This window comes from Arthrobacter sp. C9C5, from assembly GCF_013359735.1.
Classification (GTDB): domain Bacteria; phylum Actinomycetota; class Actinomycetes; order Actinomycetales; family Micrococcaceae; genus Arthrobacter.
Window position 1 is genome coordinate 115344 of record NZ_JABFMX010000005.1, and the last position, 57671, is coordinate 173014.

At 66.5% G+C, this 57671-nt stretch carries 45 protein-coding genes and 1 pseudogene (2 of these 46 cut by a window edge); 35 read left to right on the plus strand and 11 right to left on the minus strand.

What is annotated here, in order from left to right:
* From mtrB to secA, 6 genes are all read left to right on the plus strand, one after another.
* A protein-coding gene (mtrB, locus tag HNO80_RS05550; RefSeq protein WP_175321921.1) for an MtrAB system histidine kinase MtrB crosses the window boundary here: on the plus strand, positions 1–786 show its final stretch. Its footprint begins 960 nt before the window's first position; 786 of the gene's 1746 nt are visible here — the last part of the coding sequence; its start codon lies beyond the left edge, outside the window; it ends in the stop codon at positions 784–786.
* Positions 783–2501 (plus strand): LpqB family beta-propeller domain-containing protein, encoded by a 1719-nt coding sequence (locus HNO80_RS05555; RefSeq protein WP_175321837.1) that lies wholly within the window; start codon positions 783–785, stop codon positions 2499–2501. The genes mtrB and HNO80_RS05555 overlap by 4 nt, the downstream gene beginning before the upstream one ends.
* Positions 2502–2599: 98 nt before the next feature.
* Entirely contained in the window at positions 2600–3541 is a 942-nt protein-coding gene (locus HNO80_RS05560; RefSeq protein ID WP_349627232.1) for a ComF family protein, read from the plus strand.
* Positions 3542–3715: 174 nt separating this feature from the next.
* Entirely contained in the window at positions 3716–4435 is a 720-nt protein-coding gene (gene hpf, locus HNO80_RS05565) for a ribosome hibernation-promoting factor, HPF/YfiA family (protein WP_175321838.1), read from the plus strand.
* 29 nt (positions 4436–4464) lie between these two features.
* Complete coding sequence (locus HNO80_RS05570; protein ID WP_175321839.1) at positions 4465–5706, plus strand: winged helix-turn-helix domain-containing protein; 1242 nt, start codon at positions 4465–4467, stop codon at positions 5704–5706.
* A gap of 84 nt (positions 5707–5790) precedes the next feature.
* Positions 5791–8529 carry a preprotein translocase subunit SecA gene (gene secA, locus HNO80_RS05575; RefSeq protein ID WP_175321840.1) on the plus strand — a complete coding sequence of 913 codons (2739 nt, stop codon included), beginning with the start codon at positions 5791–5793 and terminating at the stop codon, positions 8527–8529.
* A gap of 89 nt (positions 8530–8618) precedes the next feature.
* Here the strand turns inward: secA and HNO80_RS05580 are convergent, their stop codons facing one another.
* Together HNO80_RS05580 and HNO80_RS18140 are read right to left on the minus strand one after the other, a co-directional pair.
* Entirely contained in the window at positions 8619–9104 is a 486-nt protein-coding gene (locus HNO80_RS05580) for an Rv3235 family protein (protein WP_249777170.1), read from the minus strand.
* A gap of 44 nt (positions 9105–9148) precedes the next feature.
* Positions 9149–9985: a LysM peptidoglycan-binding domain-containing protein gene (locus tag HNO80_RS18140; RefSeq protein WP_217500625.1), complete on the minus strand. Its 837-nt coding sequence runs from the start codon at positions 9983–9985 to the stop codon at positions 9149–9151.
* 199 nt (positions 9986–10184) lie between these two features.
* On the opposite strand from HNO80_RS18140, the gene HNO80_RS05590 reads away from it, so the two are divergent.
* Complete coding sequence (locus HNO80_RS05590) at positions 10185–10757, plus strand: hypothetical protein (RefSeq protein WP_175321841.1); 573 nt, start codon at positions 10185–10187, stop codon at positions 10755–10757.
* 9 nt (positions 10758–10766) lie between these two features.
* Here HNO80_RS05590 and HNO80_RS05595 read toward each other — a convergent pair whose 3' ends face one another.
* Positions 10767–10982, minus strand: coding sequence for a helix-turn-helix domain-containing protein (locus HNO80_RS05595; protein ID WP_175321842.1), 216 nt, complete (start codon positions 10980–10982; stop codon positions 10767–10769).
* A 153-nt stretch (positions 10983–11135) separates the two neighbouring features.
* Between HNO80_RS05595 and HNO80_RS05600 the strand changes: the two genes are divergently transcribed.
* Genes HNO80_RS05600 through HNO80_RS05615 form a run of 4 tightly spaced genes read left to right on the plus strand, consistent with a single transcriptional unit; the run spans position 11136 to position 19554 of the window.
* Positions 11136–11777 carry a CpaB family protein gene (locus HNO80_RS05600; protein WP_175321843.1) on the plus strand — a complete coding sequence of 214 codons (642 nt, stop codon included), beginning with the start codon at positions 11136–11138 and terminating at the stop codon, positions 11775–11777.
* Positions 11777–13129 (plus strand): CpaE/TadZ family protein, encoded by a 1353-nt coding sequence (locus HNO80_RS05605; protein ID WP_175321844.1) that lies wholly within the window; start codon positions 11777–11779, stop codon positions 13127–13129. Before HNO80_RS05600 ends, HNO80_RS05605 begins: the two co-directional genes overlap by 1 nt.
* A 58-nt stretch (positions 13130–13187) precedes the next feature.
* Positions 13188–18050, plus strand: a complete 4863-nt coding sequence (locus HNO80_RS05610; protein ID WP_175321845.1) for an NAD-glutamate dehydrogenase — start codon at positions 13188–13190, stop codon at positions 18048–18050.
* Between the two features lie 34 nt (positions 18051–18084).
* The gene (locus tag HNO80_RS05615; protein ID WP_175321846.1) at positions 18085–19554 is read left to right on the plus strand and encodes a sensor histidine kinase; all 1470 of its coding nucleotides are present in this window, start codon (positions 18085–18087) and stop codon (positions 19552–19554) included.
* 91 nt (positions 19555–19645) lie between these two features.
* Here the strand turns inward: HNO80_RS05615 and HNO80_RS05620 are convergent, their stop codons facing one another.
* Positions 19646–19894 carry a WhiB family transcriptional regulator gene (locus HNO80_RS05620; protein WP_003804966.1) on the minus strand — a complete coding sequence of 83 codons (249 nt, stop codon included), beginning with the start codon at positions 19892–19894 and terminating at the stop codon, positions 19646–19648.
* A 239-nt stretch (positions 19895–20133) separates the two neighbouring features.
* Between HNO80_RS05620 and HNO80_RS05625 the strand changes: the two genes are divergently transcribed.
* A complete protein-coding gene (locus HNO80_RS05625) occupies positions 20134–20616 on the plus strand; it encodes a hypothetical protein (RefSeq protein WP_349627233.1) in 483 nt (160 codons plus the stop codon).
* 27 nt (positions 20617–20643) lie between these two features.
* Here HNO80_RS05625 and HNO80_RS05630 read toward each other — a convergent pair whose 3' ends face one another.
* A complete protein-coding gene (locus HNO80_RS05630) occupies positions 20644–24627 on the minus strand; it encodes a type VII secretion EssC family protein (RefSeq protein WP_217500651.1) in 3984 nt (1327 codons plus the stop codon).
* Between the two features lie 330 nt (positions 24628–24957).
* On the opposite strand from HNO80_RS05630, the gene glf reads away from it, so the two are divergent.
* From glf to HNO80_RS05685, 11 genes are all read left to right on the plus strand, one after another.
* Positions 24958–26145: a UDP-galactopyranose mutase gene (gene glf / locus HNO80_RS05635; RefSeq protein WP_175321848.1), complete on the plus strand. Its 1188-nt coding sequence runs from the start codon at positions 24958–24960 to the stop codon at positions 26143–26145.
* Complete coding sequence (locus HNO80_RS05640) at positions 26142–28163, plus strand: glycosyltransferase (RefSeq protein WP_175321849.1); 2022 nt, start codon at positions 26142–26144, stop codon at positions 28161–28163. The genes glf and HNO80_RS05640 overlap by 4 nt, the downstream gene beginning before the upstream one ends.
* Positions 28160–29038, plus strand: coding sequence for an ABC transporter permease (locus HNO80_RS05645; RefSeq protein WP_175321850.1), 879 nt, complete (start codon positions 28160–28162; stop codon positions 29036–29038). The genes HNO80_RS05640 and HNO80_RS05645 overlap by 4 nt, the downstream gene beginning before the upstream one ends.
* A complete protein-coding gene (locus HNO80_RS05650; RefSeq protein ID WP_175321851.1) occupies positions 29038–29763 on the plus strand; it encodes an ABC transporter ATP-binding protein in 726 nt (241 codons plus the stop codon). Before HNO80_RS05645 ends, HNO80_RS05650 begins: the two co-directional genes overlap by 1 nt.
* A 97-nt stretch (positions 29764–29860) precedes the next feature.
* A complete protein-coding gene (locus HNO80_RS05655; protein ID WP_175321852.1) occupies positions 29861–31150 on the plus strand; it encodes a nucleotide sugar dehydrogenase in 1290 nt (429 codons plus the stop codon).
* A 51-nt stretch (positions 31151–31201) separates the two neighbouring features.
* Positions 31202–31798, plus strand: coding sequence for an acyltransferase (locus HNO80_RS05660; protein WP_175321853.1), 597 nt, complete (start codon positions 31202–31204; stop codon positions 31796–31798).
* A complete protein-coding gene (locus HNO80_RS05665; RefSeq protein ID WP_175321854.1) occupies positions 31795–32886 on the plus strand; it encodes a DegT/DnrJ/EryC1/StrS family aminotransferase in 1092 nt (363 codons plus the stop codon). Before HNO80_RS05660 ends, HNO80_RS05665 begins: the two co-directional genes overlap by 4 nt.
* A 1-nt stretch (position 32887) precedes the next feature.
* A complete protein-coding gene (locus HNO80_RS05670; protein ID WP_175321926.1) occupies positions 32888–33883 on the plus strand; it encodes a Gfo/Idh/MocA family protein in 996 nt (331 codons plus the stop codon).
* Between the two features lie 53 nt (positions 33884–33936).
* A complete protein-coding gene (locus HNO80_RS05675) occupies positions 33937–35043 on the plus strand; it encodes a glycosyltransferase family 4 protein (RefSeq protein ID WP_349627240.1) in 1107 nt (368 codons plus the stop codon).
* Entirely contained in the window at positions 35040–36161 is a 1122-nt protein-coding gene (locus HNO80_RS05680; protein WP_175321856.1) for a glycosyltransferase family 4 protein, read from the plus strand. Before HNO80_RS05675 ends, HNO80_RS05680 begins: the two co-directional genes overlap by 4 nt.
* Entirely contained in the window at positions 36154–37254 is a 1101-nt protein-coding gene (locus tag HNO80_RS05685; protein WP_175321857.1) for a glycosyltransferase, read from the plus strand. The genes HNO80_RS05680 and HNO80_RS05685 overlap by 8 nt, the downstream gene beginning before the upstream one ends.
* Before the next feature lie 99 nt (positions 37255–37353).
* Here HNO80_RS05685 and wecB read toward each other — a convergent pair whose 3' ends face one another.
* From wecB to HNO80_RS05700, 3 genes are all read right to left on the minus strand, one after another.
* Positions 37354–38430 carry a non-hydrolyzing UDP-N-acetylglucosamine 2-epimerase gene (gene wecB / locus HNO80_RS05690; protein WP_175321858.1) on the minus strand — a complete coding sequence of 359 codons (1077 nt, stop codon included), beginning with the start codon at positions 38428–38430 and terminating at the stop codon, positions 37354–37356.
* Between the two features lie 92 nt (positions 38431–38522).
* Complete coding sequence (locus tag HNO80_RS05695; RefSeq protein WP_349627235.1) at positions 38523–40529, minus strand: DUF6541 family protein; 2007 nt, start codon at positions 40527–40529, stop codon at positions 38523–38525.
* A gap of 108 nt (positions 40530–40637) precedes the next feature.
* Positions 40638–41807 carry a glycosyltransferase family A protein gene (locus HNO80_RS05700; RefSeq protein ID WP_175321860.1) on the minus strand — a complete coding sequence of 390 codons (1170 nt, stop codon included), beginning with the start codon at positions 41805–41807 and terminating at the stop codon, positions 40638–40640.
* A 135-nt stretch (positions 41808–41942) separates the two neighbouring features.
* Between HNO80_RS05700 and HNO80_RS05705 the strand changes: the two genes are divergently transcribed.
* Positions 41943–42938: a glycosyltransferase family protein gene (locus HNO80_RS05705; RefSeq protein ID WP_175321861.1), complete on the plus strand. Its 996-nt coding sequence runs from the start codon at positions 41943–41945 to the stop codon at positions 42936–42938.
* 27 nt (positions 42939–42965) lie between these two features.
* Here HNO80_RS05705 and HNO80_RS05710 read toward each other — a convergent pair whose 3' ends face one another.
* Positions 42966–44807, minus strand: a complete 1842-nt coding sequence (locus HNO80_RS05710) for an ABC transporter ATP-binding protein (protein WP_175321862.1) — start codon at positions 44805–44807, stop codon at positions 42966–42968.
* A gap of 147 nt (positions 44808–44954) precedes the next feature.
* On the opposite strand from HNO80_RS05710, the gene HNO80_RS05715 reads away from it, so the two are divergent.
* The 8 genes from HNO80_RS05715 (at position 44955) to HNO80_RS05750 (ending at position 52801) form a co-directional block, all read left to right on the plus strand.
* The gene (locus tag HNO80_RS05715) at positions 44955–45923 is read left to right on the plus strand and encodes a glycosyltransferase family protein (RefSeq protein WP_175321863.1); all 969 of its coding nucleotides are present in this window, start codon (positions 44955–44957) and stop codon (positions 45921–45923) included.
* Positions 45920–47263 (plus strand): glycosyltransferase, encoded by a 1344-nt coding sequence (locus HNO80_RS05720; RefSeq protein ID WP_175321864.1) that lies wholly within the window; start codon positions 45920–45922, stop codon positions 47261–47263. Before HNO80_RS05715 ends, HNO80_RS05720 begins: the two co-directional genes overlap by 4 nt.
* Positions 47260–47754 (plus strand): hypothetical protein, encoded by a 495-nt coding sequence (locus HNO80_RS05725; RefSeq protein ID WP_175321865.1) that lies wholly within the window; start codon positions 47260–47262, stop codon positions 47752–47754. The genes HNO80_RS05720 and HNO80_RS05725 overlap by 4 nt, the downstream gene beginning before the upstream one ends.
* A gap of 41 nt (positions 47755–47795) precedes the next feature.
* Positions 47796–48461 (plus strand): glycosyltransferase family 2 protein, encoded by a 666-nt coding sequence (locus HNO80_RS05730; protein WP_349627237.1) that lies wholly within the window; start codon positions 47796–47798, stop codon positions 48459–48461.
* Between the two features lie 4 nt (positions 48462–48465).
* On the plus strand, positions 48466–48861 hold the full coding sequence (locus tag HNO80_RS05735; RefSeq protein ID WP_175321866.1) for a DUF2304 domain-containing protein: 396 nt from the start codon (positions 48466–48468) through the stop codon (positions 48859–48861).
* Positions 48858–49949, plus strand: a complete 1092-nt coding sequence (locus HNO80_RS05740; protein ID WP_175321867.1) for an acyltransferase — start codon at positions 48858–48860, stop codon at positions 49947–49949. The genes HNO80_RS05735 and HNO80_RS05740 overlap by 4 nt, the downstream gene beginning before the upstream one ends.
* Positions 49950–50029: 80 nt before the next feature.
* Complete coding sequence (locus HNO80_RS05745; protein ID WP_175321868.1) at positions 50030–51175, plus strand: glycosyltransferase family protein; 1146 nt, start codon at positions 50030–50032, stop codon at positions 51173–51175.
* A 24-nt stretch (positions 51176–51199) separates the two neighbouring features.
* Complete coding sequence (locus HNO80_RS05750) at positions 51200–52801, plus strand: glycosyltransferase family 39 protein (protein WP_175321869.1); 1602 nt, start codon at positions 51200–51202, stop codon at positions 52799–52801.
* A 135-nt stretch (positions 52802–52936) separates the two neighbouring features.
* Here the strand turns inward: HNO80_RS05750 and HNO80_RS18190 are convergent.
* Positions 52937–53091 (minus strand): annotated as a pseudogene (locus tag HNO80_RS18190) (transposase); the annotation flags it as partial.
* 324 nt (positions 53092–53415) lie between these two features.
* Positions 53416–55803, minus strand: coding sequence for a GH25 family lysozyme (locus HNO80_RS05755; protein ID WP_249777172.1), 2388 nt, complete (start codon positions 55801–55803; stop codon positions 53416–53418).
* Here HNO80_RS05755 and HNO80_RS17915 point away from each other — a divergent pair.
* From HNO80_RS17915 to HNO80_RS05765, 3 genes are all read left to right on the plus strand, one after another.
* Positions 55802–56164, plus strand: a complete 363-nt coding sequence (locus HNO80_RS17915; protein WP_249777173.1) for a hypothetical protein — start codon at positions 55802–55804, stop codon at positions 56162–56164. The genes HNO80_RS05755 and HNO80_RS17915 overlap by 2 nt on opposite strands.
* 178 nt (positions 56165–56342) lie before the next feature.
* Positions 56343–57386: a UDP-glucose 4-epimerase GalE gene (galE, locus tag HNO80_RS05760; protein ID WP_175321871.1), complete on the plus strand. Its 1044-nt coding sequence runs from the start codon at positions 56343–56345 to the stop codon at positions 57384–57386.
* 153 nt (positions 57387–57539) lie between these two features.
* Positions 57540–57671, plus strand: partial view of a TadA family conjugal transfer-associated ATPase gene (locus tag HNO80_RS05765; RefSeq protein ID WP_175321872.1) — the 5' portion only. 1092 nt of this gene lie beyond the right edge of the window; the window shows 132 of its 1224 coding nt (coding positions 1–132); its start codon is at positions 57540–57542; its stop codon lies beyond the right edge, outside the window.

The following is a 57671-nucleotide window of genomic DNA, read 5'->3' on the forward strand; positions in this document are numbered from 1 at the left end:
CCGCTGACCACGGTCCGGATGGCGGCGGAGGTGCTCTACGACGCCCGTGACGATTTCGACCCGATCAACAAGCGGTCCGCTGAGCTGCTCTACAACCAGGTGGAACGCTTCCAGTCGCTGCTGGCCGACCTGCTGGAAATCTCACGGTTCGACGCCGGCGTGGCCATGCTCGACGCCGAACCGACCGACATCGTCCAGCTCGTCTCGCACGTGATCGAGGGGGTGGCCCCGGTGGCGGCCGAATACGGCTCGGAGGTGACGCTGAATGCACCCGCGGGCAGCATCATTGTCGAAATGGATGACCGGCGGATCGACCGGATCCTGCGGAACCTGGTCCTGAACGCGCTGGAGCACGGCGAGGGCCGGCCCGTGAACATCTCCGTGGCGGCAAACGACACCGCGGTGGCCGTCGCCGTCCGGGACCACGGAATCGGCATGACCGCCGCTGAGGCCGCGCGCGTGTTCGACCGTTTCTGGCGCGCCGACCCGGCCCGTGCCCGCACCACGGGCGGCAGCGGGCTGGGACTGTCCATCGCAACCGAGGACACCAAGCTGCACAACGGCTGGCTGCAGGCCTGGGGAGAGAAGGGAAGAGGCTCCAACTTCCGCCTGACCCTGCCGCTGCGCCAGGGCGATACGATCACCAGGTCACCGCTTCAGCTGGAACCCGCCGACGTCGGGCCCGCCGGCGCCGTCCGTGAACGGACGATGCTGCTGCTGGAGACAGCCGTCACGGAGGCCCGTTCGGCCCCGTCCGGCCCCGACGCAACGAAGGAGCAGCCATGAGAGGTGCCGGGAAACTCACCAGGCTCGCCGGGGCCCTGCTGGCGCTGGTCCTGATTCTCCTGACCTCGTGCGCGCAGATTCCGCGCTCCGGCCCGGTGGGCAAGAGCACGGATGAGAGCGCGGGAAAGCCCAACAACGCACCGGTCTTCTTCCCTGTGGCTCCGCGGGCAGGGGCGGGCCCGGAGGCAATGATCGAGGACTTCTACCTCGCGGGCAGCGGCTACGAGGACGACTATGCCGTGGCCCGGCAGTACCTCACCCAGGCCTCCTCGGTAAAGTGGAAGCCGGACCAGCGGGTGCTGGTCTTCCGTTCCGCCCGCGTGGTGCGCACCGCCGTCGAAAATGTCTTCAACTACGAACTGGACTTGGCCTACTCGGTCGACGCCGACGGGATCGCCACACCGTTGCCGGAAGGTTCCAAGGAAAGCATCCCCGCAACGCTGACAAAGGTCGACGGCGAGTGGAGGATCGCGGAAATCCCTGATGGCACCGCCATCCCCGAGCAGACGTTCAAGGTCATCTACGGCGCCTACCCCATCTACTTCTACGACCCCACCTTCACCTACGCGGTGCCGGACATGCGCTGGTTCATCAAAAAGAAGACCGTCAAGGCCATGACCAGCGCCCTGCTCGGCGGCCCGGCCCCTTACCTGAAGGGCGCCGTCGTGAGCGCCTTCCCTTCGGGCATGAAGCTGGCGCGCGAGTCGGTGCCGGTGGTCTCCGGCGCCGCGCAGGTGGACCTCACTGCCAAGGAGCTCGTGGACGCGTCCAACGAGGACCGGCTGCGCATGCAGACCCAGCTGGCACTGACCTTCCGCAGCCAGCCCGACGTGATCAACGTGGAGCTGCGGGCGAACCAGGACCTAGTCCGGGTCGAAGACGACGGCTCCGTGCTGCCCCCGGTGCGGGACAAGGACGTTCCCGCCCACCAGATCGCCGTCAGCAACAACGACCTGGTCCGCTATGAGAACAACAAGCTGGGCCCGCTGCCGGACATCCAGTCCGTCAGGGCGCTGGCGCCGCGCATGCCCGCCGAATCGCCGGTGTCGCAGGCCGCGGCGTTCCTCAACGCCGGCCGCACCACGCTGTATTCGATCCTGCCGGGCCAGCCGGCGCGTGCCCTCACCACCCGGGCAGGCCTGTCGCGGCCGTCCTTCGACCGCTACGACTGGGTCTGGACCGCCGGGCCGGGCAGCAACGGGGCCACCGAGGTTCTCGCCTACCATCCGGCCGGAACCGCGCCGGGAGCGAACGTGCCTGCCGTGACCATGACCCCGCCCTGGCTCGCCGGGCGGAGCATCAAGGAGTTCCGGGTCTCGCGCGAAGGAACCCGTGCGCTGGTCATCTCGGAGCTGAACGGCAAAACCAGCGTCCAGATCACCGGCATCATCCGTAACGGCGACGGCACCCCACGGGACCTCACCGCGCCGATCACACTCCTGTCAGCCCGTGCCCCCGACCGGGGCGTCTGGGTCAACGACACGACCGTCGCCGTGATGAAGAGCTCGGCGAACGACAACGTCACGCCCGAGCTGCTGTCCTTGACCTCCGGAGCGCCGCAGCAGCTGGCACCTTGGCCGGGGCTAACCGCGCTCAGCGCAGGCAACGGACCGACGGAGATCTACGGCCAGTCCACGGAGGGCATCTTCCAGCGACTCGGGAACGGCTGGTCGCCGCAGCTCAAGGGCGCCATCGACCCCGCCTTCCCGGGCTGACCCCGGCTGACCCGGCTGACCCGGAGGGCGCCGGACCGATGTCCACATAGCAGCCGGGAGGGCTTCCACGGCAGCCCGGCGGCGCCCAGCCTTAAAGGGTGAACAAACGCCGGCACCGCGCCAGAGACCGCACCGGAAACAGCAACAGGATCCGCGCCGTCGACCCGGACCTTGCCCCGGTGGCGCCGGCAGCGAAACACCGTGGTGGCTACGGACGCTGGACGGAGCGGATCGCGGACCGTGCCGCTACAGCCGCCGGGGAGCTGCTGGCGCTGGCAGCGCCGGTGGAATGCGTCTGCTGCGGCGCGGAGGACAGGACGTTGTGCGCCGGCTGCGCCCATCGGGTCCGCCAACTAACGCGGCGGCCGTTCCGGGCCGAAGGGCGGGCCCCTGCCCTCGTGGACATGGACGGCTCGGTCCTGCTGCCGGTCGTGGCAGCCGGGGTCTACCGGGGCGAGCTGGCCCAGTCCCTGCTGTCCTTCAAGAGGCACGGCCAGCGTCAGCTGGCCGAGGAACTGGCCAAGGCCCTCGTCAAAGCCATCGGCGCCGCGGCCGGCCGGGCGGAAGGAATCCTGCTGGTACCCGTGCCTACCAGCGGTGCCGCGTTTCGACGCCGGGGCTTCAGCCCGGTCCACCTCTTGCTCGCGCGGGCCCGGCGAAGCCCCGCCCTGGCCGGAGCCGACGTCGCCGACGTGCTCCGCAAGACGCGGCCCGGCCCAAACGGTCCCAGGGGCCGACCTGGGCTGGCGGCCGGCTGGCCCGGCGGGCAGAAGGGATTGGGCCGCGCGGCCCGGACCCGACGGGTACGCGGTTCCATGCGGATCAAGGGCGGACTCCGCCCGCCGGAGCTTAACGGTCGGCCCTGCATCGTCGTGGACGACGTGCTCACCACCGGCGCCACGCTGGCCGAAGCGGCCCGCGCGCTGCACGCCGCGGGAGGGCTGGTCCGCGGCGCGGTGGTGCTCGCGGCGACACGCCCGCCCGCCCGGTACAACTTTGCCGTGTCAATCCCCGCCGCTGGCGGGGAACCCCGGCCGTGAGGAAAAAAATAAACCAAAAAAAGATGAATAACAGGGGTCCATGAACTAACGTCGAACATGGGTACCAAGAACAGATGTACCTGTCGATAGCGGCTCGGAAAGGGGCTCGACTGTCAGTCAGATCAGCCCCGGGAAGTGCCGCCGTCGTGTCACCGAAGTCATTTGGAGGGCACCATGGAGTTCATGATCAGCGGTCGTAATTTGACGGTCTCGGACCGGTTCCGCGAATACGCCGACGAAAAGATCTCGAAGATCGCATCACTGGGGGACAAGGTCCAGAGGGTGGACGCCAAGGTTACCAAGGAGACCAAGGCCCGGCAGACCGCAGAACTGCTCACTGTCGAGCTGACCGTCCTGGGCCGAGGGCCCGTGATCCGTGCCGAAGCCAGCGCCGCAGACAAATTTGCCGCGTTCGACCTGGCCTACAACAAGCTTCTTGAACGGTTGCGCCGTGCCAAGGACCGCAAGAAGGTCCACCACGGCCGGCACACTCCGATATCCGTCACCGAGGCGACGGCAACCCTGGAACCAGCCAGCACCAGCGAGCCCATCTACGAGGAAGCGAGCCATCCGCCGCAGCCCCGGTCCGCCGAGAAGTCGCCGTACGAGGTGGAAAACGACATTCCGGCCGGCGACTCGCCCGTGCTGATCCGCCGGAAGGTCTTTCCCGCGGCGTCCCTGTCGCTCGACGACGCCGTCGACAACATGGAACTCGTAGGCCATGACTTCTACCTCTTCGTGGACAAGGAGACGAAGGCCCCGTCGGTCGTCTACCGCCGTGAAGGCTGGACCTACGGCGTGATCAGCCTGGACCAGACCTGCGAACCGGGCGAGGCTCCGCTGGAAGAAAAGATCATCGCTTATCGTTCAGAGGATGAGCCCGCCAGCGCCTGAGCTGGTGACCATCCGACGAAGGGACTGATGTGCACGCATCGCTGAGCTTCAATCAGGCACGGCGGATCGCATTGGCAGCCCAGGGATTGGACAAGGTCCGGCCCGCCGCACCCGTGAGCGCACGGGCGGTGGGCCGTACCTTTGCCCGTCTCCACCTGGTCCAGATTGATTCCGTCAACGTGCTCTCGCGGAGCCACTACCTGCCGTTCTTCTCCCGGCTCGGCAACTACGACCGCACCATCCTGCACCGCATGGCGGGGACACACCCGCGACGGATGATGGAGTACTGGGCCCACGAGGCCAGCTTCATCCGGCCCGAGCATTTCCAGGATCTCGTGCTGTGGCAGAACCGCAAATGGGTCGGCGCCCATGCCATGGATCCGGAGCTGCGCAGCGATGTGGCGCAGCGGGTACTGGAGGCGCTTGCGGCGGGCCGGCCGCTGACCGCCGCCGAACTCACGGCCAGGCTGGGCCACGTCGAGGACCGGCCCAAGGACAACTGGGGGTGGAACTGGAACGCAGTCAAGCGGGTTCTTGAGCACCTCTTCGAGGAGGGCCTGGTCTCGGCCGCCTCCCGGACCGAGTCCTTCGAACGTCGCTATACGCTGACCTCGAGGGTCCTGGCTGCCGGCGGTCCGGCCGCGCAGGCAGCACCCGCCGCGGGCCGGGAGCCGGATGCCGCGGCCGCCATGATCCGGCTGATCGACGCCGCGGCCCAGGCGCACGGGATCGGCACCGTGCGGTGCTTCGCGGACTACTTCCGGACCCCGTTGCGCGCCGCCGCCGTCGCGGTGGAACACCTCGTGGGCGCCGGGCGGCTGGAGCCGGTGACGGTGGCCGGTTGGAACAGGCCGCTGTACCGGCACGCCGACGCCGGGTTGCCCCGCGCCGCCAACGGCCGCGCGTTGCTGAGCCCCTTCGATTCGCTGGTCTTTGAACGCCGCAGGCTGGAGGAACTATTCGGCTTCCATTACCGGCTCGAGATCTATACCCCCGAGGCCAAGCGCCGCTACGGCTACTACGTGCTGCCCTTCCTGCTGCGCGACGGAATCGTGGCCCGCGTGGACCTGAAGGCGGACCGGGCGACCGGCAGCCTGCTCGCCCGGGCCAGCCACGCCGAGCCCGGCGCGCCGGCCGACACCGCCGTCGAACTCGCCGAGGAACTGCAGCTCATGGCAGAGTGGTTGGAGCTGGACCGGGTCGTTGTCGCCCCCGTGGGGGACCTGGCGCCGGCGCTAATGCAGGCCGTGGCCGGCCTGCATCCGCTCTGAGGGAACAGGCGCGTCCCGCCCTGCGTCTCTCCCGTAGACTAAACACGCCGGAATTCGGCAGCTTGAGACTGGGAGCAATTTCACGTGGCATCACTTATCGAAAAACTTCTCCGCACGGGTGACAAAAAGACCCTGCGGCAACTGCGGAACTATGCCGATTCCATTAATGCCCTTGAAAGCTCCTTCCAGACCTTCACCGACGCCGAACTGCGCGAAGAGACCGACCGTCTCCGCGCCCGCCACGGCGACGGGGAGAAGCTCGACGACCTGCTGCCCGAGGCCTTCGCCGCCGTCCGCGAGGCATCCTCGCGGACCCTGGGGATGCGGCACTTCGACGTCCAGCTGATGGGCGGCGCCGCCCTGCACCTGGGCAACATCGCCGAAATGAAGACCGGTGAAGGCAAGACCCTGGTGGCCACCGCTCCGGCCTACCTCAATGCCCTCACCGGCAAGGGCGTACACGTCATCACCGTCAACGACTACCTCGCCGAGTACCAGTCGGACCTGATGGGCCGCGTGTACCGCTTCCTCGGCCTGAGCAGCGGCTGCATCCTCTCCAACCAGGACCCCGCCGTCCGCCGCGAGCAGTACGCCTCGGACATCACCTACGGCACCAACAACGAATTCGGCTTCGACTACCTGCGCGACAACATGGCCTGGGACAGGTCCGAACTGGTCCAGCGCGGCCACAACTTCGCCATCGTCGACGAAGTGGACTCCATCCTCATCGATGAGGCCCGCACCCCGCTCATCATTTCCGGACCGGCCCAGGGCGACACCAACCGCTGGTACAGCGAGTTCGCCAAGGTGGTGCTGCGCCTCCAGCCCGAGACCGACTACGAGGTCGATGAGAAGAAGCGCACCGTCGGCGTCCTCGAGGCCGGCATCGAGAAGGTCGAGGATTACCTCGGCATCCACAACCTCTACGAGTCCGCGAACACCCCGCTGATCGGTTTCCTGAACAACGCCATCAAGGCGAAGGAACTGTTCAAGCGGGACAAGGACTACGTCATCCTCGACGGCGAAGTGTTGATCGTGGACGAGCACACCGGTCGCATCCTCGCCGGCCGGCGCTACAACGAGGGCATGCACCAGGCGATCGAAGCCAAAGAAGGCGTCGAGATCAAGGCCGAAAACCAGACCCTCGCGACGGTCACGCTGCAGAACTACTTCCGCATGTACGACAAGCTCGCAGGTATGACAGGTACCGCCGAAACCGAAGCTGCCGAGTTCATGAGCACCTACAAGCTCGGCGTCGTCGCCATCCCCACCAACCGGGACATGCAGCGCATCGACCAGCCGGACCTCGTCTACAAGAACGAGACCGTGAAGTTCGACGCCGTGGTCAAGGACATCGCCGAGCGGCACGAAAAGGGCCAGCCGGTCCTGGTCGGCACCACCAGCGTCGAGAAGAGCGAATACCTTTCCCGGCTGCTGGCCAAGGAAGGCATCCGGCACGAGGTGCTGAACGCCAAGAACCACGCCCGTGAAGCGTCCATCGTGGCGCAGGCCGGCCGCAAGGGTGCCGTGACGGTGGCGACCAACATGGCCGGACGTGGCACCGACATCATGCTGGGCGGCAACGCCGAGTTCACCGCCGTCGCCGAACTCGCCCAGCGCGGGCTCGATCCGGAAGAGAACTCCGAGGAATACGAGGCCGCCTGGCCCGCCGCGTTCGAGGCCGCCAAGCAGTCTGTAAAGGACGAGCACGAGGAAGTCCTCAACCTCGGCGGACTCTACGTGCTCGGCACCGAGCGGCACGAGTCCCGCCGGATCGACAACCAGCTGCGCGGCCGGTCCGGGCGCCAGGGCGACCCCGGCGAGTCCCGGTTCTACCTGTCGCTGACCGATGACCTGATGCGGCTGTTCAACTCCGGCGCGGCCGAGCGGCTGATGAACAGCTCGGTGCCGGACGACGTCGCCCTCGAATCGAAGCTCGTCTCGCGTGCCATCGCCTCGGCCCAGGGCCAGGTGGAAGGCCGCAACGCCGAACAGCGCAAGAACGTCCTGAAGTACGACGACGTCCTGAACCGCCAGCGCGAGGCAATCTACGGCGACCGCCGTCGCATCCTGGAAGGCGATGACCTGCACGAAAAGGTCCAGTACTTCCTCGAGGACACGATCACCGCCTTCATCGACGAGGCAACCGCCGAAGGTACCGGCGACGACTGGGACTTCAACCTGCTCTGGTCCAACCTGAAAACCCTGTACCCGGTCAGCTTCTCGCCGCGGGACGTGATTGACGAGGCCGGCGGCAAGTCGCGGATTACGGTGGAGTTCCTGAAGGAAGAGATCCTCTCCGATGCCCGCTTGGTCTACCAGGCACGCGAGGAGCTGATCGGTTCGGAAAGCATGCGTGAACTTGAGCGCCGCGTGGTGCTCTCCGTGATCGGCCGCAAGTGGCAGGAACACCTCTACGAGATGGATTACCTCAAGGAAGGCATCGGCCTGCGGGCGATGGCCCAGCGCGATCCCCTGGTCGAGTACCAGCGTGAGGGCTTCATCATGTTCCAGGCCATGATGGAGGCTATCCGCGAGGAGAGCGTCGGCTTCCTGTTCAACCTGGAGGTCGAGGTGACCCCGGCGGAGGACGTCGTGGTGGCCGACGCCGCGGGCCAGCACACGGAGCACCACGAGCCGCAGATCCACGCTGCCGGCCTGGAAGCGCCGGAGAAGCCGGCCCAGTTGCAGTACACGGCGCCGGGCGAGGACGGCGCGGCCCAGACCCGGGTCGAGGCGAAGTCCTCCGGCCGTTCCGGCAACCCGGCGAAGGCCGCGGCCCAGGAGTCGCCGCGGCGCGCCAGCAAGAAGAAGCGTCGCTAGGCTGGAAACGCCAGAGCAGGGCCGGAACGACAGTTCCGGCCCTGCTCCATTTAAGTTGCCCTCCTTTCCCTGGTTCCTGGCGCGAATCCTCAGCCGATCTCCAGAACGGTGACCCGCCAGACCAGCCTGCTGCGCTCCAACCGCAGGGCGACGGCGCGGACGCGCAGTTCGTCGGAGACGACGGCGCTGGCCTCATAGACGTCCTCGGACACCCGGCAGGCGCGGACCGAGCGGACGGACGGATTCCGGTGCAGCCGGCCAGCCGTCGGCGAGGTGCCCGAAGCCACGCGGCGGGTCAGTGCGGCCCGGTGCTGCAGGGCCGCCAGGCAGCGCTCGTCGAGCCGGCGTGCGAGCTGCTGCGCGGGCCGGGTACCGGCAAGGACTTCGATGGCGGCCTGCACAGTCGACCGGCAAATCGCACACACCTCCCGGTCCTGGTCCACCAGCCGCAGGACCGGCGCCGTACCGCCTGGCAAAGGCGGGCGGGGAGCATGGAGCGGGACGGCGCGGGGACCCGGCGGCGCCACCGGGAGGGGGACAGCGGTGCCTGCGCGGATACCGGTCATGGGGCTCATGGGACTTCCTTTGCTGTCGTTGAGGGGTTGCGGGGTGGCTTGGTTCAGCGTGTGGGAGGCATCCGAAGGACCTGACCGGGAAGTAGCAGCCCGGGGTCGCTGCCGATGAGATCGCGGTTGGCCTGGTAGAGCCGCGGCCATGCCAGGGCGATGTCGACGTCGGACGCCAACGGTCCGAGGTCCGCCGCGCAGATGCTCCACAACGAGTCCCCGGCCCGGACGGTGACCGCCGCCGTGCGCGCCGGTTCCTGGGCGCGCCGCGGGGAAGGCGCCAGGGACCGGGGATCCACCGGCGGCGGCGCCGGCATCCAGTGCGGATCCAGGCCGAGGCTCCGGGGCTTAGCGGAGGGGACAGGAGGCTCAGGCTCCGGGGCAGGAGAACGGGCCGGAGGGGGAGCCGCGGATCCGGACGCGAAAGCGGTCACCTCGGCCCCGCTGGGGATCCATGCGGCGGAAACGGCGGGAGGGGCCGTTGTTGCCGGGCCGGCCGGGGCAGGGCTTGCGTGGGCCAGTGGGGCGGTGGCGAGTTGGAGTCCGAGGGCGGCCAGCGCCAGCCGGCGCATGAAGGCGGGACTGAACTTCCCCGCCGCTTCGGCGGAACGGCGGCTGCCACTGCGTTCGAGCAGCGCCGCCACGAAGGCGATCAGAAAGGACAACGCCCACCAGGCGACGACGATCAGCCCGGCGGTGTTGGCGGCAACCCCGATCTGGTCCTCGAAGGAGGGGGATTGACGCCTCGCCGCCGATGAATGCAGGCGCTGGGCGAGCCGGGCACCCGAGCCGGCGAGGAAAGCCCCAAGCAGGAGAATGACGAATGCCATGGCCGCGTCTGCGCCCAGCCCGCGCCGGCGGCCCGCGCCGGAAAAATTCGTGGTGTCCACAAAGGCCTCCTCTGCGGGCCGACCCGCTGCCTTGCCCGTTTAGCCGGTCCGCTGAGTGCGTCCGCGAGCACACTTTTGTTAGTGTTTGATGCAATTTGATGCATCTAAAGCGAGTTTGATCTCCGAAGACGCTGTTTGTCTAGAGGGTGCGCAAAGAATGTGGATTGACCGCCGTTGGGGGTGCGCCTACGCTGGCGCCATGCGTTGGGACGCCCTGTTTGCAGACCTGGAGGCACAACTGGCTGCCGGGGAGCGCCTGGACCTGGACGTCGAAGTTGGCGAGCGGGCGCGGGTGGATGCGGCCGCGGTCGAGCTGGCGGATCGGTTGCGGGGCTCGCTGGGCCTGCGGATCGGCGTCCACCTTGGCTCCGGAACTGTGTACGAGGGCACGCTCAGCCACGTGGGCAGCCAGTGGCTGGTGCTCGACGAGGAGCGGCACCAGGTCCTGATTCCCTACGCGTCGGCGGTGCGCTACGCCGGCCTCTCCCGGCTGGCGGTGGGCGCGGGCCCCGGGGCGCGGCAGCGGCTCGGCCTGGCCAGTGCCTTGCGGGGACTGGCACGGGACCGCGCCAACCTGGCCGTGATGGTGTCCCGAGGGGCGGCGGGCGAGTCCGTCCTGCACGGCGTCATCGACAGGGTCGGCCGCGATTTCCTTGACCTCGCGCTCACCCCTGCGGGGGAGGAGCGGCGGCCTGCGAATGTCAGCGGCGTGGCCACGATTCCCTTTGGCGCCCTCGCCGGGATTCGGTCAGTCCGCGGCGCCGACGGCTAGGCGCCCGGCTCAGTGGCCCTTGGCCTTGGCTTCCTCGATCATGCGGCTTGCCTCCGCGTAGCGCTCCTGGATGTACTGCTCGAGCATGGTTTCCTCGACCCGCCACTGGCCGCGTCCGCCCACCTGGATGGCCTTGAGCTGGCCGCTGCGAACCAGTGCGTAGGCAGCGGGGGAGTTGATCTGGAGCTGCTCGGCAACATCTGCGAGGGTCAGGAATCGGGGCATGGCACCATTTTGCCACCGGTGGTCGGGTTTGGGGACGTTATCCACAATTTGATGCTGTTTGCTCAGGTCTCTTCCCGCAGGGCCGCCAATTCGTGAGAATAGGGGTGTCCGGCGCCCGTGGCCCGGGCTGCGACTACAGGGGGAGCAGGACGCATGAGTGTGAGCACGGTAGCCGGCGGCGCCCGGTTAAAGCGGCCCTCGTGGAAGGACCCGCGGCTCCTCGTGGGCATCCTGCTGGTACTGGCCTCCGTAGTCGGCGTCGTGTCACTCGTGGCGGCGGCGGACCAGACCACTGAGGCCTACGCCGCCAGCGAGCCGATTGCCGTCGGAGAGAAGCTCTCCCCGGACAAGCTGCACCGGGTCAAGGTCCGGCTGGGCGACGTCGAGCCGCAGTACCTCACCCCGGAGTCCGGCATGGACGGCGGCCTGGTGGCCGTCCAGCGCATCGGCAAGGACCAGCTCCTGCCGCGCGAAAGCTTCGGCAGGCTGGACGCCCTGGACCGCAAGCCGGTCGCCATCACCATTGACGAGGCCTTGCCGCCGCAGGCGGTGGCGGGCTCCCGCGTGGATGTCTGGGTGGCGCTGCCGGATACCCGCAACGGTTTCAGCGAGCCGACGCTGCTGCTGCCGGGGGCCGAGATTGCCCAGCTCACCCCGGGGAGCACCGCCCTGGGGTCACAGCGGTCCACAGTGGTGATGGTCCTCGTGTCGGACGGGCAGATGCCCAAACTGCTGGGGGCGCAGGCCAACAAGGCAAAGATCTCCGTCGTTTGGAATCCGGGAGGCGCGCCCTGATGGGCATTCCGGTGGTGACGGTGGGCCGGACCCCGGACGACCTGGTCGGCGGGCTGGAGCGGCTCCATGGCCCGGTGTCCGTGGTCCGGCGCTGCAGCGAGCTCGCCGAACTGCTGGCCGCCTGCCAGACCGGCCTGGCACGGGCCGCCGTCGTCGCCGAGGGGAGCGGGGAGCTTACCGCCTCGCTGGTGGACCGCCTGTCCGCCGTGGGAGTCGCCGTGGTGGCGCTGACCGACAGCCCGGAGGAATCGGCCAGGCTTCGGGGGATCGGCGTGACCGCGGAGGCTTCCGGGGTGGAGGCGGCCGCGCTCGCCGCCCTGATCGCTGGCGCGGTGGCGGAGCTTGCCGGCGCGCGGCCCGGGCCGCCGGCCAGTGGCTTGGCCGACCCTTCCGCGGCGCTTCACCCGCAGGCGAGCCCGGACCGCACTCTGGACGGCGGGGCCGGGGCGGAGTGGGATGGCCCCGGCACCGGGGGAGCGGGAACCACAACGGGAACGGGGAGAATCATCGCCGTCTGGGGTCCCGCCGGATCGCCCGGTCGGACCCTGGTGGCCGCCAATATGGCCGGCGAACTGGCAGCGGAGGGCAAGTCCGTCCTGCTGGTCGACGCCGACAGCTATGGCGCCAGCGTCGTGGCGGTCTTGGGGCTGCTGGACGAAGCGGCCGGACTTGCGCAGGCCTGCCGGCTGGCGGACCAAGGCCTGCTCGACGGCGAAGCGTTGCGCCGGATTACCGTCCCGGTGTCCACCCGCGCCGGAACGTTCCGGGTCCTGACCGGCATTACCCGGGCCGACCGCTGGACCGAACTTCGGGCGGCGGCGCTCGCGCTGGTCTACGAGCGGGCCCGGGAGATCGCCGAGGTCACAGTGATTGACGCCGGCTTCTGCCTGGAGGCCGACGAGGAGCTCAGCTTTGACTCGATTGCGCCGCGCCGGAACGCAGCGACCCTGCGAAGCCTCGAACTGGCCGACACCGTCTATGCCATCGGCGCCGCCGACTCGGTCGGGGTGCCTCGGCTGGTGCGCGGACTGGCTGAGCTAAACGCCGCCGTCCCGCAGGCGCGTCCCCGCGTGGTCCTGAACAAGGTGCGGGCCTCCGCCGTCGGCCGGTCCCCGGAACGCCAGCTCCGTGAGGCCTGGGCACGCTATGGCCCGACCGTACCGTTGGAAGCCTTCCTCCCGGCCGATCCGGCGGCCTGCGACGCAGCCCTACTGGCTGGCTCGCTGCTGCTCGAGAGCGTGCCGGATTCCGCCCTCCGCCGGGCCATCCGGGACGTGGTTTGTGCACCCGCCCAGCAAAAACGCATATCCTCTGTCCTTTCTTCCACAGCAAAGCCCCGGCTAAAAGACTAGGCTCGCCATGAGGGCTGCAACGGTGCGGCCGTGAACTTTTTGATGGAGGCGTTTGTCGATGTCGTCTGGGTCCAGCGTGGAGGATCAACCCGTTTCGATCGGTGCCAACGAAGGGTACTTCGGGGACTACTACGAACATCTCGCCCAGGAGGATGCCCGCGCCTATGGCGACGACGTCCTGACTGCGCGGGCCCAGATGCATCTGCAGGTGGCGGCCACCAGGCAGCCCGGCGTGGCGAACATTTCGATCTCCGACGAGGCTGAGGCCAGCGTCGTCTACATCGTCACCGACGACATGCCGTTCCTGGTGGACTCAGTCAACACCGAGCTGGTCCGGCAGAAGTCCCCGATCCACCTCGTGATCCACCCGCTCTTCGTCGTCACCCGCAACCGCGAGACCGGCCGGCTGGTCAAGGTCGCGCGGGTGCCCTCGCACCTGGGCATCTCCAGCGGCGACACTGCGGCGATGCCCAACCTGTCCCACCTGATCGCCCAGGGGGACAACGCTTCGCACATGGAATCCTGGATTGCCGTCGAAATCGAACGGGTCGACGACGCCAAACGGGAGCAGCTGATCGAGGGCCTCACCCGGGTGCTCGGCGACGTCCGTGCGGCGGTCGAGGACTGGCCGAAGATGCGCAACAAGGCGCACGAGATTTCCGATGACCTCGACAAGGTCGCCCATGCTGCGCAGATCGCCGAACTCCGCCAGGCCCAGGAACTGCTCCGGTGGCTGGACGATGGAAACTTCACCTTCCTCGGCTACCGCGAATACGACCTGAAGACCGAATCCGGCGAGGACGTGCTGGAGCTTCGGGAGGACAGCGGACTCGGGCTGCTGCGCAACGGCGCGGACACCCGCCACCAGATCCAGCACCTGACCGAAACCGGCCGGAAGAAGGCGCGCGAGAAGAGGGCGCTGGTGATCACCAAGGCCAACTCCCGCTCCACGGTGCACCGCTCGGCGTACCTCGACTACATCGGCGTGAAGAGCTTCGACGCCGCCGGCAACGTCAACGGCGAACGGCGCTTCATCGGCCTGTTCGCCACGACCGCCTACGCCGGGTCCGTCCGGGATATCCCGGTCGTCCGCGAAAAGGTCGACGCCGTGCTGCGGGATGCCGGTTTCCCGCCGGACTCCCACTCCGGCAAGGACCTGCTCGGCATCCTGGAGACCTATCCGCGCGATGAGCTCTTCCAGATCGAAATCCCGGACCTTGCCGCCATCACCACCGGCATCCAGCGTCTGCAGGAGCGCCGCCGGACCCGGCTGTTCCTCCGGCCGGACATCTACGGCCGGTTCATGTCAGCCCTCGTCTACCTGCCCCGCGACCGGTACACCACCAACGTTCGGCTGCGCATCGAGAAGGAACTGCAGGAGACGTTCGACGCCGTGTCGATCGACTATGAGGCGCGGATGACCGAATCCGCCCTGGCCCGGTTGTTCTTCCGGATCCGGCTGCCCAAGGACGCGGACGTCAGCCACGTCAACAGCGACGAACTGGAGAAGCGCCTGGTCCGTGCCGCCCGCTCCTGGAGCGAAGGCATCACCGAGGTCCTGCGCGCCAGGGCCGGCGCCGACGGCGAGAACGGCGCCAAGGAACTCGCCGCCGTCTGGGCCGAGGCTTTCCCGGCCAGCTACCGCGTCGACTACGAAGTCGAGGACGCGCTCGAGGACATCGCCCGCTTCGAGAAGTACGGCGCCGCCGAGCGCACCGGCGAGCCCGGCGGGGAGCGGCCGGGCGTGCATGTGTACCTTCCCCACGGTGCCGGCGCCACCCTCGAGGAGGATGCCCGCGTCAAGCTGTACATGCTCGAGCCCAAGAGCCTGAGCCAGATCCTGCCGTACTTCCACAACCTCGGCCTTGAGGTCCTGGACGAACGCCCGTTTGAGATCGAAACGGCCGACCACCGCGACTTCTTCCTCTACGACCTTGGCCTGAAGTACCCGGCCGGGGTGAACCCGGAGCGCACCGGGGCCTTGCTGGGTGAGTCGTTCGGCGCAGCCGTGTCCGGCGTGGTGGAATCGGACAGTTTCGACCGCCTGGTGCTGCGCGAAGGCATGCACTGGCGCCAGGTGATCGTGCTGCGCGCCTATGCCAAGTACATGCGGCAGATGGGCAACACCAACTCCTTCGAATTCATGGCTGACACGCTGTTGGCCAACCCGGACGTGGCCCGGGGCCTGAATGCGCTCTTCGCCGCGCGCTTCGACCCCGCGCTGCCCGACGGCGAACGCCAACAGCGCCAGGACCAGGTCCGCGCCGGGCTGGACACGGCCATCGAGCAGGTGGCCACGCTCGACGCCGACCGGGTGCTGCGCACCTTCAAGAACCTGATCCAGGCCACGCTTCGGACCAACTTCTACCAGAACAAGACGCACGTCAGCTTCAAGCTGGACCCCTCCGGCATTGACGGCCTGCCGTTCCCGCGGCCGATGTTCGAGATCTGGGTCTACTCGCCCCGGGTCGAGGGCGTGCACCTGCGCTTCGGCAAGGTGGCCCGCGGCGGACTCCGCTGGTCGGACCGCCGGGAGGACTTCCGCACCGAAATCCTGGGCCTGGTGAAGGCACAGACCGTCAAGAACGCCGTGATCGTTCCCACCGGCGCGAAGGGCGGCTTCTACGCCAAGCAGCTTCCGGATCCCGCGGCGGACCGCAGCGCCTGGATGGCCGAGGGCATTGAAAGCTACAAGACCTTCATCCGCGGCCTGCTGGACCTGACCGACAACCTGGTCACCACCCCGGAGGGCGAGAGGCTGGTGCCCCCGGCCGACGTCGTGCGGCACGACGGCGACGATTCCTACCTCGTCGTCGCGGCCGACAAGGGAACCGCCTCGTTCTCCGACATCGCCAACAGCCTCTCCGCCGAATACGGCTTCTGGCTCGGCGACGCTTTCGCTTCCGGCGGCTCCGTCGGCTACGACCACAAGGCCATGGGCATCACCGCCCGCGGCGCCTGGGAATCGGTCAAGCGGCACTTCAGCGAGCTGGACCTGGACACGCAGGCAGAGCCGTTCACCGTCGTCGGCGTCGGCGACATGTCCGGCGATGTTTTCGGCAACGGCATGCTGCTCTCGCGGCACATCCGGCTGCTCGCCGCGTTCGACCACCGGCACATCTTCCTGGACCCGAACCCGGACGAGGCAGCCTCCTTCACGGAGCGGCAGCGGCTTTTCGACCTGCCCCGCTCCTCCTGGGACGACTATGACAAGTCCCTGATCAGCGAAGGCGGCGGCGTGTTCGCCCGCCAGGCCAAGTCGATTCCCGTCTCCGCGCAGGTCCGTGCCGCGCTGGGGCTGCCCGAAGGCACCACCCGGCTCAGCCCGCCGGAACTGCTCCGTGCGATCCTGCTGGCCCCGGCCGATCTGCTTTACAACGGCGGCATCGGCACCTACGTCAAGGCGAGCACCGAGACCAACGCCGAGGTCGGCGACAAGGCCAATGACGCCATCCGCGTCGACGGCCGCGAGCTGCGGGTGAAGGTGGTCGGTGAAGGCGGCAACCTGGGCATGACCCAGCGCGGCCGGATCGAGGCTGCACTGCAGGGCGTCATCCTCAACACGGACGCCATCGACAACTCGGCAGGCGTGGACTGCTCGGACCACGAGGTCAATATCAAGATCTTCGTGGACCGCATGGTGGCCGCCGGCAAGCTGGATCCGGCCGAACGCGCGGAGTTCCTCTCCTCGATGACCGACGAAGTCGGCCGCCTGGTGCTCGAGGATAACATTGACCAGAACATCCTGTTGCTCAACGACCGGATGCGGGTCGCCGAATGGAGCCCCAGCTATGAGCGGCTGATGGACTGGCTGGAGAATTCGGCGGACCTCAAGCGTGAGCTGGAGGCGCTGCCGACCACCCAGACGCTGCGTGAGCGGCTCGAGCAGGGCCAGGGGCTGACCTCGCCGGAACTCTCCGTGCTTGCCGCCTACGCCAAGATCGAACTCGCGACGGCGCTGCGCGACAGCGACCTCGCGGAGGACCCATGGTTCCGCGAGACGCTCCGCGCCTACTTCCCGAAGCAGCTGCGGGAACGGTTCGACGCCGAACTCGACACCCACCCGCTGCGCCGGGAAATCATCGCCACCGTCGTCGCGAACGACATGATCAACCTGGGCGGCATCACGTTCGCGTTCCGCGCCATGGAGGAAACGTCCGCCACCGAAGCCGCCGTCGCCAAGGCGTTCGTCGCCCTCCGCGAGGTCTACGAGCTGGACATCATGGTGGCCGAACTCAACGAGCTGCCGGCGTCGTTCCCGACCGAGCACTGGAGCACCGTCCACCTGGACATCCGCAGGCTCCTGGACCGCGCGGTCCGCTGGGTGCTGAGCCAGGGCAACGCCGCGCGGCCGATCGCGGAGATCGTGGCCGAGTTCAAGCCGCTGATGGATCCGATGCGGGCGCGGCTGCTGGACTACCTGCGCGGCGATGACCGCGAGCGGGTCTCGCAGTGGCTCGAAAAGGCCCGCAGCTGGGAGCTTCCCGAGGACCTGGCGCACCGCTGGGCGGAATTGTTCGAAAGCTTCGTGCTGCTGGACATCGCCAAGATCGTGCACGTCAGCCCGGAGCCGGTGGAGAACATCGCGCACGTCTATTACACCGTCTTCAACCGTTTCCATGCCGATTCGCTGCTCGAGCGCATCACCAAGCTGCCGAGGAAGGACCGCTGGCAGGCCTTGGCCCGTGCGGCCCTCCGCGACGACCTGTACTCGACCGTCTCGGATATGACGACGGCGGTCCTCGAGGCGACGCCGTCGGAGATGCCGGCGGAGGAGCGGCTGGTGGCCTGGGAAGGCCAGAATGTGGAGCAGCTGGGGCGGGCAAAGAGCATGTTCGACGAGGTGAACGCCCTCGAGGCCGATGACATGGCCTCGCTCTCGGTAGCATTGAGGCTCTTGAGGTCAATCGTCCGACGCTAGGGTCTGCCGGCCCCGCGTCGCAAATGGAGGTGCTGTGGCAATCTTTACGGACCCTATCAGGGAGCATGCTGATTTCGGGCCGGGGGATGCCGAGTGGCTGCATCTGCTCGTGGGGGACTGGCAGATGGTCGCGGACCTTGCCTTCGCCGACCTCGCCTTGTGGTTTCCGCACCCCGAGCTTGGCTACGTGGCGCTGGCCCACGTGCGCCCCTCCACCACGCATACGGTGTTTCACGCCGACTTCGTGGGGGAGGGGATCCGCTCGGACCTGAAACGGCTCGTGGACAAGGCCTGGGAAAGCCGCACCATCGAACGCTCCAACGAGACCAACTGGAGCAGCGACATGGCAATGCGGGTCGAGGCCGTGCCGATGGTCCGCAACGGCCGGACGCTCGCGATTGTGACCTCGCATATGGACCTCTCCAGCTCCCGGATGCCCTCGCGGCTGGAGCTGACCTACCGGCAGTGCGCCTACGACCTGCTGCGGATGGGCACCCTGGGACTCTGGCCGGATTTTGCCTCGCCCACCGGGTCGCGCCGCGGCGCCCCCCGCGTCGGCGACGGCCTCATCAGGCTCGACGCCGAGGGGATCGTGCAGTACGCGAGTCCCAACGGCGTCTCCGCGTTCCGCCGGCTCGGCGACGGCGAATCGCTGGAGGGCCGGTCACTGGCCGAAGTCACGGCCGGGCTGCTGCGGGACCGCCGCATGGTGGACGAGACCCTGCCGCTGGTGGTCACCGGGCGCATGCCGTGGCGCAGCGAGATCGAGTCCCGCGGCGTCAGCCTTTCGCTCCGGGCCATCCCGCTGCGGGACGAACAGCAGCGCTTCGGGGCGCTGGTGCTCTGCCGCGATGTCTCGGAGCTGCGCCGACGGGAAATGGAACTCGTCACGAAGGACGCCACGATCCGCGAGATCCACCACCGGGTCAAGAACAACCTGCAGACCGTGGCGGCGCTGCTGCGCATGCAGTCGCGCCGGATGGTCAGCGACGAGGCCAAGCAGGGACTCGAACAGGCAATGCGCCGGGTCGCGACCATCGCCCTGGTCCACGAAACCCTCTCGCAGGGCCTGACCCAGAGCGTCGACTTCGATGAGCTGATCGGGCGCCAGTTCCGCCTGTCAGCCGAGGTTGCCTCGCCCTCGCAGCAAGTGAAGACCCAGCGTTCCGGCCTGTTCGGGGAGTTGCCGAGCGACTTCGCGACGCCGCTGGCCCTCGTCATCAACGAACTCGTGACCAACGCCGTCGAGCACGGGCTCGAGGGCAGGGCCGGGACGGTCTGGCTGCTCGCCGACCGCTCCGAGAGCGAGGACGGTGACGAACTGCTCACCGTGACGGTGGCGGACGACGGCGTCGGGCTGCCGGCCGGGTCCTACACCGAAGGCCTGGGGCTGCAGATTGTGCGCACCCTGGTGACGAGCGAGCTCGGCGGGAGCATCCAATGGAAGCCGCGGGAGGGCGGCGGTACCGCGGTGCAGGTGGTTCTGAGCCTCGCCACGCGCTAAGCGCAGCACGCAACGCCGCGCTTAAGCACGCAATGGCCTCGGACCAGTCGGTCCGAGGCCATTGCTGATTGGGTCGCCCGCAGGCGGAAAATCAGGAGGCGCGGCGGGCGCGGGCCGCGCGGCGCTTCAGGGCGCGGCGTTCGTCTTCGCTCATGCCGCCCCAGACGCCCGCGTCCTGGCCCGACTCGAGGGCCCACTGGAGGCAAGTGTCCACAACGGGGCAGCGCCGGCAGACGCTTTTCGCTTCCTCGATCTGCAGGAGCGCGGGGCCGGTGTTTCCGACGGGGAAGAACAGCTCCGGGTCCTTGTCAAGGCACGCTGCGCGGTTACGCCAATCCATGCTGATCAGTAACTCCATTCCTGGGAATTCGTTAAATGCCTCTTGTGAAATTATTCACTAGAGGCTTCATAAGAAAGGGGCCCTGTGGGCCCCCTCGGTCATCTGGATTAAGCGTGTCATGTTAACGCTGTGTAAACAAGGGGTATTTGGCGAACAAATGCCGCCAAATCGTGAGCGATGCGTCACATTGCCTGGCGGAACCCCCAATGCTGTTTGACTATGTCGGGTAGGGTGCCAGTGTGTCAAGACCCCCAGTGAACCCCGCAGATCCCGCTGACCCGCAGCCCGGCGGTCCAGAGGCCGGCGGCCCGGTGCCGGCTCCCGCCGCCAGACCTGCCGGAATCACCGTCGTATCGGTCGTCACAGCCCTGGAGGCCGCGGCGCTGCTGGTGGCGGCAGGCTGGTACGGATTCCAGCTGCTGACCGGTGCACCGGTCCTGTCCTTCTGGGGCGCGGTCTTCACCCTCGGTCTGCTGCTGGCTTTCTCGGCCTGGCTCCTTGCCGTGAGCCACTTCCTCTTCCGAGGGTACCGCTGGCCAAGAGCCGGGGCGCTGGTGGCCCAGCTGTTCATGCTCACCATCGGCTTCCCGACCCTCACCGGAGGCTACCCCCTGGCCGGACTGGCCATGCTGCTGCCGGCGGCCCTGGCCATCGTGCTGCTCTTCGACAAGCGCGTCATTGCGTTCGCGTCCCGGCCGGGCGGTTCAAGCCGAGCCCTGTAGTGCCCGCGGGACAGACGCAAGTCCCGCCTAGGGCGGTTCCGCGACCGCCAGCTGCACGGCCGAAGGCCGGCCATTCACTACGACAAGGGCACGGCCGGGCGGCGGGCAGGGCTCCGGGTCGAACCGGACACCGAGAATGTCGCCGTCCATGAGTTTCCGGGGACCGATCAGGATCCCGATGCCCTGGCCGCGGGCCTGGAGCGTTAGCGGCACGCGCTGCTGGATGACGGGACTGTAGCCCGCGGTCAGCACGACCGTCCAGCCCAGGGCGTTGAGCTCCGACAGCCGCAGGTTGGCGTCCATGCCCAGGAGATCCGCGTCATCAACTACCACGATGGCGGAGTGGTCGAGCTGTCCGGTGCGCGCCCGCTCCAGCACGGCGGACCAATGTCGGGCCGGATCGCTTCCCACCGCGGGAGGCAGCCAGTCCGCGGAGGGATTGAGGCCCGGCAACGCCTTAACAAGGGACGTTTTCCCCGAAGCCGGTCCGCCGAGGACGGCAAGAACGCTGGCCGGTGGCAGCGGAACTCCGACCGGTCCGAGTTCATCTCCGCCCACCCCGATCCAGAGCCGGGCGCCTCTTGCCGGCGGTGCCTGCTGCGTGGACGCCGGGCCGATCCGGGCCCGGACCTCGGCAACGGTCACTCTTGCCGGAAGCGGCTCGATGCGGAACGGCCGGGCTGTGGGGCGCTCGATCAGAGGCACGGTGGTGCGCGGCCTGGATGCTGCATCCGCCGGCTCGTAAAGCTGGGCTGCGTGCGGGGAGGTTTCGGCGAAGGGACCGGCTACGGCCACCCTGCCGGGGATGGACGGAATATCCGGTAGCCGCGGCCAGCCGTGCCGGGTTTCCTCTGTCGACCCGGCGGGGAAGAAGATGCGGTTGGGAAGCGCAGCGAAGAACCGCGCGGCCACGAGTTCGCGCTCGCCGGAGACGACGGCGGCAACGCCCGCCGCGGGGCCGTCGCGGATGATGTCGTGGACGAGGTCCTCGGCCCAGGCCAGAGGGCCGGCCCGGAACGCTGATACCCACGCCCCCCAGTTGTTCAGTACAAGAACCAGCGCCGGGGTGTCCGCTGTTCGGGGAGCGGTAAGCCGGCTGCGGACCTCCTCTGCCAGCCGTTCGAGTACCCGGACAGCCCGACGCAGCTCGTGGGCGCCTGCCCACGCGCCGACTCTGGGCGAGGAAGCTGCTCCGCGTAGGGAGCCATCCGCATCGAGGATATACAGGTGCGACTCGACCGTGCTGTCCAACAGCCGGTCCACCGTGAGACTCAGGGCACCGGCCGCCCCGGTCGGCGTACCGCCCGGGGCGCCGCCGAGGAGGGCCAGGTGGCCATGACGGGGCGCACACCAGCGGAGCTCACGAAGTCGCTGCTCTTCCGGCACGTCAAGCATCCCCAGCAGCAGCCCTCGCGCGGGCGCCGCGATGGCGGGGCCGGCCGCATGGCGGGGCAGCGGCAGCGATCCCGCCAGCGGCTCCGCTATCGGGCGCCGGGGGAGCTCGCCGCCGTGCTCTGCCCACAGCCGTGACGTCAGGCGCACCAGGGGAGCAGCGTCCCGCTGCGGGTTAGGAACGACGGGCCGATCCGTCCAAGGCTGGAGGCCAGCAGGTCTCCGCTGCAGCAGGGCCGCGGCTTCCGTGACCGTCACGACGGTGCCAGCAGGAGGCGAGGGGGCCGCCAGGGCGGCGGTCTGGAATTCCTCGGGTCTTCCGCTTCCGCGCACGAGGTAGGCGCGCCCCGGCCTCCCCAGCGAAATGGCGGCGGCGAGCCGCGAGTTCATGATGTCGGAAGACTCCAGCTCCGACTGGACCCTCAGGACGATGCTGCTTGTAACATTGGCTCGGATGTCCGCGTTGAGCGCCCCCTGCGGCCGCTGCGTGGCCATAACGAGGTGGATTCCCAACGAGCGTCCGATGGCTGCGATCCGCATGAGCTCCGTCAACGCGGCGGGCGCCTCCTCCACCAGCATCCGGAATTCGTCGATTACCAGGACCAGATGGGGCAGCACAGGCAATACTGGCGCCTGCGTCGTATCCGTGGCCTGCGCCTGGTAGGCGGTGAGGTCAGGCACGCCGCCCGCGGCCAGCAGTTCCTCGCGGTAGCGGACCTCGGCGCGGAGCGAGGCCAGACTGCGCTCCACTTCGTGGCTCGACAAATCGGTCAGCATCCCGACGCAATGCGGCAGGCCGGTCAACGGCCCAAGCCCGGAGCCGCCCTTGAAATCGACAAACAGCAGGTTAACGAGGTCCGGCGGGTAGCTGGCCGCCAGCCCGGCCACCAGAGTCCTCAGGAACTCAGATTTTCCGGAGCCCGTGGTTCCGGCCACGAGCAGGTGGGGGCCGTCCGCCTGCAGGTCCACGTGGAGCGGCCCGGATGCCGCGCAGCCAACAGGAACGGACAGCCCGCGCACCAGTGAACGGCCGACCGATTCCCAACGCTGTTTCACATCCGCGGCCGAGAGCGGCAGGAAGTCGGCTAGGCGGCAGTCGTCCGGGATCTGCCCTGTTTCGCTGTCTGTGACGGTTTCATGCTGGCCCCGGTTCCGGCAGAAGCGGTCAAAGACGTCTTCCGGAACAAGGTCGGGGGCAAAGGCTGTCTTTGCGGTGCCAGAGAAGAGAAAGGCCCGGCGCTCGCCGAGCACGACTGACTGGCGGCCGGCGCCGGCCTGCTCAGCGGCAGAACAGCTGAGTACTTGCCAGCCGTTTGGGGTTGCCGCAGCGCAGAGCGCCTGGGCGCCTCCGGTGTCTGTGACGATGATCAGCACGCCGCGGTCACAGCCTGGGCCGGGGCCGGCGGCAAGCTGCGCGGCGGTCATTGAATCACTAGCGGACAGGGAAACCCGCGCCAGGAAGCGTGCCGCCAGGGGCAGGGACGTCGCCGGACCATGCAGCAGCACCCGGGTTCGGCGTGCCCGGGGGTAGCTCGCAAGCTGCATGACCAGGAAGCGGATCAGCCCCGCGAGGGAGTCTGCCGGGCCCCGGAGTTCTGTCGGGGACGAGGGGTCCAGGCACACGGGGACGGGGCCCACGGGAGGGGCGCAGAACCCGGGATCGTCCGGGTCTAACCGGATTCTCGCGCTCTCCGGGGCCAGCCCTAGCCGCAGCCACACGGGCCCGGGTTCAACCTCCGATGCACCGCTGGATTCCGGTGACCCGGCGTCGGTGACCAGATCGGCGGCAGACGGCGCGGCCCGGCGCCGTCGATCGCGGTCTTCGTCCACTGCGGTAGCTACCGCCGCCTTCAGCTCACGGCGCCGTCTTCGGCCGGACAGCGCCGGTATCAGCACGGATACACCCGCAACGGCGGAAAATGCCAGGAACATCCACATGCCCGTTGCGACGGCCAGCGCGGCCCCCACGGCCAAGGGCAGGACTGCGGTGAGGAGAAGCACGGCGCGGTTGGCCGGGGAGACCGGATTGGGGATCCGGAGCGGTTCCGTCGTGTCAGTGCCGGCCTCGGCACCTCCCGCCCCGGCACCGTTGCCGCGCTGTCCGGTGCGCCCGCCGCGGAACACCAGGCCCAGGGTGGACTGGCCGCAGCCGATGACGGAATCGCTCGAGACCCGGGCGGTCTTCACCGGACTGCCGTCGACAGTGGTTCCATTGGCGCTGCCCAGATCGACCAGGGTGACTGCGGAATTGGTGACCTCCAGCCGGGCGTGTTCGCGGGACAGTTCGGGATCGGGAAGCACGAGTTCAGTCCCGGCGCGGCCCAGGAGGCAGTGGCCCCGGCGCAGCGGAAGTACCGTCCCGGCGCCTGGTCCGCTGAGTACAGCCAGCAGTAAGGCCGCGCCGGAGACGGAACCGCCGTCGGAGGCCGGGCCGGCACCGTCACCGGCGCCGTCGACCAGGACGGCGCCGGTGACCAACGGGGCGGTGCCGGCGGTCAGGGCGCCGAGAGGAGAGCCGGCCACCGTCAGCCCGACCGTGCCGAACCTCCGGGCCAGTGCTGACTCCAGTTCCGCCCCGGGGCAGCCTGCCGGCAGTTCGATAGACAGTTCCACGGGCATCCCCGGCTGTGCCGCGACAGGTCCACGGACCAGAGTGCACTGCAGCAACACCGGGAGGCTCCTTCCTTCGGACGGGGGCGGGGACGCGCGCAAAACCCACGCTAGGGAAGGCGCCGGACCGGCAGGCCACCGAATCCGGCCATGTGGAAAAGCGCCCGATGTGGAAAAGACCCGCCGCCGGGGGCAATCGGGCGCGGCCCGAGACCGGGCAGCTCCTGCGGCACACCGCCCTGGCCGGCCGCGATTCGTGGCACCGGCGTCTGGCTCGGTAGTCTAGAGCAGCAGACAATGCACAACATTGCGCTGCCCACATTCGAATCAGGAGATTTTGTGACCGCTGACCTCGTCATCGTAGGGTCGGGCTTTTTCGGCCTGACAATCGCAGAACAGGCCGCCACCGAGCTGGGCTTGAAGGTCGTCGTAATCGACCGCCGCCACCACATCGGCGGCAATGCCTACAGCGAAAAAGAAGAGCAGACCGGGATCGAAGTCCACCGGTACGGCGCGCACCTCTTCCACACCTCCAACGACCGCGTCTGGGAGTACGTCAACCGCTTCACGACGTTCACCAACTACGTGCACAAGGTCTACGGCGTCCACAAGGGCGAGGTCTACTCCCTGCCCATCAACTTGGCCACCATCAACCAGTTCTTCCGCGCGAACCTGACCCCGGGCCAGGCCCAGGACCTAATCAAGGAACAGGCCGGGGAGCTTGCCGGTACCGACCCGCAGAACCTGAACGACAAGGGCATCCAGCTCATCGGTCGCCCCCTCTACGAGGCGTTCATCAAGCACTACACCGGTAAGCAGTGGCAGACGGATCCGAAGGATCTGCCCGCCGGCATCATCTCCCGGCTCCCGGTGCGCTACAACTATGACAACCGCTACTTCAACGACAAGTACGAGGGCCTGCCGACCAACGGCTACACCGCGTGGATCGAGAAGATGGCCGAGCACCCGAACATCGAGGTCCGACTCAACACCGACTTCTTCGACGAGTCGCATGAGTACAGCAAGGACAAGGTCGTCGGCAACATTCCGGTCGTCTACACCGGCCCGGTGGACCGCTACTTCGACTACGCCGAAGGCGACCTCTCCTGGCGCACCATCGACTTCGAAGAGGAAGTGCTCGACGTCGGAGACTTCCAGGGAACATCGGTGGTCAACTACAACGACGCCGACGTCCCCTACACCCGCATCATCGAGCCGCGCCACTTCCACCCCGAGCGCGAGTACCAGACGGAAAAGACCGTCATCATGCGCGAGTTCTCCCGCGCGGCCGAGAAGGGCGACGAGCCCTACTACCCGATCAACACCGCGGCTGACCGCGAACGCCTGCTCAAGTACCGCGACCTCGCGGCCGCCGAGCGGGACGTGCTCTTCGGCGGACGCCTGGGCACCTACAGGTACCTGGACATGCACATGGCCATCGGTTCCGCCCTGACCATGTTCGAGAACAAGATCCGCCCGCACTTCGAGGCCGGCGCCAAGATTGAAAGCGGAGGAGTGGACGCATGAGCGTAGGCCAGCAAGACAATGAAACGTTGACAACGGAGACGGGCAACGAAGGCGCTTGGCAAACCATTCAGCGCGTGATCCTGCCGGGCGAGCGCGGGCTTGAGACCCTTCCGCTGTACATGGACTCCGGCGTGGTCAGCAGTGCCGCCGACATCGCGGGGGAACTGTCTGGATTTGGCCGGTCCAAGACCCCGGTCAAGCTCCTCGATCCGGCCCGGATGGCGCATGCGGATGACGTCACGTCGCGGACCAGCGCCTCGGTGCGTGCAGGTGAGCGAATCTCCTTCGCCACCTATTTCAACGCCTTCGCCGCCAGCTACTGGCGCCGCTGGACCACGGTGGAAGAAGTCCGCCTGCGGGTTCGGACTTCCGGACGCGGCACGGTCAGCATCTACCGGTCCAACGCCCGAGGTTCTCTTCAGCACGTTGAGACCGCCAGGGTCGACGGCGAAGCTCAGACAGAGTTCATTCTGTCCTTGGCGCCCTTCGGCGACGGCGGCTGGTACTGGTTTGACGTTACTGCCGGAACCGAGGAGATGGAGTTTCTCGGAGCCGAATGGCAGACGCAGGCGGCAAGGCGGCAGACCGGTTCGATCACCCTGGAAATCACGACCCTGAACAAGACCGGCTACTGCATCAACAATCTCCGCATTCTTGGGCAGCACCCTGAGGCGCTGGAGCAGGTCAAAGAGGTCATCGTCGTCGACCAGGGCACCGAAAAGGTGGCCGACGCCGAAGGCTTCGCCGAGGTTAAGAGTGCGCTCGGCGGCAAGCTCCGGATCATCAACCAAAACAACCTTGGCGGATCGGGCGGCTTCGCCCGAGGCATGTACGAGGCGGTGGAAAACGGCAGTGACTACGTCCTGCTCCTTGACGACGACGTCGTCATCGAGGCCGAGAGCCTCACCCGGCTCGGCACCTTCGCTGATTACTGCAAGAAACCCACCCTGGTCGGCGGCCACATGTTCGACCTTCATGACCGCAACGTTCTTCACACCCTCGGCGAGGTTGTCAACCCGTACCTGATCGGCCCCGCGGAACCCAATCCCAACCAGGAAATGCGGCACAACTTTGCGCAGCGGAACCTGAGGGACACGCCATGGATGCACCGGCGTGTCGACGTCGACTACAACGGCTGGTGGATGTGCTTGATCCCTACCACGGTCATCCGCGAGATCGGCCTGTCGTTGCCTGTCTTCATTAAGTGGGATGACGCCGAATACGGCGTACGAGCCAAGGCTGCGGGCTACAACACCGTTTCCTTGCCCGGTTCGGCAGTCTGGCATGTCTCCTGGATCGACAAGGACGACCTCGTCGGCTGGCAGGCCTACTTCCACACCCGGAACCGCTTCATCTACGCGTTGCTGCACAGCCCCTATGAATTCGGCGGCGGCCTCGTGGAGAACTCGATCAAACTGGATCTCAAGCACAACATTTCGATGCAGTACTACACGTTGCAGGGCCGGATCGAGGCCATGAAGGACCTGCTGCAGGGCCCCGGGAGCCTGCACAGGATACTCCCGACGAAGCTCCCCGAGATCCGGTCCATGGCCCAACAGTTCTCGGAGGCGCAGTTCAAGCCCAGCTTTGACGACTACCCGTCGGTGATGTCCACCAAGGTTCCCCGCCGCGGCAAGGGCGTATCGGTACCGTCCTACCTTCAGCTGCTGCCATGGTTGACAAAGACGGTGGTACGGCACGTCGGCTTCCCGGTATCGGACTCCAGCCGGGCCCATCCTGAGACCATCGTGCCTCATCAGGACAACAAATGGTGGAGGGTCTCGCAGTTCGACAGCGCGCTGGTATCCAACGCCGAGGGTAGCGCCGTGTCCTGGTACAAGCGCGATCCCCGCCGGGTACGCGCCCTGCTCGCCGAAAGCATCAAGGTGTATGGCGAAGTGCTGCGCAAGTGGCCGACGCTGAAGCAGGAGTACCGCGGCGCCCTCGCTGAGATAACGTCCATGGATGCGTGGCAGAAGACCTTTGACGCCAACAGTGAAGGCGACGACGCCCGATGAGTGCCAACGTGCAGGAACTCGTTGAGCCGGGGCTGGGCCGGGGCCTTGCAGATGTGGGCCGCTCACGGTTCCTGCTCAAGCTTCTCGTCCGCAAGGAACTCAAGATTCGCTACCGCGGATCCGTTTTGGGCCTGCTCTGGTCCTACGTCAAGCCGGGTGTTCAGTTCATCGTTTTCTACATTGCCCTAGGCGTCTTCCTAGGGCTGGAGCGAAGCCCCCGGAACCCCGAGGGGCTGACGAACTACGCTGTCTACCTATTTTCAGGCATCGTACTGATCAACTTCTTCACGGAGGCCCTGGGAAATGCCGCCCGGTCGATCGTGCACAACGGCAACCTGATCAAGAAGATCTACCTGCCCCGGGAACTGTTCCCGGTGGCCTCGGTGTGGGTTTCGGCAGTGCACTTTTTCCCGCAGCTGGTGGTGCTGGTGACGGCTTGCCTGTTCACTGGCTGGAAGCCTGACCTCCTCCAGCTGCTCTCGGCCGTCGGAGGTTTTGCCATCGTCGCGCTGCTGGCAGCCGGACTCGGGCTGCTCTTCGGCGCGGCCAACGTGTACTTCCGCGATTCGGAGAACCTGGTCGACATGCTGCTCATGGTGGCAACCTGGGCCTCGCCTGTGATGTACGCGTGGTCCATGGTCGAGGCGAAGCTCGGAGCAGCCGCCTTTGCGGTCTACCAGGCCAACCCGATCACCGTCGGCGTGGAGCTGTTCCATTACGCCTTCTGGTATCCCACCACCGACGGGTCTGCGCCCATGCCGCCGGACCTGCTGGGGCTCTGGTTCCCTGTCGGTCTCGTTGTGTCCGTCCTCGTGCTGGCTCTCGGCCAATTCACCTTCCGACGGCTCGAAGGCCGTTTCGCCCAGGAGCTGTAGTGGTTAACGCAATCGAAGTCACCGACATCAGCAAGCAGTTCGTGCTCCGCCACACCCGCTCCATCAAGGAAGCCGTGGTGTGGCTCGCCAAGGGCAGGAAAGGTGACCTGACCAAGAAGTTCCACGCGCTCAGGAACGTCTCGCTCCATGTCCAGACAGGCGAGACCGTTGCCCTGCTCGGACTTAACGGTTCGGGGAAATCCACGCTGCTCAAGCACATCTCCGGCGTGATGCTCCCGGACAGCGGATCGGTGCGTACCCGGGGCCGGGTCGCCGGCCTGATCGAGGTCGGGGCCGGCTTCCATCCCGACCTCTCCGGCCGCGACAACGTGTACCTGAATGGAGCAATCCTCGGGATGACTGAACAGGAGGTCAACGACCGCTTCGAGTCGATCGTGGAATTCGCCGAGATCGGTGAATTCATTGATACCGAAGTGAAGTTTTACTCCTCCGGCATGTACCTCCGCTTGGCCTTCTCGGTGGCCGTCCATACAGACCCCGAGGTTTTCCTCATCGACGAAATTCTCGCGGTGGGGGACGAACCGTTCCAGCGCAAGTGCATTGAAAAGATCAAGGAGCTGGCAGAGCGCGGCAAGACCCTCGTCGTCGTCAGCCACGACCTGGACCTCGTGTCCCGGATCTGTGCCCGCGGTGTCCTGCTTGAGCACGGAAATGTATTGTTTGATGGGCCGATTAACGAGGCGGTAAGCAGGCTACGCAACTAGTCGGCACACCCCGCCGCCGACGCGGCGCGGCAGCCGCTACTGTGGAGACAGGTCCTTCGGCCCCGCCATCAGGTATGAGAGAAAAGGCACGAGAATCGTGAAGATTGCTGTAATTGCGTTGGGAAAGATCGGCTTGCCCTTGGCCGTCCAGTTTGCCTCCAAGGGGCATGAGGTCGTCGGCGTCGACGTTAACCGGCAGGTTGTAGACCTCATCAACGCCGGAACGGAGCCATTCCCCGGCGAAGCCCAGCTGCAGGAAAAGCTTTCCGAGCTGGTGCCGGCGGGTAAGCTCCGGGCGACGACCGACTACGCGGACGCGGTCCCCGAAGCCGACGTCGTTGTCCTCGTCGTGCCGCTGTTCGTCGATGCGGATGCGAATCCTGATTTCGGCTGGATGGACGCGGCGACCGCCGAACTTGGCAAACACCTGACGCCCGGCACCTTGGTCTCCTACGAGACCACCCTTCCGGTCGGCACAACCCGGACCCGTTGGAAGCCGGCACTCGAATCGGCCTCGGGCCTGGTCGAAGGCCAGGACTTCCACCTCGTGTTCTCTCCGGAGCGCGTGCTCACAGGCCGTGTGTTCGCGGACCTGCGCAAGTACCCCAAGCTGGTCGGAGGCCTGTCGGAAGCCGGGGCCGCCAAAGCTGTCGAGTTTTACGAGGCTGTCCTGGACTTCGACGAGCGGACCGACCTGGCCCGCCCGAACGGCGTCTGGGATCTGGGCTCCGCCGAGGCCTCGGAGTTGTCGAAACTGGCGGAAACCACCTACCGCGACGTCAACATCGGCCTCGCCAACCAGTTTGCCCGCTATGCCGCCACGGCTGGCATTGACATCTACCAGGTCATCGAGGCCGCCAACTCGCAGCCCTACAGCCACATCCACACCCCGGGAATCGCCGTCGGCGGACATTGCATCCCCGTCTACCCGCGGCTGTACCTGTGGAACGATCCGGAGGCGACGGTGGTGCGCGCTGCCCGCGCCGCCAACGCAGACATGCCGTCGTACACCATCGGACTGCTGGAGGGAGCTTTCGGCGACCTCACCGGCGCCCGCGTGGTCGTTCTTGGCGCCGCGTACCGCGGCGGGGTCAAGGAGACGGCGTTTTCGGGTGTCTTCGACGCAGTGAAGGCCCTTGAACAGCGCGGCGCCGCGGCGCTAGTCCATGACCCGCTGTACACCGACGAAGAACTCCAGAAGCTGGGCTTCGAGCCCTATCACCTAGGGGAACCGGTCGACGCGGCCGTGGTTCAGGCCGACCACGCCGAGTACCGCACGCTGGGGCCGCAGCAGCTCCCGGGCGTCCGGGTCTTCATCGACGGCCGCAGGGTGAGCACCCCTGAGGCATGGGATGGCGTCCAGTACCGCGTCATCGGCAAGGCGTGACCTCCTCGCAGCCTGCGCCGATCACTTTTTCCCTTTGACAGGAGATCCACGATGAACAACATTGCCCCGAGCGCCGATGTTTCGGACCGCGCCGTGCTGGGCGCAGGTACAAAGATCTGGCACCTGGCCCAGGTGCGTGAGGACGCCACCCTGGGAGAAAACTGCATCGTCGGCCGCGGCGCCTACGTAGGCACCGGTGTCCAGATTGGCGACAACACCAAAATCCAGAACTACGCGCTGGTCTACGAGCCCGCAAAGCTGGGCAAGGGCGTGTTCATCGGGCCTGCAGTGGTCCTGACGAACGATACCTACCCCCGCTCAGTCAGTCCCGACGGATCGTTGAAGAGCGCGCACGACTGGACCCCGGTGGGCGTCACGATCGAGGACGGGGCGTCCATCGGAGCCCGCGCCGTCTGCGTGGCGCCGGTGACGATCGGCCGCTGGGCGACCATCGCCGCAGGCGCCGTCGTCACGAAGGATGTACCCGCCTTCGCCCTGATGGCCGGAGTGCCTGCCAAGCGGCTCGGCTGGGTCGGCAAGGCCGGCTTCCCGCTGCGTGAGGCGGACGGGTTCTGGGTGTGCCCGGAGACGGGCGCCAAGTATGTTGAAGAAGAAAATTTCCTGAAAGAGGCAGAGGACAACGCATGAGCCCGGACTTTATCCCCGCAGCCAAACCGATCATCGGCGACGAAGAGCGGGCGGCCGTAGACGCCGTACTCGCCTCCGGAATGTTGGCCCAGGGCAAGCAGGTAGCTGAGTTTGAAACCGAATTCTCGTCTGTGCTCGTTGACGGCCGCGCGGCCGTTGCCGTGAATTCCGGCACGTCGGGTCTCCACCTGGGTCTCCTCGCCGCCGGCGTAGGCCCGGGCGACGAAGTCATTGTGCCGTCCTTCACCTTTGCCGCCACCGGCAACGCGGTGGCACTGACCGGCGCTACTCCCGTCTTCGCTGACATTGAGCTGGACCATTACACCTTGGACACGGAGCATGTTGCTTCGCTGATTACGGAGAAGACCAAGGGCATCATGCCGGTCCACCTGTACGGTCACCCCTTCGACGTCGAGGGCCTCGGCAAGCTTGCCGCGGAGCGGGGCATCGACCTCTACGAGGACGCAGCCCAGGCGCATGGCGCAAGCTTCAATGGCAAGAAGGTGGGCAGCTTCGGCACCTTTGCCATGTTCAGCCTGTACCCGACCAAGAACATGACGTCCGGTGAGGGCGGCATGGTGACGACGTCGGACGCCGCCGTCGAGCACAAGCTTCGGCTGCTGCGCAACCAGGGCATGGAAAAGCAGTACGAGAACGAGATCGTCGGCTTCAACGCCCGCATGACTGACCTGCACGCCGCCATTGGCCGCGTCCAGCTCACCAAGGTGCTGGGCTGGACCGCGCAGCGGCAGCAGAATGCGGCTTTCCTCGACGCCAACCTGGAGAACGTCGGCACCCCGGCAGTCGCGGCGGGGGCGGGCCACGTCTACCACCAGTACACGATCCGGGTCACCGAGGACCGCGACGGACTGGCCAAGGCCCTGCGGGAGGAGTACAACATCGGAACCGGCGTGTACTACCCGGTCCCGAACCACCGGCTTCCGTCCTTCAACCGGACGGAGGACCTGCCCAACACGGAGACGGCGGCCAAGGAAGTGCTCTCGCTGCCGGTTCACCCCTCCCTGAGCCAGGACGACCTCGAGCGAATCGTCACTGCCGTCAACGCCGTCGCCAAGGCCGGTGCCTGAGATGGCGAACCTGCGTGTTGGCCTGATCGGGCTGGGAATGATGGGCCGGCACCATGCCCGGGTCCTTCGCGAGTTGCCCGGTGTGGACCTGGTGGCGGTAGCGGACGCCTACGGTGATCCCCACGGTGTGGCCGGTGGCCTCAAGGTGCTCTCTTCGGTGGAAGAACTTATCGCCGAGGGACTCGACATGGCCGTTGCCGCCGTCCCCACGGGGATGCATGAGGAAGTCGGCCTGGCACTGGCCGACGCGGGCGTCCACACCCTCGTGGAGAAGCCGATCGCCGCCAGCGCCGAGGCAGGACAGCGCCTGGTAGATGCGTTCGAGGCCAAGCACCTGGTGGGGGCCGTGGGTCACATCGAACGTTTCAATCCCGCCCTGCAGTCCCTTCGGAAGCGGATCGAAGCCGGCGAACTGGGCGAGGTTTATCAGATTGCCACCCGCCGGCAGGGTCCCTTCCCGTCACGCATCGCCGACGTCGGCGTGGTGAAAGACCTGGGCACTCACGATATCGACCTGACCGCGTGGCTCGCCCAGAGCCGCTTCGAGTCGATCTTCGCCCACGTCACCACGCGCAGTGGTCGTCCGCATGAAGACATGGTGGCCGCGACCGGACAGTTGGCAAACGGCGTCATCACGAATCACCTCGTGAACTGGCTTTCTCCCATGAAGGAGCGTTTGACGATCGTCACCGGCGAAAAGGGCGCATTCGTCGCCGACACGGTGACGGCGGACCTGACGTTCTTCGAAAACGGCACCGTAGCCACGGAGTGGGAGTCGATGGCAGCTTTCCGGGGTGTCTCCGAGGGCAACATGACCCGGCTTGCAATCGCCAAACCGGAGCCGCTGAGGACCGAGCACGAGGCCTTCCGTGACGCCGTCCTGGGGCTGCGCAACGACGTTGTCACCATGCGCGAAGGTCTCGACACGCTGTCGGTCGCCGAAGCTGTGCTGGAGTCCGCGCGCAGCGGGCAGATGGTCAAAGTCGTCGCCTCGTGACGGCGCGACCCCGATTGAGGGTTGCGGTCGCCACCCGGCTTTTCACGCCCGAAGTGGGGGCCGCCGCTTTTCGCCTGCAGGCGCTCGTGGATGGGCTGGTGGCTACGGGGGCGGATGTCCAGGTCGTCACGACCCGTGCCCCCGGCGGGGCCTCGGCCGGCAGCGTGCCGTTCAAAATCAGCCGCTGGCCGGTACTGAGGGACCCGGGTGGGAACGTCCGCGGCTATATCCAGTACCTGAGTTTCGACATTCCGGCCTTCTTCCGCCTGCTGGTTCTGGGCGCGGATGTGGTCGTCTCCGAACCACCGCCCACCACCGGGCTGGTAGTAGCCGTCAGCAGCTGGCTGCGTCGCCGGCCGTTTGTTTACTACGCTGCAGACGTGTGGAGTGAAGCGCTGTCCGCGACAGATGTGCCTGGCGTCGTTATTGGCCTGATGCGACGCGTCGAAGGCTTCGTGCTGCGACGTGCCGCCTGCGTTATCGCCATTTCCGACGCTGTTGCCGAGCAGGCCGAGAAATTCGGCGTGCCGGCGGAGCGGCTCCGGGTGGTGGCTAATGGGGTCGACACCTCCGTCTTCAACCCTCAGGGGGAGGCCGCGGCCAGCGGGCGGCCATATTTTGCCTACACCGGAACCATCTCGGAGTGGCAGGGAGCCGACGTTTTTGTCCGCGCACTGCCGATCGTGCAACAGACTTATCCGGACGCGGAGATCCGGTTTTTCGGGCAGGGCACGGATGAGCCTGCCCTCCGGGAACTGGCAGCCGAGGTCGCCCCCGGAAGCGTAGTCTTCGGCGGAGTTGTTCCACCCCGGGAGGCCGCGGCCTGGCTGCGGGGAGCCGCAGCGGCCCTCGTCAGCATTAAGCCGGGTCAGGGCTATGACTTCGCCAAGCCGACTAAGATCTATGCCGCCGCCGGGTGCGGGACCCGGGTGATTTTCGCCGGATCCGGCGAGGGGGCCGCGGTGGTGGCCGACAACAGGCTCGGCGACGCGGTGGACCACGACCCGCAGGCCGTGGCGGCCGCCATGGTGTCCGCGCTGGAATTCGCCGACACCGGACGCGGACTCCGCTCGCAGTGGGTGGCGGAGAACGCCTCCCTCGCGGCAGCGGGCCAGGCAGCCGCGGCCGTCGTCGCCGCTGTGGGGAGGAATCAACGATGAAGATCCTTGTGGTCACCACGTGGTTCCCCAGCCCGGGCTCACCGGCCCAAGCCCCATTCAACCTGGAGCACGCGAAAGCGATCCAAATCCTGCACGACGTCCGCGTGGTGCATGTCAGGCTGGGCAGCAGCCTGCCAACGGCCATGGAGTCCTATGACGGCCTGCCCGTGCAGCGGATCTCCCTTGACCCGCGACGGCCATGGACGGCTCTGTCTATGCTGCGCCTCTTGCTGAAGGAAAGCTCAACGGCGGACGTGCTGCACACGATGGCTTTTTCCTCGGCCCTCGTGGCGGTGCTGCCGGCACTCCTGCGGCGAGTTCCTTGGGTGCACTCGGAACACTGGAGCGGTGTCACTAACCCGCGAAATGTGGCCGGGCTATGGCCCCGTTTCGCTTGGCTGCGGTGGGTGCTCCGTCTTCCCCACGCTGTCACAGGCGTGACTGCGGAACTTGTGGAGAAACTGCAAACCTTCGCACGTCCGGAGGCCGCGGTGCTGGTGCCATGTGTCGTGGCCAACGAGCGACCGCTGATGCCGCCACCTGCCGACGAAAGGCTCCGCCTGGTCGCCGTCGGCGGCCTGGTTCCGGGGAAAAGGCCCCTGTTGGCCATTCGGACCATAGCGGCGCTGAAGGAGTCAGGCCAGGACGTGCACCTCAGCTGGGTGGGCGACGGACCACTCCGCCGGGAGGCCGAAGAACTGATAGCCGAGCTCAAGCTCGGCGGGAACGTCACCCTGGTTGGCACGGTTCCACCCACTGAAGTCTTCGCCTTTTTCGAAGAGGCCCACCTCTTCTTCCTCCCGACGGCGCACGAGAACTTCTTCACGTCAGCCGCAGAGGCACTCTCTGCGGGGCGCGCCGTCGTCGTCCCGCGGGTGGGCGGATTCACCGACTACGTGACCGCGGCGAACGGCGTCCTCGTTGATGACGACTCACCTGAGTCCCTGGCCGCCGCAATCGTGGCGGCCCGCCGGACCTTTGCCGGCGCAGACCCCGCTGCCATTGCCGCGCCGATCCGGGACAGGTTCAGCCGAAACACTGTCGGCCGGCTTTTCGAAGACGTCTATGGCCGGGTGCTCGCCGCGACGGCAACCGGAGGAGGGAGACAGCGTGGATAACAGTGTGAACGGCGCAGGCCCGGCAGTGGACGTTGTCATCGCAGTTCACAGCAGCACCCGGCCCGTGGCCAGGGCCATCGCCTCGATCGCCAGGGCCGGCTTGGCGGTCAACGCCCCCGGCGGGGTCCGGGTCACCGTTGTCTGTCACAACATTTCCAGGGCCGAGATCGAGAAAAACGTCCCCGCCGAGCTTGCCTCTGCCACCAGGTTCTTGGAACTTCGCGACGGGATACCCAGCCCGGCCGGGCCGTTCAACCACGCCCTGGACCAGGCCACGGCGGAATTCGTGTGCATCCTTGGCAGCGACGACTATCTGGAGCCCGGCGCACTTCGCCAGTGGCTGGAACTTGCACGCCGCCATTCTTCCGCGATGGTCATTGCCCCGCAGCGCCATGCCGACGGGACGCCGGTGCGCACGCCGCCGGTCCGTGTCGGCCGGCGGTTCAAGCTGGATCCGGTAAAGGACCGCCTCAGCTACCGCACTGCGCCGCTGGGCCTCCTGCGGCGCAGTGAGATAGCGCGGCTCGGCCTCGAATTCAGCACCGAGCTGCGGACCGGGGAAGACCAGCTTTTCTCCGCCAAACTCTGGTTCGGCGGCGGCCGGATCGACTACGGGCGCGGGACGGGCAAATACGTCGTCGGCGCCGATGCGCAGGATCGGGTGACCGCGCAGCGGCGGGACATAGGGGAGCTGTTTGCCTTTGCCCTCGAGCTCGTCGCCCACCCGTGGTTCGTTGCGCTACCCCTGGCCCAGCGCCAGGCCCTGGTCACCAAGCTGCTGCGGGTTCACGTCTTTGGCGTGGTGCTCCCGCGCGAGGAACAGGGCGGTTGGACGGACGCTGACCGCGAAGAGTTCGCTCGCGTGACCCGAACGCTGCTGGCCGCCGCGCCCGGGGCGGAGCAGCCCCTGTCGATCGCCGACGTCCGACTGCTCCGCAGTATCCTGGCGCCTGGCCCTTCGGCTGAGATGCTGGCGGCCGCAACCGCGCGGCGGAGGTTCGGCCGGCCGGAAACCATGATCGCTTCGGGTGTGGCCGCCCAGCTGAGGCCCGAGGCTCCGCTTAGGTTTATGGCGGCCTCTGCCCTGCTTTAGACCGGGGCGCGGTCCGGAGGCAGGACTTGCGGCAAAAGCAACAGGGGCGGGAACTGGCGAGGTCTCGCCTGTTCCCGCCCCTGCCGGCAGCCGTAGTTCCTAGCCCTTGCCGTGCTCCTCGTGGAAGCTCAACAGGGCATCCACGATCTTCTCCGCAGCGTGCCCGTCGCCGTAGGGGGCGGCGTCCGTGGGCTCGGGAGCGGGGCGCTTCACTGTGTCGGCGAGGATGGAGAGGTCTTCGCTGACCAGCACATTCCACCGTGATTCGAGCGTCTCAACCCATTCCGTCTCCGGACGAATAGTCGTGCACGGCACCCGCAACAGGAATGCTTCCTTCTGCAGGCCACCCGAGTCGGTGATGACGCCGGCACTGTTGACGACGGCGTTGACGAGCTGCGGGTAGGCCAGCGGGGGGCACACCCGGATGCTTCCCTGCTCGAGAGCCAGCCCGTGACGTTCGGCGAAGCTCACCAGACGCGGATGGGCCAGCAGGAGCACCGGACGGTCGAGGGAGGCCAACGAGTCCAGGATGGATTTCAGCCGTGACGGGGAATCCGTGTTGTCCGGCCGGTGGATGGTGCTTACGTAGTATCCCTGCCGCGCCACGTCGAGGGGGAGGGGTTCCTGCCGGCTCTCCAGCAGGTCCCGGACCTGGTACAGGACGTCGGTCATGACGTCGCCGACGAGGACCGTCTTGGCGCCGAGGCCCTCGTTGCCCAAGTGATCAACTGCCACCTGGGTGGGTGCCAGCAGCAGGTCCGCGGCGTGGTCGGTCAGGACCCGGTTGTGTTCTTCCGGCATCCGCCGGTTGAAGGAGCGCAGGCCCGCTTCGAGGTGGGCCAGCGGGATGTGCAGCTTCACGGCGGCGATAGCCGCGGCCAGAGTGGAATTCGTGTCGCCATAAACCAGCACGCAGTCCGGCTTGGCCTCCTCCAAAATCTCTTCGAGGCCCCCGAGCATGGCCCCCGTCTGCGCTCCGTGCTTGCCGGATCCGACGCCGAGGTTGAAGTCCGGCGACGGGATCCCAAGATCGCGGAAGAAGACATCACTCATGAGTTCGTCATAGTGCTGGCCTGTGTGGGCGATCAGGTGCTCCGCCCTGCCGGAGAGGGCCGAAGCAATCGGTGCGAGCTTTACGAACTGTGGTCTTGCGCCGACGACGCTGAGAATACGCATGATTCCAGCTTAGGCGATCGCGGACCCCGGCCGTGGCGGCTGTGATTCCGCGCACGGGACGATTCCCGGTCAGAGCGCCGTGGCCTCAGGAATCAGCAGGCGTCGATTTTGTAGAGCTTGGCCGCGCCCTGCTGATCGACCAGTTCCACCTTCGCCCCGGGAGTCTTGAGGACGTCCACGAAGGAAGGGTAAGCACGTGCCGCCACGAAGTTCAGCATGTAGAAGCTGCCCAGGTCGAGGATGTAGTGCACATGATCTTTGGCTGCGAGCTGGCACGTCTCGGACCCCGGCTGCGCCGTCGTGATGTCCTTGGCGATCTCGCGCAATCCGGCGTCGGGCTCCGGGGACAGGTGATACTGGGTGACGTGGCGGCCCGAAACGGCGTACGCCAGGGCACCGCCGTTGAAGGGGTTGACGCCGATCACGGCGTCCTTCGGGACCGTTGAGTCGAGCCGGGACATGAGCGCGTACTCGTCGTCGGATACCGCCCAGCCAGGAACGAAGGAATATGATTTGGTGATTTTGGTGGAAACGGTGGCCAAGCCGGGCCCGTGATAGTGCTCCACCACGTTTGACAAGGCGAGCGCAAAAACCGCCGCCGCTGCCACAGCGTACAGCCCCGCGGAGCCGCGGAATTCGGGGAGGCCGAGGCGTCGGCCGGCGGAACGTTTCGCCGCGATGCGCCGCAACCAGCCCCGGACCGCGGACACCAGTCCGTCCGCCCCCACGCCGGCGAGGACAATCATGAACAGCGGCACCAACGCCGCGAGCCGGTAGGGATCCTGGTACCAGCTGCCGGTCGTGAAGTGTCGGAAGCGGCCCTGGTACATATAGACGGCAACGATGTAGAGGGCTGCGGCAATGAGCCCGCAGGCAATGATCCAGCCGCCTCTGCGCCGCCAAATGATGGTGAGGATGCCCAGCACGGCCGCTACCGAGGCCACCATCGTCTCTCCGCCGCCAAGGAGGGTGCCGGTTGCGACGTCGCCTACGGCCTCAGGCAGGGTCCGGCTGGGCTTCCAGTTGTCGTAGCTCAGGAGCAGTGCCTGCCAGACCACGAGGAACGCTGCTGCCGAAGCCAGCCCCCAGAGGACCACGAGTGCTATAGGTCTGAAGCCGGCCCTGGCACGAATCCGGGCACGCAGCTGGGAGAACCAGGCGCCGGCGATCAGCGGCACGGAGAATGCCAGCAATGCCGTGACACCATTGGGCTGCGACATGAACAAGGCCGCGACGGCCACGAGCAGGAACGACCAGAGGGCAAGGTTGTCCAGGAACCGTTCGCGCCCTGCATTGAACAACCCCACGAGGACGAGCAACGCCAGGGGCAGCAGGCTGTAGGCAAGGGTGTTCGGGTAGAGCGGACCCCACTGCAGCAACTGGAACGGGAACATCCAGAAGCCGCCGCTCAGGACACCGGCGACTACCAGCGGCAGGACTCGGGGACCGACGATGCCCCGGACCAGCATGATGCAGCCGAAGGGCCACAGGAGCGCGCTCACAGCCACGATAACGGCGCTCTGGCTGACAAAGACATCATTGTTCGTCAATTGGGAAACGAGCGCGGCCAGGGAGTGCCACACGGACGGGTAGATCGCAATCCCGGCGTCCGGAGTCAGCATCTTACCCAGCGTCAGGGAGGACGCGTTGCCGGTTTCAATGATGTACCGGATGGCGTTGAGGTGGAAAATGTTGTCGTACACTTGGGCGAAGTTCCCCGGCTTGCCAATGGCCGGCAGGAGGCGGCTGACGATGAGCGTGGAACCTGCAACCAAGCCGCCGAGGATGGCAGCCCATTGGACAGTGGGCGCCACCGAAGCCGGTGCAACTGCTGCGATCCGCCCCTTGATGAGCCGTCGTAGCAGGAACGCCAGACCGGTGCAGAGCGCCGTCACCAGCAGATAGCTGGGGAGTCCCCAGTCCAGCCGGACCAGTCCTCCCACGACGCCGGCCAGGCCGATCAGACCGCAGGAAGCCAGCGGCGACATTGCCGCCGACGCGAATCCTTTGGCGCCTAGTGCCCTCGCAAGGACTAGACCCGGAAGGAACATCAAGAGTGCGGCCACGGCGATAGCGGGAAACGCCTGCCACCAGTTCATTAATGCTCCTGCCCGTCCGATTTACCGACTCGAGTCTAGCAAGGCGGACGGCTGCGATCGCGCCCCGGAGCCTAGTGCAGGAGCAGAAAGCCAGCGTAAGTTACCTGCTCAGGTTGCGGGCGGGATTGCGGCCGGGTGTGCCGCAAATACCCCGGTCCTGGCCCGCAGTCTCTCGGAGACGTAGTGGCGGAACGCTGAATCGGGGGAGAGCGAGTCCCGCAGCCGTGGAGTAAGCAATGCCCCCGCCCGGCCCGAGCCCCGGTAGCCTGCCACCAGGGCGCGCAGTTGCCGCAGCTCGCCGGTCGAGCCCGCGGCCTGGACGAGGGTGGCGTCGCGCCGGCTGATGCTGGGAATCGAACCGCCGGCCAGGGCAAGCACCCTATCCGTCACGTCCCGCCAGTACAGGCTCTCGTTCACATCCCACAACGGGGCGCGGCCGGAGGCGTCCGGGGCGTCGGCGCGTCGAAGCAACGCCCCGATGCCATGCACCCTCAGGATCTTGTGCGCGATGGCGCGTCTTTCCGGCGTCGACGCCGCCCGCAGCCAGTCAGCCGCAAGCAAATGTTCGAGCCACGCGAATTCCTCCCGGAGCGGGCGGATTTGGCTCGTCACGCGGGCCGGACCGGAGTCATCGGTCTGGTGGTAGGCGGGTGCGCCGTACGGATAGCAGACAGCGCCGGAGCGAAACCACAGCCGCAGCGTAGGTTCCAGGTCTTCGCCGGTCAGGATGCCTTCGGTGTAGCTAAAACCCAGGTCGAGCAGGCTCTCGCGGCGCAGCAGACCGTAGGGCACGCTACGGTAGGCCAGCCCGTCACGGAGGGGATCGAGGACCCGGGGCTTTGACGGTCGAATCCGCGGCGACGCGAGGATGCTCCCGGCAGGGGTCCGCAACGGTGCGATCACCGCCGCCGCACCGTGCTTCTCGGCGATTTCCCACCAGGCGGGCAGCGACCCGGGTTCCAGATAGTCGTCCGAATCGAGGAAGCTGAGGTAGTCCGCGTCGCTGCGTTGCAGGGCGAAATTGCGAGGACCGGCCGGTGACGGCACACCGTCTGAATAGCTGAGGTACCTGACCCCGGCGGCGGCCGCCGGAAATCCGGCCGGAACCTCCGGGGCGGACAGGCTGTCCGCGGCAAGGTTGTGCAGCACCACCGTGACATGCAGATCGACGCCGCGGTCGGCCAGGGCTTGTCGCTGCTCGATGACGGACGCCATACCGCGCGCCACCGGCCGCGCCGGATCATGGACCGGAATGACGACTTCGATGCTCTGGCTCATGGACTAAGCACTCCTGAACGAGGTTATTTGGGGAGTCCCGGGATAACCTTACTGGGTGCAAAACGAAACTCGGGCCTCCGTCCGCGTCGCCCGGGCGGCGTCCCCGACAGCCCTCGCAGCAGGGCGGCAGGGATAATGACCGATCCGCGCGTACTCCAGTTCAACGATTGCGCTTTCGTGGCCCGGGCCATGGTCCGGGCGGCCGGGCGGGCAGGTCTGCAGTGGGACTACTTGCCGCCGGAAAAGGTCCGTCCGATGACGGCCGCGCCGTCCAATCCGGTCCTGGCGCGGGCTCGATTTGTGCCCTACGTTGCCCAACGGGCCGCACGGCTCTGGAAGGCCGACGCCGTCCATGTCCACTACGCCACCAGCGCGCGGCTACTCCGGGAACGAGGGATGCCGGAGCGGCCCTATGCCCTGACGCTGCACGGCACCGATATCCGCAAACAGTGGGCCGATCCCGTCTTCCACGATGAGATTCAGCGGGCCATCGACGGCGCCGCACACGTCTTCTACGCGAACAATGACACCGCCGCGAATGCCCTTAAGGCACGGCCCGACGCTGAGTTCCTGCCTGCGCTGGTCGACGCGGCCAGCTTGCCCGCCTGGCAGCCAGACGTTCGGCCCAACATATTTTTCGTCTCGCGCTGGGACGACGACAAGGGGGTGGAGCGGCAGCTCGGCCTGGCCCGTCAGTTACGGCGTGCGCTCGACCCCGAAGTGCGGATTCTGGGGCTGAACTGGGGGCCGGGGGCCGCGCGGGCGGCGGAAGCCGGCGTGACGTTGCTGGAGCGCATGTCGCAAGAGGAATACCACCGCGTCATGTCCCGGACCCATGTCGCCGTCGGCCAGGCCACTAACAACTTCGCCACCAGCGAGTTCGAGGCGCTGTGCATGGGGCTGCCGGTGGCCGCCGTGGGAACGCGGCTGGCGCGGCCGGACGACGGCTCGACACCCCCGGTCCTGGAAGGGACGGAAGACGACGTCGTGGCGCAGATTCTTGAAGCGCTCAGCGACCCGGAAGCCGCCGCGCGGCGGCTGGCCGGCTCGGCCTGGGCGCTGCCCAGATACGACGCCGCAGCGTACGTGGACCGGCTGGAGGATCTTTACCGGAAAATCGCGAGGCGCTAGCGGTCAGGCCGCGCTTGGCGCGGACCGCTACACTGCGCGGGCTTCCGGGCGGGACAGGTCTGATCCGACGGCGGCAGTGCCCGGTTCCGGGGTGTAGAGCCCCGCCAGGGCGGCCTGCTGGGCGAAGTCCGGATTGGCGCGGATGACTTCATCGAATGAACCCTGCGAAACGATGCTGCCGTCCTTCATGAAGCAGATCTGGTCATTATTCCGGATCGTGGAGAGGCGGTGAGCGACCGAGATCACGGTGATCTCGCCGTGCAGTTCGCTGATGGCGTTCGCCACGGCGGCCTCCGTGGAAGTGTCCAGCGCGCTCGTGGCCTCGTCAAGCACCAGCACCAGGGGGTCCATGTACAGCGCCCGGGCGATACCCAGCCGCTGGCGTTGTCCGCCCGACAGTGCCAGGCCCCGCTCGCCCACCCGGCCGTGGACGCCGCCGGCACGTGCGTCGATGGTGTCGAGGAGTTGGGCGCGCTCCAGCGCGGTCCGTACACGCTCCTCGTCGATGTCGCCGCCCCAACTCAGGGCCACATTCTGGGCAACGGAGCCGTCGAAGATCGCCACGTCCTGAGGCACATAGCCCACGCGCTTGCGCCAATCCGACAGCACATCCTCGAGTGGCACACCGTCGAGTGTCATGGTTCCCTTGGAGGGAGTCAGCAAGCCCAGGAAGATGTCGATCAGGGTCGACTTGCCGGCCCCGGACTGCCCAACTATGCCTACGGACGAGCCGATCGGCAGCCTGAGGTTGATCTTGGTGACCGCCGGGCTCTCGGACCCCGGATAGGTGAATTCGACGTCCTTCAACTCGAGCATTTTCGGCTCGCTGGTTATCGGAGTCTTCCCAAGCTTCTCGGCATTCTCCCGGAAAACCGCGGCGTCCTTGATGTCGCGCATCACGGTCTCGGTGTAGGGCAGGGTCGATTGGACCAGGGTCAGCTGGCCCTGGACCGTGGTGAGTGCGGGCACGAGCTTGAAGCCCGCCAAGCCGAAGATGGCTACCGATGACATTGCTGTCTGCATGCCGCCGATCGCGTAGCCCACCGCCCCGATGAGGAGGAACCCGCCGATCAGGGCCATGTCGATGACAAACTTGGGAACCGAACTCATGAACCTGATGTTCGACCGGGAACGGGCGGCGCGTTCGCGGCTGTGGAGGACGATGTTTCCCACTTCTTCAGCCTTGTCGCGGAGCGTGATCTCTTTGAGGGCAGCAAGCATTTCAGCCACCAGGGTCGACATGCGCATGGCGGCGTCGCGGTTCACCTTTCCCGCCTCGTACGACTTCTTGGAGAGCCACAGGTACAGGAATGCCGCGATGATCCCGAGGTAGATGACGGTGGCCAAGGCAGTCTGCCAGGAGGCGGCGACGAGGACCACTAGCACCGACGCAAAAGTCAGCGCCTGGGCCGGCAGCGTCACGGCCGGGAAAAGCACTCCCGATACGGTGTTGGCAATTCCGACGTCGATCATCCGGACAAGCTCGGTGGTGGAGCGCTTCATGCGTTCCGTCCAAGGGGCACGGATATAGCTCTGGAAAAGAACGGAACCAATCTCCAGCTCGTAGTCCGCGAACTTGCGGGTGGACACCCACTGGAGCCAGATGTTGAGGACGGATTTCAGGATCATGACCAGGGCCGATGAGACCAGGATCAGCAGGCTGAACTCCTGCGTCACTGCGCCCAGGACCGGCAGGGTCATCGACCCGCCTTTGAGGATCTGGTTCAGGACCAGCGCAAAAACGCCCAGCGCAGCCGCGTCGAGCAGCGAGAGGACGGCCGAGAGCACACCAAACAGCAGTAGGAACCGCCTGGCGTTGGCGGGCAGGAGAGGCAGAAGCTCGCGCATCGTGCGGCGCAGGTGTTTCAAGGAGTACTCCAAGACGGCGGGGAAGAATCCTTCCCATACTACGCGGGGTGCCGCATTCGCCCCCGTGCGCCCGGCCCGTTAGGGATCGCCGGAGTGCGGTTGCGCGTGTGCCGGGCCACCCGCTGCCTCAATGAGATGATGGGCATCATGAGTCAGAAGATCCGAGTCACTCAACTGTTCGACTGCGCCGACGTCGGGAAGACGTTCGTTGCGGAAGGCCGCAGGCAGGGCCAGCCGTGGAGGCTCATTCAAGGACCCTGGACGCGTGGAAGTGGCAAAGCCGCCTACTACCGGTTCCGCGCCGAGCAGCTTATGGCCTACCCGCAAACGAGGCTGTGGCACGTGAACATGGGCGGGCGCGCGGTCTGGGCCCGGGGGGCCCTGGGCCGACCCTATGCCCTGACCCTGCACGGCACCGATATCCGTGAAAACTATTGGCAGGACCAGCACCATGCGGCGATGAAGGCCGATATCGACGGCGCCGGCCACGTTTGGTACACCACCCCGGACCTGCGTGAGAAGGCCGAACGTGCCCGGCCCGATGCGGAGTACCTGCCGGTTCCGCTCGATATGGACGAGTTGCCGGCGTGGGCACCGGCGCCCCGACCGAGGGTCATCTTCCCCTCCCGCTGGGACGCCTCCAAGGGCGGAGATGCGCTGCTGGAGACCGCGGCGGACGTCGTCGCCGCAGTGGGCGGCCCCGGCGGTGCAGACGTAGTAGGCCTGGACTGGGGTGACCGGGCGGCTGAAGCGGCGAGGCTGGGGGTGCGGTTGATTCCCAGGATGCCCAAGAAGCAGTTCCTGGGCGAACTTGCCCAGGCCCACGTCGCGGTGGGTCAGGTAGCGGGAATTCTTGCCGCGAGTGAGCTTGCCGCAATCGGGATTGGGGTGCCGACGGTATTTGCGGACCAGGTGGAGGGTTATGGCGCCGATCTGGCCACTATCAGTGTCCGCCGCGCAGACGTCGGACAGGCCGTGCGCGAAGCCCTGGCCGATCCGGTGACACTGTCTCAGCAACTGCAGGGTCCTGAGTATGTACGCCTCAGGCACGGTGCCGCAGCCCTCCTTCCGGCGCTTGAGGCCGGCTACGCCAAGGTTCTGGGCAGGTCCGCATGAGCAAGCCGCATCTCCTGTACATCGCTTTCGCCTTTCCTCCGAGCACCGCCTCCTCGGTCTACCGCTGCACGGCGGTGGCTAACGCCCTCGCCGAGGACGGCTGGGACGTTACGGTGCTGACGCTGGACCGGGATATCTGGTCCGAAATCTCCGGAGTCGACCAGAAGCTTGCCGAATCGGTGGACCCGCGGATCCGGATTGTCCAGGTGGACGATGGCGGCTCCGAAGAGCTGGCCCGCGGTGACCTCCGTCGCTATTCCCGGTTGCGGATCGAGGCGCCTTACGTGTGGAAGGAAGTGGTGCGGCGCCGGGGCCGGAAGGACTTCCCGGAGGATTTTCACGGCGCATGGCTTTCCCCGGCCAGCGAGGCGGCCCGGGCCGTCCATGCTGAAAAGCCGGTCGACCTGGTGATGGCGTCTGCGAGCCCCTATGTTGCCTTCGGCGTGGCCCGCAGCTTGCCGGGGGTGCCGTACATCATGGACTACCGCGACGCTTGGGCGTTCAACACCATCACCGGGGCGGAAGACTTCAGCCGGGGGAGCAGCCGAGGGAACCTGGAGGCCAAGTTCCTGGCCGAAGCCGCCGGATCGTGGTTTGTCAACGACCGGATCCGCGACGAATATACGGCCCGGTACCCGGAGTCTGCAGCGACGATGCGGGTGGTCGCCAACGGCTTTGATCCCCAGCCGGGGCATGCGGCGCCCGCGGTCCGGCAGACCCGGAACCCGCGTTTCGGCTATCTAGGCACTCTCCAGTATGTCAACATGCCGATGACCGAGTTCCTGCAGGGGTGGGGCATGGCGTTTCCCGGCGCCGAGGCCCGGGCCACGGCGGTGTTCCGCGGGAAGCTCAGTGCCTCGGGTGCGGCCGGCGCGGAGATACTTGAGACTTTCGGTTCCGGAACCCCTAATGGCTTGCTCTACGAGGGGCCAATTTCGAAGCGTGACGTGGCCCGGTTCTACGGCACGGTGGACGCGCTCCTGTTGCTGCTCTCTAGCGGGAAGTACGTGACGGGGGGCAAGACCGCGGAATACCTTGCGACCGGACTGCCCATCGTGTCCGTGCACGATCTGGGTAATGCGGCCACGGAGCTTCTTCGGGACTACCCGCTGTGGTTCCCCGCCAAGGACCTGACCCCGGATAGCATCGCCGCTGCCCTGCGGAAGTGTGCCGAAGCCCTGGCCGATCCGGACACCGCAGCGTGGGAGGCCGCCTGGAAGTATGGCCAGCAATTTGCCCGTAGCGCCATCCTGGCGCCGGTCATTTCCGATTTGCGTGAGCTCGTTGGCCACCCGCGGCAGAGAGCGCTCGCCGAAGATCAGAGGAACCCCCAGCAATGAACCAGACCCGCGATCTTCGCCTCGGCATCGTCCTGGGCTGCAGCCCGCACCCTCAGGCCACACTGGAAGACCTCTGGAGCCGCGCCTCGGATGCTGCCGAGCCTGCCGGTTTCCGGCTCAGCGGCACGGCCTTCTACGTCGCTGATCGGGGACAGGTGCCGGTTTCGCCGGATTCTGCGCTGGAGCTGGTGCCCCTCCCGCCGGTTGGCCCCGGGCGCCTCGACGCGGCCATCGGGGCAGTCGCCCGCAAAGGCGGTCCGCTCGGTGTGGCGGGGCGCCTGGCGCGCGATAACCGAGAGTCCCGCGTGCTCGCCAGGTCCATAGCGGGCAGGGCGGAGCTGCAGGCGGCGCTGCTGGCGGCCGACGTCGTCGTCGCTGCCGATGTTTCCGCCAACCGGGCCGTCTGGCAGCTCAGGCGCCGAACTCCCGCCCCGCTGGTTCACGGCCCGATCGCCATGATGCACGCCCTGCGGCGGAAAGCGGAACACTGAGCAGCCCGGGTCGGCGATGCCGACTGTGGAATACTTGACGGGTGAGTCGCACCTGGATAGTCATACCGATGTACAACGAGGCCTCCGTCGTCGGCGGGGTGATCGAGGGACTCCGCCAAGAGTTTCCCAACGTAGTGTGCATCGATGACGGCAGCAGCGATGGTTCGCAGGCTGTGGCCCGCCGGGCCGGCGCGGTGGTGGTCCAGCACCCGGTGAATCTGGGCCAGGGCGCTGCGCTGCAGACAGGCTTCGAGTACGCGCTCCAAGACCCCGAACTCGATTGCATCGTGACTTTTGACGCTGACGGCCAACACCGGGTGGAGGACGCAAAAGCGATGGCTGACCGCATCCGGACGGGCGAAGCTGATTTGGTGCTGGGCTCTCGGTTCCTTGACGGCCGGACCAAACTTTCCCCGGCAAAGCGGCTGGTTCTGCGGACGGCCGCGATCCAGTCGCGGCTGGCAACCGGAATGGCGCTCACCGATGCGCACAACGGGCTGCGCGCCATCGGGCCGGAGGTCGCCCGCAAGATCCACCTCACCCAGAACAGGATGGCCCACGCCTCGGAGCTGATCCACCAGGTGTCCGAGATCAACCCGCGCTGGGTGGAACACCCTGTCGAGATCATCTACACCGATTACTCCAAGGCAAAAGGCCAGTCGTTGCTGAACTCCGTCAATATCATCGCTGACCTTCTGTTTAGGTGAGAAATTGCAGATCATAGTCCAAATCGTCCTTGTCCTCGCCGTCATCATCGTCTCGCTGGCGCTCATGCGCGGCGGATCCAATGCCCGGCATCTGGCCATCCGCCGGATCATGCTGGTGATTTTCGCGTTCGTGGCCGCCCTGTCGATTTTCTTCCCCGAGCTGCTGACCGTGCTTGCCCGGGCCCTGGGCATTGGGCGCGGCACGGATCTTGTCCTCTACGGGCTGGTTGTCAGTTTCATGGTTTTCATGGCCACGACCTACCAGCGTTTCCGGCACATGGAAACCACGCTCACCCAGCTGTCACGCCGGATCGCGATTGACGAAACGCCGCGCCCCTGGCTAAAGGATGCGCAGCAGACGTCGGCGGTGTTCTCGGAGCGCATGCAGGAGACAGAGTGACCGGTCTTCGTACCCGACCGGCCAGCGAAACGGCCGTAGGTGCGCCTCGCGACTACTCCCTGGACATCCTGAGGATTCTCAGCATTTCCGGCGTCGTAGCCATCCACCTCTTCGGCTACCTTGTTGGACACGCCGAGCCCCGCTCCCGGAACTGGTGGCTCGCGGCCGGCCTGGATATCCCCTTCATATGGGTTGTGCCGGTCTTCGTGATGATCTCCGGAGCCCTCCTGTTGGCGCCTGACAACCGCATCCTGGAACCGCGGTCGTTTTACCGGAAGCGGGCGGCGAGGCTTCTGCCCGCACTCGTTGCGTGGCACGTGATCTACCTCTTCGGAGTCCGGTGGCTGATGCGCGGCGAGGATCTGGCGCCGGCGCGGGTGGCGCAGCTGCTTCTTGACGGTGCGGTCTTCACGCAGCTCTATTTCCTGTGGCTGATTCTGGGGCTTTACCTGGTTGCTCCGCTCCTCTCGGACTTCCTCCGGAACGGGGGGCCGCGGCGTGCGCCGATCCTTGCGGCTGCCCTGCTGGCGGTCACGGCACTGGCTTTCATGGCACCCGGAATCGCCTCATCTTTGGGCTTCGCCAGGCCGATCAGGCTGACTATCTTCACTCACTGGCTGCCGTACGTTGGCTACTTCGTGGCCGGCCGTGCCTTGCGGGACGTGCGGCTCAGCGGCCGGTCCCTCTACGCAGTTGTCGCGGCCGCCATTGCCCTGGCTGCACTCTGCCTCTGGCAGTACGGGCACCGGGAACAAGCCGGGCTCCTGAACGTGGTGGCACCGGTCAGCTACCTCTCGCTGACCGTAATGATGCTGTCCCTAGCGGTATTCCTCGCAGCCAAGTCCGTCTTCAGTCGCCTTAGGCCTACACCCGCGGCGGCGCGGCGGCTGGTCAGCCTGTCCCGGGCCTCCTTCGGAGTGTTCCTCATCCACCTGCTCGTCTTTGAGGTCATCAGGCTGAACGTGCCGGCGGTCTACGACGGCAGGTCGATGGTGGCTGGCGTCGCCAGCTACGCGGTCACCCTCGCCGTGAGCTTCGCCGTCTCTATCCTCGCGTCCCGCATTCGCTTCGTCCGGAACATTTTCTAGCGGCGGTTGCCCGTGGGTTGGGTGCTGCCGGCGGCGGCCCGGCGTGAGGCCGCAGCCTCCGGGTCTGGAATGATGGAGGGATGACTGCCTTGCCCCGACTGCTCATCATCTCCTTCTCACCGATCCGGTCAGACCCGCGCGTGCTCAAGCAGGTGGGTCTCTTCAGCGGTAAGTATCACCTCATTACCTGCGGTTACGGGGCCGCGCCGGATGGTGTAGACGAGCACTTCGCGTTGTCGCCTGATGCGGTCGGTTGGCCTTCGGACCGGATTGGGCTGCTGGGTCGCCGCTACCGGCGCGCGTACAACAAGATGTCCGCGGTCCAGCAGGCACGAAGGCTGCTTGCAGGCATCTCCGTCGATGTCATCCTGGCGAACGATCTGAACACCCTGCCGTTGGCCTTGGAGCTGGAGCCGAAGTACGGGGTCCACTCGGACCTTCACGAGTTTGCGCCGAAGGAAAAGGACGATGACCTCAAGTGGCGCCTCTTCGTGGCCCCGTACATGCGGTGGCTCTGCCGCACCTACCTGCCCCGGGCCGGCTCTCTCACAACGGTCGCCCCGGGCATCGCCGCGCAGTACACCTTGGACTTCGGGGTCGCGGCAGAGGTGGTTACCAACGCCGCGCCCTTCGCGCCGGGAACACCCCAGCCTGTTGGCGAGACCATTAGGCTGATCCACAGCGCCGCGGGCCAGCGCTACCGGAAGCTGGAGAACCTCATCGAGGCGATGCGCAGCGCGCCGTCGGGGGTTGAACTGGACATGATCGTGATGCCCAACGAACCGGATTATGTTGCAGAACTGAAGCAGGTCGCAGCAGACGTACCTGCGGTGAAGTTCCGCGACCCCGTACCTTATGCCGAGCTCGTGCATACGCTGAGCGGCTATGACGTCTCGTTGGTCTTCCTTCCCCCGACGAACTTCAACATGGAAAACGCCCTGCCCAACAAGTTCTTCGAGGCGGTGCAGGCCCGTCTCGGAGTCATCGTGGGGCCGTCGCCGTCCATGGTGGAAATTGTCAAGCAGTACGGCTTTGGGACTGTCACCCCCGACTTCTCGCCGTCCGCGCTGGCGGAGACGATCCAGGCGCTGGACCGCGGACAAATCATGGAGTGGAAGCGCGCGGCGGACCGGGCCGCCGAGCCGCTGGCAGCCGAATCCCAGCTCAGGATTTGGGAAGGTGCGATCCGTGCCTTGCTGCCAGCCTCCGAGTCAGCCGCGTCCTGATCCGTGGAGGTATCGGACGGGACAATGGAGGAGCAGAACCCGACGCGGCGGAAGGGTTCGGCAGGCGCTGTGCTGATAGGCAGCACTGGCTGGGAACGACTCCCGTCTGTGGCAGGCAAGCCGCTGCGGTCCGTCGTTGCAGGTTGGTGGACAGTGGCACTCGTCGGCGCGGTAGCTTTTCTCTTTCGTCTCCTGCCGCTCACGAACTCCCACACAGTGGGCGGATTTCGAGGGTATGACGACGGAGTACATTACGCGTCGGGCGTATATCTGATTTCAGGGGCGCTCCCATATCGCGATTTTGTGCTGGTCCATCCGCCGGGGATCAGTGTGCTCATGGCGCCTTTTGCCTGGATAGGCAGCATAACTTCAGACCGCCTGGGAATCGGTCTCGCCAGGATTCTCTTTGTGATGATCGGGACTGCCAGCGCCGTGATCGTTGCGTCGCTGCTGAGGTCCCGCGGAGTCGCCGCAACCCTGATCGGTGGCGGCCTTTATGCCGTTTGGACAGTAGCCAACATCGCCGAACGATCGATCATGCTCTCGGCGCTGTTGAACGTATGCCTGCTGCTCGCCTTGTTGCTTCTGCGAAAATATGAAAATGACCGCAGAGCGCGCTGGGCGTTACTGGCAGGTGCCATGTTGGGTCTGGGGCTTAGCTTCAAACTCTGGGCCATCATTCCGCTGGTTGTTGTGGCCCTCTTCGCCGTCGTGCGCTTCGGGCGCCGGGGATTGGTCACGTTTCTTGGCGGGGCGACTTCCTTGGTGCTGGTTGTGGTCGGGCCGTTCTTCCTCGCTGCGCCGCAGGAGATGTTTCAGGAAGTTGTTCTGGCCCAGCTCGGGCGCTCGGACGGATTGCGCAAAGGTATTGAGCTGCGGCTGCAAAATTTTGTTGGGTCGCCTGTGCCGGACATTCTGCTCTGGTCCTTGGTGTTGCTGGTGCTCGCCGCAGTTCTGGCGCCCTGGCTCAGTGCCATCCTTGAGCGGCAACCGTTCCTCAAATCCGACGATGCCCGATGGTGGTCCATTCTCGTTGTTGCCCAGTCAGCGGCCCTGCTGACCTCCGCCAGTTTCTTCGACCACTATCCGAATTTTTCGGCACCCGCGATTGCCTTGACCTTGGGCGCCTTGGCCAGCTGGCTGGCCCGGATTTCCGGACGAAGGGCAGGACGGGCCGGACCGGCGATGGTAGCAATCATTGGCGTTGCGCTCCTGGCGCCGGTCGGAGTTGTAGGGTTTTCGCTGAAACCTGCCCCGTTGAAGGGTGTCAGCCAGACGGCGGTTGCCTCAGCGGTCGCAAAATATCAGTGCGTATGGTCCCCGTACGCTTATATGTCCATCGTCTCGAATTCTCTTACCCGTTCAGTGGCGAAAGGATGCGGCCCCCTGGTTGATTACTCCGGAGTGAAGATGATCATCGGACGCGGTCCGAAGGAGAGCGACGCCGTTAGTGCCCTTCGATTAACTGATCAGAACGAAGAGACTAAGCTGGCGGGCGCGGATGCCGCCGTAGTCGGCGTTCCCCACTCCCGATATCTGATCACCAAAGGGATGGATCAAGTCCTGCGTTCACAGTTCAGGCTCACCATGCGCCGAGGCGCCCTGGAGGTATGGGTGCGGCGGTGAACCGCGTCGGACGCCTGCGGCCACCCGCTGAACGATCAGGCGTCTTCCATGAACTGTCAGCCGGGCAATAACGCGGGGCAGGTGGACCTCCGAGTGAAACGTGGGTGAGTAAGGCAGCTCCACATGACCCGGAAGCCCGGTCGTGGTAGTGGCGCCCAGGGACCGCGACGCGCCCGAGGAGTGATCCGAGGGGACGAGACCAAGGTAAGCGCCGATCGTAGAGCCGGTGAAGCGGGTCCAGCGGCCGATTCCACCGCGAGGCCAAAAGCGCTCAGCACCGAAATACCGCGCGGTCGTCCTCGCGGGTCCACATCAAGTCCGGGCAAGGCAACCCGGACACCCACTCCGCGGTCCCGGCATCGTTGGCGGCCAGACTCCGTCCCAATATCTCGCGGGTCTCGCGGTCGATGGCACAGCCCTTCACGCCGCGCGGGAGACATCGAAACTGACGGAAGTACGCGTATTCATGACTGGGACGTCCAGACATTCAAATGTGCTCTACCAGGCCACACCCGCACCAAGCTGCGGAGAAGAACCCGGATCTGCAACCCACGAACCGCTTTGACCCCGAGGTTCCAGGCCCGCGTCGTTCCGGCCACCACACTTCATGTCGTCTAGGGCAGTGAGCCGACCAGTGTTGCTGGCTGATAGCCGTTGTTGCGCTTGGGCGCTCCGGCGTAGAACCAGAAGGTTCCGTTCTGGTTGACTGCAGCCAGGTCGGATTGGCGGTCGTCGTTCAAATCTCCTGCCCCCAGCAGGACTGAGTAGGCGTCCCACTCCGTGTTGCCGATTCTTGCTCCGGCATTGTAGCCCGGGCGGGCGGACGACACCTTGCCCGTGCCCGCGTAGAACCAGAGGGTTCCGTCAGGTCGTATTCCGGCGAGATCGTTGATGCCGTCACCATCGAGGTCCTCGACGCCAGCGACGGAATGGAAACTTGCCCACCCGGACCGTCCGATCTTGACGGCGGGTTCGTACCCCTCATCGTTGGCGGAGACCCTCCCGGTGCCATGGTAGAACCAGAGGGAGCCGTCCGGGCGGATGCCTGCCAGGTCGTTCCTGCCGTCTCCGTCAAAGTCTCGTGTTGCGACCAGCTTGCTGTAGACGTTCCAGCCCGAGCCCACCTTCCGCGCGGGGGAGTAGCCCTCGTTGCCGGCCGAGACATCCCCGGTGCCCGCGTAAAACCAGAGACTTCCATCGGGCCTCACTGCGAGGAGGTCACTCTTCCGGTCGCCGTTGATGTCCCCTGTGCCGACGAGCTTCGTGTAGATCTGCCAGCCGGAGCCAATCTGCCGGCCGGTTGCGTAGCCATTGCCGCCGGTTGAGGCGTAGAACCAAAGGGCCCCGCTCTTGGCCACGGCCAGCAGGTCGGGGCGTCCGTCACCGTCAAAGTCCTGGACCGACTCCACCGTGGTGAAGTTGTTCCAGCTGGATTTGCCGATGTTGACAGCTGGCTTGTACCCGGCTTCGTTCATGCCGGTTCCGGCGTAGAGAAGCAACGAGTTGTCGCGGCGCTGCGTCAGAAGATCTGGCTTGCCGTCCCCGTTGAGGTCACCGGTTCCCATCACGTCAAGCATATTGTTCCAGCCCGAAGCGCCTATGCGGGTGCCCGCGGCGTACCCCTCACTCGTCGCCGAGACGGTTCCTGTTCCGTCGTAGAACCACAGGGTGCCGTCGGCTTTCGTCGCCACCAGATCGTTGCTGGGCTTGCCGCCGAAGTTCCGGACGCCCACGAGTTTCGTGTAGACATTCCAGCCGGATGAGCCGATCTTTCGGCCCGCGGCGTAACCGCTCTGCGTCGCCGATACGGTTCCGGTGCCCGCGAAGAACCACAGCGATCCGTCCTTGTGGGCAGCAACCAGGTCGCTCTTCCCATCCCCGTTGAAGTCCCTGACGCCGGTGAGCTGGCTGAAGGAGCCCCAGTCGGAATTTCCGATTTTGACGGCGGGTGCATAGCCCTGGCTGCCCGACCCCACGGTGCCGGTTCCAGCATAGAACCACAGCGAGCCGTCGGGTCTGCGGGCAACAAAGTCGTTCTTGCGGTCGCTGTTGAAGTCTCCGACGCCGATGATGCGGGAGTAGATGTTCCAGCCGGTGCCGATGCGGAGCGGGCTCGCGAAACCGCCCCGGCCGTTGCCGGGGTAGAACCAGAGAGCGCCGTCTGCGCGGATGCTCAGCAGGTCATTCAGTCCGTCTCCGTTGAAATCGTCCACCGGCGTATTCAGGCTGGCACCTGCGAAGCGTTGCAGTCCCTCGTAGTCGCCGTTCCAGACGTTGGAGTCGCCGGCGAAGGGGCCGGACTCGCTGTACTGCCAGACGGAGTAGGAGTTCCAGCTGGCCGGCAGCGGTCCGGCGTAGTTGGTGGCGGAGCTCGGCCAGTTGGCGGTCCACAGGGGGTAGGCGCCGAAGCCGGCTGCATCTGCGGTGCATTGCTTCCACCACGACGTGTTGGTGTAAATCATCGGGAGCCGTCCGGTCAACGACTTCATGGTGTTTCCGAAATCACGTACCCAGCTTGCCAGCTGGCTCGGAGACCGGTCATAGCAGGCGTTGCCCTGGTAGAAGCCGTCGATGGTCTGCCCGGCATACGGGTTGGTCTCGATGTCGAGTACCGGTGGAAGGGTGTAACCGTCGGCGCTCCAGCCGCCTCCGCCCTGGACAAAGGATCTGGCCTGATCCGCCCCCGAGGACGCCAGCGGGTTGGCGAAGTGGTAGGCGCCCCGAATCATGCCCACCTGGCGGGCGCCTTTGTACTGTGCGGCGAACGAGGGGTTCGTGTAGTAGTTGCCTTCGGTGGCCTTCACGTACGCGAAGCGTGCGCCCAGATTCCATTGCGTCTGCCAGTTGACGCCCGATTGGTAGTAGCTGACGTCCAGGCCTTTGACGCCGAAGGACGGCGACCATGATCCCTCGGTGACGGCGGTCGACCCGGCTTGCGCGGCCTGCGATGCCTTGCTGCTTTGGCCCATCTCGGCGCCGCCCGGACCCGCCGCCGCTGCCATGGCTTCGCGGAAACTGGTGGCGGTCGACGGCGCCGTGGCCGCCGGAGCCGCCGTCGCTGCTGGGGAGGCCGTCGTCGCCGTCGGGCTAGCCGTCGCCAGCCCCGCCGCTGGGGTGGGCGTTACGGTCGCCGGGGCGGGCTCGGGCACCGTCCCCGTGACGCCCGCGGCCGGCGCCGGGGTGGGCACCGACGTTGTGGCGCTCGCCGCCACGGGAAGCGCCACCAAGGTGAGGGCCGCCGCGGCAAGGCCGGCAGCGACAGGTCTGACGAACGAGATGGGTCGTCTTGCCGGTTTCGATTTCATGGGCGTCTCTCCGGAGCAATGGCACACTCCGCAAAGCATGCCACCTAGTTCGCGATGACCGGTCGTCCGCATAATCGGGCACCGATAAGTCAATTCGGTTGGGTATTGACGCGGCCACGTTAGCACCGGTGTTTACCCGATGCCACAGTTGCCATTGTTAACTGTGTGACTTGTGACCATTCCGTTGTGCGGCCTGTCGCGCCATCACCGTTGCAGGGCAACCTAGACTTGAACCCATGAAGGTATTGGTTACCGGCGGCGCCGGCTACATCGGATCCCACACGACACTCTCCCTCCTCGAAGCGGGGCACGACGTCGTCGTCCTCGACAACCTGATGAACTCAAGTGCGGAGTCCCTGCGCCGAGTGGAGCAGCTGACAGGCAAAAGCGTGGACTTCCGGAAGGTGGACCTGCTGGACGCTCCGGCCGTCGACGCCGTCTTCGCCGAGGGCGGCTTTGAGGCCGTCATCCACTTCGCCGGGCTCAAGGCCGTGGGGGAATCTGTCGAGAAGCCCCTGATGTACTACCAGAACAATGTGGTGGGCACCCTCAACCTGCTGCACAGCATGGACGCTGCGGGGGTACGCCGCCTCGTGTTCAGCTCCTCCGCCACCGTCTACGGTGCCTCGGAGGAAGTTCCCCTCATTGAAAAGGCACCGCTGGACGCCACCAACCCCTACGGCCGCACCAAGGAACAGATCGAGGACATCCTCTCGGACCTGGGTGCCGCCGACCCCCGCTGGAGCGTCGCCCTGCTGCGCTACTTCAACCCGGTAGGTGCCCACGAGTCCGGCCTGATCGGTGAGGACCCCAGCGGTATCCCCAACAACCTGCTCCCGTTCGTGGCCCAGGTGGCCGTGGGGCGCCGTGAAAAGGTCATGGTGTTTGGCAACGACTACCCGACGCCGGACGGCACCGGGGTGCGGGACTACATCCACGTGATGGACCTCGCCGCCGGGCACCTGGCGGCCCTGGGTTACATCACCGGGCGGACCGGGGTATTCCGCTGGAACCTTGGGACCGGCCGGGGATCGTCCGTGCTCGAAGTCATCGAGGCGTTCGGCGAGGCTGCCGGCCACCCGGTGCCGTACGAGTTCGCGCCCCGCCGGCCGGGGGACGCCGCCGTCAGCTACGCCGATCCCTCGGCGGCGCTCGCCGACCTGGGCTGGTCCGCGCACCGGAACCTGGCGCAGATGTGCGAGGACCACTGGCGCTGGCAAAGCAGGAACCCGCAGGGCTATGCCGCGGTGGCCGAGGCCGCCGGGGCCAAGGCCGAGTAGGGGTCCTACCGACGGGCGGCCGCTCCAAGGCTGCGTCGGCGGGAACTTATCCACAGCTGCAGGTGGAGCTCTTGTCGGAACGCCCGGGCTCCTCTAGTTTTAACCCAGTTGCACTGCCCCAGGGGGATGGGTAGCGGTCATGTTGGGGGCACCGTGGAAGCTGTGCGCATCGTCGAGGACGAAGTCCGTGAGTTGATCCGTCGCCGCGGCCTTGATCCCCTGCGGCAAAGCGGGGAAGTCCGCCGCCTCGTGGAGGAGGCGATCAGCGACTACGACGAGCGTGCG

What these genes read in the sequence shown, in the direction of transcription:
- HNO80_RS05555 (WP_175321837.1), top strand. Translation starts at nt 783, where the DNA reads ATGAGAGGTGCCGGGAAACTCACCAGGCTCGCCGGGGCCCTGCTGGCG.
- hpf (WP_175321838.1), top strand. Translation starts at nt 3,716, where the DNA reads ATGGAGTTCATGATCAGCGGTCGTAATTTGACGGTCTCGGACCGGTTC.
- HNO80_RS05580 (WP_249777170.1), bottom strand. Translation starts at nt 9,104, where the DNA reads ATGAGCCCCATGACCGGTATCCGCGCAGGCACCGCTGTCCCCCTCCCG.
- HNO80_RS05590 (WP_175321841.1), top strand. Translation starts at nt 10,185, where the DNA reads ATGCGTTGGGACGCCCTGTTTGCAGACCTGGAGGCACAACTGGCTGCC.
- HNO80_RS05595 (WP_175321842.1), bottom strand. Translation starts at nt 10,982, where the DNA reads ATGCCCCGATTCCTGACCCTCGCAGATGTTGCCGAGCAGCTCCAGATC.
- HNO80_RS05600 (WP_175321843.1), top strand. Translation starts at nt 11,136, where the DNA reads ATGAGTGTGAGCACGGTAGCCGGCGGCGCCCGGTTAAAGCGGCCCTCG.
- HNO80_RS05605 (WP_175321844.1), top strand. Translation starts at nt 11,777, where the DNA reads ATGGGCATTCCGGTGGTGACGGTGGGCCGGACCCCGGACGACCTGGTC.
- HNO80_RS05610 (WP_175321845.1), top strand. Translation starts at nt 13,188, where the DNA reads ATGTCGTCTGGGTCCAGCGTGGAGGATCAACCCGTTTCGATCGGTGCC.
- HNO80_RS05620 (WP_003804966.1), bottom strand. Translation starts at nt 19,894, where the DNA reads ATGGATTGGCGTAACCGCGCAGCGTGCCTTGACAAGGACCCGGAGCTG.
- HNO80_RS05630 (WP_217500651.1), bottom strand. Translation starts at nt 24,627, where the DNA reads ATGCCCGTGGAACTGTCTATCGAACTGCCGGCAGGCTGCCCCGGGGCG.
- HNO80_RS05640 (WP_175321849.1), top strand. Translation starts at nt 26,142, where the DNA reads ATGAGCGTAGGCCAGCAAGACAATGAAACGTTGACAACGGAGACGGGC.
- HNO80_RS05645 (WP_175321850.1), top strand. Translation starts at nt 28,160, where the DNA reads ATGAGTGCCAACGTGCAGGAACTCGTTGAGCCGGGGCTGGGCCGGGGC.
- HNO80_RS05660 (WP_175321853.1), top strand. Translation starts at nt 31,202, where the DNA reads ATGAACAACATTGCCCCGAGCGCCGATGTTTCGGACCGCGCCGTGCTG.
- HNO80_RS05665 (WP_175321854.1), top strand. Translation starts at nt 31,795, where the DNA reads ATGAGCCCGGACTTTATCCCCGCAGCCAAACCGATCATCGGCGACGAA.
- HNO80_RS05670 (WP_175321926.1), top strand. Translation starts at nt 32,888, where the DNA reads ATGGCGAACCTGCGTGTTGGCCTGATCGGGCTGGGAATGATGGGCCGG.
- HNO80_RS05680 (WP_175321856.1), top strand. Translation starts at nt 35,040, where the DNA reads ATGAAGATCCTTGTGGTCACCACGTGGTTCCCCAGCCCGGGCTCACCG.
- wecB (WP_175321858.1), bottom strand. Translation starts at nt 38,430, where the DNA reads ATGCGTATTCTCAGCGTCGTCGGCGCAAGACCACAGTTCGTAAAGCTC.
- HNO80_RS05695 (WP_349627235.1), bottom strand. Translation starts at nt 40,529, where the DNA reads ATGAACTGGTGGCAGGCGTTTCCCGCTATCGCCGTGGCCGCACTCTTG.
- HNO80_RS05700 (WP_175321860.1), bottom strand. Translation starts at nt 41,807, where the DNA reads ATGAGCCAGAGCATCGAAGTCGTCATTCCGGTCCATGATCCGGCGCGG.
- HNO80_RS05705 (WP_175321861.1), top strand. Translation starts at nt 41,943, where the DNA reads ATGACCGATCCGCGCGTACTCCAGTTCAACGATTGCGCTTTCGTGGCC.
- HNO80_RS05715 (WP_175321863.1), top strand. Translation starts at nt 44,955, where the DNA reads ATGAGTCAGAAGATCCGAGTCACTCAACTGTTCGACTGCGCCGACGTC.
- HNO80_RS05720 (WP_175321864.1), top strand. Translation starts at nt 45,920, where the DNA reads ATGAGCAAGCCGCATCTCCTGTACATCGCTTTCGCCTTTCCTCCGAGC.
- HNO80_RS05725 (WP_175321865.1), top strand. Translation starts at nt 47,260, where the DNA reads ATGAACCAGACCCGCGATCTTCGCCTCGGCATCGTCCTGGGCTGCAGC.
- HNO80_RS05745 (WP_175321868.1), top strand. Translation starts at nt 50,030, where the DNA reads ATGACTGCCTTGCCCCGACTGCTCATCATCTCCTTCTCACCGATCCGG.
- HNO80_RS05750 (WP_175321869.1), top strand. Translation starts at nt 51,200, where the DNA reads ATGGAGGAGCAGAACCCGACGCGGCGGAAGGGTTCGGCAGGCGCTGTG.
- HNO80_RS17915 (WP_249777173.1), top strand. Translation starts at nt 55,802, where the DNA reads ATGGCTTCGCGGAAACTGGTGGCGGTCGACGGCGCCGTGGCCGCCGGA.
- HNO80_RS05755 (WP_249777172.1), bottom strand. Translation starts at nt 55,803, where the DNA reads ATGGCAGCGGCGGCGGGTCCGGGCGGCGCCGAGATGGGCCAAAGCAGC.
- galE (WP_175321871.1), top strand. Translation starts at nt 56,343, where the DNA reads ATGAAGGTATTGGTTACCGGCGGCGCCGGCTACATCGGATCCCACACG.